Here is a 55,743-nt window from a genome sequence, read left to right as displayed (position 1 = left end):
CGGCCCTGGCCAAGAGCCTCGGCCTCGGCCAGCCCGGCCGGTCTCAGCAGGTTGAGCAGGAGCCGGACGACGAAGTGGAGCCGACACCCGCTCCCGCGCGTGGCCGCCGCAAGGCCGAGGCCGCCTCAGCCAAGGGCCGCGCCAGCCGCAAGACCGTCGAGGCCGCCTGAGAGGCGCCGCTGCATCTCCCTCCGCACCGCCACGGGGGGAGGGAGATGTGGCGTGGCCGGCCGGAGCGATCCCTACCGTTTCGCGGGCCGGTACTTCTGTCGGCGTAAAACCCACACGCAATACGATTGTTGTATCACCCACCAGTCTAAGCGATCGACACAATAACTCATTAACGGAGCCACTATAGCGCTGTTATAGAGTGTCGTTCGAGCATGTTCTGGTGGGTTTGAAGTCAATCATCCCGTTCGGCGCTTGGGCGGTCCGGCGCAACTGGCGGCCCGCGCGCGACCTGCGGGCCTGGCTGGCCCTCGGCCTCGCGCTGGCCATCACGGCCTCGGCCGCCCTGTTCATCGTCCATCTGGAAACACGTGCGGTCGACGACAACGAGCGCAGCCTCGGCGGATTGTCCACGATCCTGGCGGACCAGGCGGACCGGTCCCTGCAGGCGATCGAGCTGGTCCAGAACGCCGTCCTGGCCGAGTTCCGCACGGCGGGAATCGCGACACCCGAGCAGTACGCCGAGGCCGCCTCCCGGCCGTCCATGCACACGGCCCTGAAGACCTGGATCGCGGCATTGCCGCAGGCGAACGCGATCACGCTCATCGACCGGACCGGACAGCTGCTCAATTTCAGCCGCTACTGGCCGATCCCGACCGTCAACATCTCAGATCGGGACTACTTCAAGGCGCTCTCCGCCGACCCGGACCTGCAGCGCTACGTCGGCCGACCGGTGGCGAACCGGGGCGACGGCGCCTGGACGATCTACATCGCCCGGAAGGTCGCGGCCCCGGACGGCACGTTCCTCGGCCTGATCCTGGGTGCGGTGGAACTCGGCTATTTCGAGGGTCTGTACGACCAGACCTCGCCGGCGGACGATGCGGTCGTGTCCCTGTTCCGCAACGACGGCATGCTGCTGGTCCGGCATCCGCGGCGTGAGGGGGCGGTCGGCCGGATCTTCCCTCAGGCCGGCGCGTCCCTGATCACGGCACGCACCGCCCTCGGGGGCGTCACGCGCACCGTCAGCCCGATCGACGGCCAGGACCGCCTGATCGCCGCCCACGCCCTGAAGAATTATCCGCTCGTCCTCAGCGTCAGCCGCACCGCGGAGGCCAGCCTGGCGGCCGCGCACCAGCAGGCCACCATCGTCGGCGCGGCGGCGATCCTGCTGGATCTCGGCCTGTTCGGGCTGGTCCTGCTCGGCCGGCGGCAGGCCCGGGCGCAGGACCGGCTCGCCCAATCCGAGGCGGCCCGGGCCGGGGCCGAGGCGCGCGAGCGCGGCGAGCGGGCGCTGCGGGTCCAGGATGCCCGGTTCGGCATCGCCCTCGACAACCTGGTCCAGGGCCTGTGCCTGTTCGATCGGGACGGCGCGCTCATCGTCATGAACGCGCGCTACGCGCAGATGTACGCGGTCCCGGAGGCCCTGCGGCGGCCCGGGACCGCGCTGCCCGCCCTCCTCGCTCATCTGGGGAGCCGGGAGCGCGGCCTCGGATCCGCGGCCGCCGCGGCTCTGGTGGCGGCCTGCGAGCGCACCGCCGCGCAGGGCCACGGGGTCTCGCTGACCTGCGATTTCGCCGACGGGCGGGCGGTCGACGTGGTCCACGCCCCGATCCCCGGCGGCGGCTGGCTCTGCACCCACGAGGACGTCACCGAGCGGCGCCGGAGCGAGGCCCGGGTCGCCCACATGGCCCGGCACGACGCGCTCACCGGCCTGCCGAACCGCCTGGTCCTGAAGGAGCGCATGGACGCGGCCCTCGCCCGCTGCGATGCGCGCGCACCGGCCACGGTGCTGTGCCTCGATCTCGACGGGTTCAAGACCGTCAACGACACCCACGGGCATCCGGTCGGCGATGCGCTGCTCTGCGCCGTGGCGGCCCGGTTCGCCGCCACGGTGGCGGCCGACGACCTCGTGGCTCGGCTCGGCGGCGACGAGTTCGCCATCGTCTTAGGGGGCGCCACCCAGCCGGCGGACGCGGCGCGCCTGGCCCGGTGCCTGGTCGCGGCGCTCGAGATGCCGGTGACGGTGAACGGCCACAGCCTCGCGATCGGCACCAGCATCGGCATCGCGAGCGCCGACGACGCCTCCGGCACCGCGGCCACGCTCCTGCGGCAGGCCGATATCGCCCTGTACCAAGCCAAGGCCGCCGGACGCGGTACATGGCGCTTCTTCGATCCGGCCATGGATGTCGAGATCCAGCGCCGCCGGCAACTCGGGACCGATCTGCGCGGGGCATTGGCCGAGGGCCGGTTCGCCCTGCATTTCCAGCCGATCGTCGGGGCGCACGGCCAGGCCCTGCACGGTTTCGAGGCCCTGCCGCGCTGGCACCACCCGCAGCACGGCGATGTCGGCCCGGCGGAGTTCATCCCCCTGGCCGAAGAGGTCGGGCTGACCCGGGCGCTGGGCGCCTGGATCCTCGCCGCCGCCTGCCGGGCCGCGGCTTCCTGGCCGGATCCGATCCGGGTCTCGGTCAACCTGTCGCCCCAGTACTTTGCCGGGGATGGCCTCGAAGGCGATGTGCGGGCAGCCCTCGCCGAGAGCGGGCTGCCCCCGGACCGGCTCGAACTCGAGATCACCGAGTCGGTCCTGATGCAGGACAACGCCGCGAACCTGTCGCTCCTGCGGGCGCTGCGCGCCGCGGGCGTGCGGATCGCCATGGACGAGTTCGGGACCGGGTATTCGAGCCTCGGTACCCTGCACCGGTTCCCGTTCGACCGGCTCAAGATCGACCCGGGCTTCGTGCGCAGCCTCGCGCGCGACGGCGGCAGCGTCGAGATCCTGCGGGCCATGGTCTGGCTCGGCCGGGCGCTGAAGATCGACGTCCTGGCCGAGGGGGTCGAGACCCCCGAGCAGGCCCGGATCCTGCGCGAGGAAGGCTGCCACGAGCTGCAGGGCAACCTGTTCGGCCGCCCCACGGCGGTCGCCGACCTCGCCGCGATCCTCGCGTTGACGTCCGACAGCCTGCGCAAGCCCGAGGCTGGGCAGGCCCGCGACGGCGTGGCCGCCTGAGGCGCCCGATGTCTCGTGGGCTCCGCCCCCGAACCCCGCCAAAGGGCTGAGCCCTTTGGGATCCCGGGACTTAGGCTGCCTTGGCTTCCAGCCGTCCCTCAAGGGGGAAGACCTTGGCAGGGTTGAGCATCCAGTCGGGGTCGAACACCGCCTTCACCCGCATCTGCTGCTCCAGATCGGTCTGGGTGTACTGGAAGCGCATCAGCTCGCGCTTCTCGATGCCGACGCCGTGCTCGCCGGTGAGGCAGCCGCCGACCTCGACGCAGAGCTTGAGGATCTCGTCGCCGGCCGCCTCGGCCTTCTGCAGCTCGCCCGGCTTGTTGATGTCGAACAGGATCAGCGGGTGCAGGTTGCCGTCGCCGGCATGGAACACGTTGGCGACCCGCAGGCCGTGGCCGGCGCAGATCGCCCCGATCCGCTCCAGCACCGGCCCGAGCTGGCCGGTAGGGATGGTGCCGTCCATGCAGATGTAGTCGGAGATCCGGCCCGTGGCCCCGAAGGCCGACTTGCGGCCCTTCCAGATCGCGGCCGATTCGGCTTCCGAGCGCGACACCCGCACGCTGGTCGGCCCAAAATCCTTGGCGATCGCCTCGATGCGCGCCAGCATCGCGTCGCACTCGGCATCCGAGCCCTCGACCTCGATGATCAGCATCGCCTCGGCATCGCGCGGGTAGCCGGCCTGGGCAAAGTCCTCGGTGATCAGGATCGCCTCGCGGTCCATGTACTCGATCGCCACCGGGATGATGCCGGCCGCGATGATCGCGGCGACGCAATCGCCTGCATCCTCGACCTTCGAGAAGCCGACCAGAACCGGCCGGGCGCCCTCGGCCGCCCGCAGGATCCGCACCGTGGCCTCGGTGACGATGCCGAGCTGGCCTTCCGATCCGCAGATGAGGCCCAGGAGATCGTAGCCGGGGCTGTCGAGATGCTGGCCGCCGACCTCCACCACGGTGCCGTCGTTGAGCACCAGGGTGACGCCCAGCAGGTTGTTCGTGGTCACCCCGTATTTCAGGCAATGGGCGCCGCCGGAATTCATCGCGATGTTGCCCGCGATCGTGCAGGCGAGCTGGCTCGACGGGTCGGGGGCGTAGAAGAAGCCTTCATGGGCCACGGCGCCCGAGATCGCCAGGTTCGTGAGCCCGCTCTGCACCCGGGCGGTGCGGTTCTCGAAATCGAGATCGAGCACCTGGGTCATCTTGCCGACGCCGAGGATGATCGCGTCGCCCTGCGCAATCGCTCCGCCGGCGAGCGACGTGCCGGCCCCCCGGGGCACCACCCGGACGCCCTGGGCGTGGCAATAGGCCATCACGGCCGCGACCTCTTCTGTGGTCGAGGGCAGCACCACGGCCAGCGGCATCTGCCGGTAGGCGGTGAGCCCGTCGGTCTCGAAGGCCCGGCGCTCGTCCTCGCTGGTCACCAGCGCCTCCGGGGCGACCAGAGGTGCGAGACCGGCCAGGATCGCCTCCCGCCGGGCGAGGATCTTGGGGTCGGGCTCGGGGAAGCGGATGGTCATGGGGCTCGGGCCCTTTTTTGGCTGGCGTGAAAGAAGCATGGACCCGCCGGAGCGGGCCTTCAACCGCCCGGCGGACAGAGAGGGGCGGCATGTCGTCCCGGCGTCACATTTCAACCATGACGGCTCCCTAGCGTCGCGAGCCTCGCTTCGCATCGCCGCTCGCGGCGCCGGATCCGCCCGACGGGTCCAGAACGGAACCGATGAACGCTCCCGCCTCCAGCGCCCTGCGCGACGATCTCTACGATTCGGCCTCCGTGCACCTCGCCAGCACCCGCGATGTCGGGATCCGCAGCCTGCAGCTGGGCATCGCCGCCCTGCAGGAGACCAGCGCGGCGTTCCAGGGCCGGCTCGGCGTGGCCTTCGAGGAGGCGGTTCAGACCATCCTGCAGAGCAAGGGCCGGGTGATCGTCAGCGGCATCGGCAAGAGTGGCCATATCGGCCGCAAGATCGCCGCGACCCTGGCCTCCACCGGCACCCACGCCTTCTTCGTCCACCCCACCGAGGCGAGCCACGGCGACCTCGGCATGATCGCCCGGGACGACGTGATCATCGCGCTGTCGTGGTCGGGTGAGACCGCGGAGCTGTCCGACCTCGTCGGCTTCAGCCGCCGCTTCTCGATTCCCCTGGTCGCCATCACCCGCAACGGCGCCAGCACGCTCGGCAAGGCCGCCGACGTGCTGCTGGAACTGCCGCGGGTGCGCGAGGCCTGCCCGCACGACCTCGCCCCGACCTCCTCCAGCCTGATCCAGCTGGCGCTGGGCGACGCCCTGGCGGTGGCGCTCGTGGAGCGGCGCGGCTTCACCTCGGCGCGCTTCCACACCCTTCATCCCGGCGGGACGCTGGCGGCCCGGCTCAAGACCGTGCAGCAGGTGATGCACGGCCCCCAGGACATGCCGCTGGTCTCCGACACTGCCCTGATGTCCGAGGTGTTGATCGAGATCGCCGCGCGCCGCTACGGCTGCGTCGGCGTCACCGACGCAGCCGGCCGTCTGGTCGGCATCGTCACGGACGGTGACTTGCGCCGCCATATGGGCCCGGAGATCCTCGACACCCCGGTCTCGGCGATCATGACCCGCGAGCCGATCACCGTGGAGCCGCACAAGCTCGCCCAGGCCGCCCTGGAGCTGATGAACCGCCGGCTGATCACCGCGGTCTTCGCGGTCACGGACGGCCGGCCGGTGGGCATCGTCCACGTCCACGACCTGCTGCGCGCCGGCATCGCCTGATTAGTTTTTGGGTTTCTGCACGCATCCTCAAGCATGAGCGAAGCCAAAGTCCGGATCTTTGTGAGCGCGAACGGCTGGCTTCAAAGCAGTCCTGTGTCACATTCGGGCTATGTCGCTCCTGATCGTCAATCGTCCTGTTCCCGGTTGGGGAATGACGTACGGACCACCCGGTAATGGACCCTTTCCGGCCGTCATGGTGTTGCATGGGTCCGAAGGTGCCTGGTCCGGCCACAGCTACTGACCGCCGCTATTCTTGCCGCCCACGGCTTCCTAGCCTTCCCATTCGGCTATTCCCGTGACGGGAACGTTTGGAATGCCGGCAATATCGTTGATGTCCCGCTGGATCGGACGGTCGAAGCGCTCGATGCCCTCCGGGCCTTGCCGATCGCTGGCAAAGTCGGCCTTTTCGGGATCTCTCGCGGCGCCGAGCACGCCTTACTGGTCACCGCCCTCATGGCACGCGACGGCATTCCCAGCCTGCCCGACGCTGTCGCAGTCCATGCCGCTCCTGATGTCATCTGCGGTGCTTGCATCGGAGCGGCGTGGCGCGACCAAGGAGATCCAGGCTGGCAGGTATGGGATCCTGCCCAGCGGGCGTGGACGTGGCAGGGCTCGTCAGACGGATTGCTGCCGACGACGCCGATTGAGATCGAGCGCTACCGCGGGCCGCTCTATCTAAGCCATGGTTTGCAGGACAGCACGTGGTCGTCGTCGATGACCGAACGGCTGCGAGAGCGCCTGCATCGCGCAGGATTGGATCCGGAAGTCCATCTCCTCGCAGGCCAGGATCACACGCCCGAAGGTGAGGATGAGAACGCCCACCATCGGCAACTGATCGCTTTTCTGCGTCGGACACTGGCGACGGGATGAGGGATCCGCAGTGGTCGGGCCGTGAGTCATCGGGCGAGGCCCCGTTTACAGCCGCGCCAGCAACTCCGCCTTCTTGTCCGAAAACTCCCGCTCGGTGAGCACGCCCCGTGCGTGTAGCTCCGCCAGCCGCTCGATCGTCGCCAGCACGTCGCCCGAGGGTGACGGCTCCGGCGTGGCTTTGCTCGGCTCAGGTGGCGCGGCCGGCGGTTCGGCCGGATCGACCTGCCGGGGCGCGGCCGTCTCCGCCTCAATCCGGCGCAGGCGGTCGAGGGCGACGACGCCGCTCGGGCCGGTGAAGTCGAGGTTGCCATTGGCCTGCGACACCCCCGAGATGTGGTGCTCCCCGGTATCGTAGAGCGCGATGCCGGAGCCGGACTGGATGGCGAGCCGCCGCGTGTCCGGGAAATAGGCGTAGCGCAAGCCGTTCTGCGCGCCGGTGCTCGCCGGAGCCCCGAGGCCGGCGGGCCACCATTCGCCCCCACCGCGCCGCGATGCGGGGCCGGTCTCCGAGAACCCACCCGCCGGCAGGGCCGCGGCGAGTTCGGTGCAGAGGGCATCGACCCGCGCCTTCAGGCCGTCGTCGAACATCCGGCCGACCATCACCATGCCGCCGGAAAACCACTGGCCCATCCCGCCGAGATCGGGATGGTCGAACTGCGCCATCGTGCCGTGCCCGCGCTCCAGGGCCTGGACGAGGTGGCGCACCGCGTCGAGGCTGACCCCGTGGCGGTCGGCGACGCTGCGCAGGCCCGAGGCGTGGTCGAACCCGCCCTCATCCAGGAACGGATCGGGGGCGGCCGTTCCGCCGGGCGGGACCGAGGGTTTCGGGTCCATGGGCGAGTTCCGATCGGCGTGGGACCATGTTGCGATGCCGACACAATCCCTGGTCGTACACCCCGGTTCCGGATCGCCTCAGGCGCCGGAGGGCGGGAACGGGCCGGCGATGACGAAGTCGGTGATCGGCCGGCGGCCGTTCGGGGCCTCGCGGGGCCGCTGCTCCTCGGTGAGCTCGGAATCCGGGACCTTGCGGCCGACCGCGAAGGCGGCCTCGATCCGGTGATTCGCGGGCAGGCGCAGGACCTCGGGGGCGCGGACATGATCGAACCCGACCATGCCGTGGGCGTGCCAGCCCTGGTGGATCGCCTGGAGCTGGAAGGCCAGCGACGCGCTGCCCGCGTCGAAGGAGTGGCTGTAGGACGGCTTTAAGTCGTCGCCGACCTTCATGAGCCCGTTCGAGACCAGGAACAGGATCGCGCCGGTGCCCGAAACCCATTTCTGGTTGCCGGGTACGAGCAGGCCGAAGAACGTGTCCCAGTTCGCGTCGCCCCGCAGCGCGTAGAGGAAGCGCCAGGGCTGCGAATTGTACGCCGACGGCGACCAGCGCGCCGCCTCGATCATCCGCAGCAGCTCGGCTTCGGGCAGCGCCTCGCCCGTGAAGGCGCGTGGCGAGTGCCGCGCCGCGAAGATCGGATCGATGGCGTGGTCGGGCTTGCGGGGCGGGGGCAGGCTCACGGGGATCGACTCCGGCACGGTTACGCTTCGGGGAGCGCGGACACTGCCCGAAATGCTTGGCCGGTGGCAAACCCGAACCGGGCGAGGCCCGCCCGCCATGCCCGTAGCGGAACGCCGCGCCGCGGGATACGCTCGCCGCAATGACGGCGCGCACCGACAGTCCCGCCTCTGAGGCGGCTCCGCTGGGGACCGGTTTCTACACCGTTCCTGAGGCTGCACGGCTGATTCGCCTGCCGGCCCGGACCATCACCCGCTGGCTCGGGGGCTATACGTTTACGTCCAGCGGCCGTCCGGGTCGGATGCCGCCGCTCTGGACTCCCGAATTGCCGGCGCACGATCACCGCCTGGAACTGGGTTTCCGCGATCTGATCGAGTTGCGCTTCGTCCAGGCGTTCGTGCGCGAGAACGTCGACCTGCGCGTGATCCGCCGCTGTCTCGAAGCGGCCCGCGCGGCCGTGCAGGATCCCCGGCCGTTCTCGACCCGCCGGTTCAAGACCGACGGGCGCACGATCTTCCTCGAGAGCCTGAAGGCCGACGGCGAGAGCGAGGTGATTGATCTGGCCCGCGGCCAATACGTCATCCGGGCGGTCCTGGAACAGACTTTCCGCGATCTCGATATCGAGGGCGACATCGTCGTCCGCTGGCGGCCGTTTCAGGGCCGTGATTCGATCGTCATCGATCCGCGGCGTGCCTTCGGCCAGCCGATCGCCGCCGTCTCCGGCGTGCCGACCGTGGCCCTGGCCGAGGCCGTGACGGCCGAGGGCTCTGCCGAGCGGGTCGCCCGCCTGTACGAGGTTCCCGTGGCCGTGGTCCGGGATGCCGTGCGGTTCGAAGCGTCCCTCCAGGCGGCGTGAAAGTCTTCGTTGACGAGAACCTTTCGCCCGCCCTGGCCCGGGCCCTGGCGGCCCTGTTCGCGGGTGAGCATCAGATCCTCCACATCCGCGAGCGCTACGGGCCCGGGGTGACGGACCTGCAATGGATCTCCGAGCTGAGCCGTGAGGGCGGCTGGGTGGTCATCTCAGGGGACCGCCGTATCCGCAGGAACAAGGCGGAATTCAACGCCTTCCAGGCGTCGCGGCTGACCGGCTTCTTCCTCTCGGCGGGGCTCTGCAAGGCGCCCCTGGTCAAGCAGGCCGAGCGCATCCTGGCCCTCTGGAGCGGGATCGAGACCTTCGCCGAGAGGGCCAAGCCCGCTCGATGTTCGAGCTTCCGCTGACAAGCACGCGGATCGGCACCCTATAGGCGCGCGACCCGCGTGCTCAGCGCGCTCGCTCACGCAACGCTGCGCTCGATCTCCTCCTCGTCGCAGATCACGCCGGCATTGCCTTCGAACTCGGCAGCGAGGTCCACGGGGGCGTGGGTCGGGGCCGCGGCGGCGCGGTCGCGGGCGAAGGTGGAGAGGAACAGCCGCATCACGTGGCGCACGCCGGCGTCGTTGATGGTGCGCTGGTCCTCGTTGTAGTAGCGCCCCGCATTCACGTTGCTGGTGACGATGTCGTAGGCCGGGAAGTAGACTGCCCGCGGATCGCCCCGGCCGACCACCTCGCCGGCGGCCACCCGCAGCACCGACTTGGAGTAGCTGTTCGACTCCATCACGTGCCGGTCCATGTAGGTGGCGATCATCGGCACCGGCGAGACCGTGAAGATCACCCGGGCCTTCGGGTTCACGCTCCAGAGCCGGTCCAGGAAGCCGTTGAGGTCGCCCAGCACCTCGCCCGCGCCGGCATTGACGCATTCGTAGAGCTCGGGGTCGAAGGTGCCGCCGGCGACCCCGGGGGCGAGCGGCAACGCCGCGCCGTCGGCCCGCCAGCGCCAGCCCTCGGTGAGGCCCAGAGTCAGCACGAACACGTCGAGGGTCTCGAACAGGCGGCGCACCTCGGCCAGATGCGCGTCGCGGGCGGCAACCACCTCGGCCTCGCTGGCAAAGCCCGCCGGCTCGACGGTGGGGCGGAACGGGTCGACGTAGCGGCCGTCGTCGCGCAGCCAGGCCTTCAGCTCCGGCTCGAACGTTCCGTAGGCCCGGTCGAACAGCTGCACGAACTGGCGGGTATAATAGAGGTTGCCGTACCGGGCCGAGAAGGTGCCGAACTGGCGGGCATTGGCCTCCTCGGCGCTCATGCCGGGGGGCGGCGGCTCGGTCAGGTAGTAGTTGAAGCCGGCGCCGCGCACTGCCTCGGCGACCCGCTGCGCGAAGCAGGACCCGCCCGTGGCGACCTTGTCGGTCGGCCCGATCGCGAACGTGTCCTTCGGGTGCGGGTTGACCGCGAAGGGCGGCACGTTGGTCACGACCTTGCGCCAGAATCGCTCGGCCGGTAGACCCGTATACGGATTCAACGCCATCTTCGAACCCTCTTCTTCACGACGGCAAGATCTTCACGACGGCGTGCGCCCTCGGGGATGCCGAGCCGTCCGCTGACACCGGCACGCGACGTGGCCCTGAACGATCTGCCCCGGCGCGCCCGCAGCGCGTTGTCCCTGTCGACCCCCAGTTGGGCGCCTACCTGGGCGACACCATGGCGGAACCGCGCACGCGCCGCCACCACGCGCGACGGGCCGGCCATCGCTGTGCTGGGCAATTGCCAGGCCCGGGGCATCGCCCAGGCGATGCGCCTCCTCGCGCCCAAGAGCCCCGTGCGCTACCTGCCCATGGGCTCGCTCAAGCGCGACCACGGCCATGTCGACGGCCTGATCCGGACGCTGCGCTCCCACGACCACGTCTTCTCGCAGACCTTCCCGACCGGGCTGATCCCGGGGGGCGACATCGCGACCCTGCGGGCGGCCGACCCGCGGCTCAAGCTGTTCCCGTCGATCGTGTTCTCGGCCTTCCATCCGGACATGGTCTATGTCGGCCAGGCCTCGGACCTCGCCGCGCTGAAGCTGGCGCCCTCGCCGATGGGGCAGTACCACTCGGCGATCGCGCTCTGCGCCCATCGGCTCGGCCTCGATGCCCGGCGTACCGCCGGCCTGTTCCGCGAGGACGTGTTCCGGCGTCTCGGCTATCTCGACCATTGGGATCCGGCCGTGCACGAGCTGGTCGGGTCCGCCGCCGCTCTGGGCTTCGGCCTGGACCGGGAGGTGACCCGCTGGGCGCGCCGGGGCGCCTTCATGCATGTGATGAACCACCCCAAGGCGTTCGTCATCGGGGACATCGCCCGGCGGCTGCTGGTGGAGAGCGGGCTCAGGCCCGAGCCCGTGGAGATCGAGGATTACCTCGGCGACGAGCTGGCCCAGGACGTCGTCTGGCCGCTCTACCCGCCGATCGCCGAGCATTTCGGGCTGACCGGTTCGTTCCTGTTCAAGATGAAGCCCCGGGGCGACGATTTTCCAAGGCTCTACGACCTGCCGGGCTTCATCGCGGCGAGTTTCTCCCTCTACGACGCGATGCCGGCCGGTGACCTCGCCTGCCAGCGGGTGGATGCGTGGCTCGCCGCGCCCGAGATCGTCGCGCTGTTCCGGGCCGGGTAACCGAGGCCGGCTCAGCCCGCCGCGCGGAGCGGCGCGTCGCTCGGGCCCTCGACCATCATCCGGACCAGCCGGTTGACCGCCTCCACCTGGAACGGCTTGCGCAGGAACAGGCTGCCCGGGACGCCCCGGCCGCCGCTCGAATCGGTCGAGGTGTAGACCACCGGCCGGTCGGCATGCAGGGCCCGGAAGGCGTGGGCCACGGTCCAGCCGTCGATCAGCCCGGGCAGGTTGATGTCGGTGAACAGCCAGTCGATCTCATGGCCGCGCGCCCGCAGGAGCGTCAGCGCCGCCTCCCCGGTGGAGGCCTCGATCACCCGGATGCCCTGCGTCTCGCACAGGCTCGCGATGATCTCGAGGAGCAGGTAGCTATCCTCGACGATGAGGACGCACTGGGCGGGGCGCATGCTTTGAGGGTCCGGGGATCGCGCGAAATCTTTGATTTGAAGCGCTCGCTTGCACCGAACCGGTATCCACGTCGACGGCGAGCGCTTCAGGCAAATCAAGAACCCACAGGGTTGAGGATCTCTTAAAGTGGCCGCGAAAGCGGTATCGGGCCGTGTTGCCGCGCGGCAACCGGCGGGGCGGAAATGGCCTCGCTTGCGCCTCCGCCCCGGCGGTGCCGCAATCCGGGCGCGTCAGCATCCGCTTGCGTGCGGCAGCGCACGCTTCCGACCGGCGCGGGCTCGCAGGACGCTCCGCGGCGCCGGACGGAACCGTCGCTTAACCATCCGCGCCTATCACCGGTGCTCAAGACGACGCGGACCCGCCTCGAAGACCAGCAGCCGGCCTTCGGCACCGCTCGAGGAGTTGAACGATCATGCCCCAGCGTTTCCGCGCACTCGCCCTCAGCCTTTCTGTCTGCGCCGCCCTCGGGCTCGGCGCCTGCAGCAACGACAAGGATCTCGCCGATGCCTCCGCGTTCGGGGCCGGCGCCGCGACCCCGGGCAGCGCGCAGGACTTCGTCGTCAATATCGGCGACCGGGTCTTCTTCGAATCGGATTCCACCGACCTGACGCCCACCGCCACCGCGATCCTCGACAAGCAGGCGGCCTGGTTGCAGCGCTACCCGCGCTACACCTTCATCATCGAGGGCCATGCCGACGAGCGCGGCACACGCGAGTACAACTTCTCCCTGGGCGCCCGCCGGGCCCAGTCGGTCAACGACTACCTGGCCACGCGGGGCATCGGGGCGAACCGGATGCGCACCGTCTCCTACGGCAAGGAGCGGCCGGTGGCGGTGTGCAACGACATCTCGTGCTGGTCGCAGAACCGCCGCGCGGTGATCGTGCTCGACCGCGGCGCCGGGGCGTAAGTCTTCGCGGCTCCGGCACCAAGCCACGTCCGCCTGCCGGTTCCTTCGAAGAACCGGCAGGCATTGCCGCGAAGAATTGGCCGGCCGCGGCTCCGACCTCTCAGCGCCGCAGTTTTGCCGCGGACCGGCGCATCTGATAGGGCCTCGCGCTTCCATCGGACCGCAGCCGCATCATGCTCGCCCGCCTTCGCACCCGCCTCGCGCTCACCACGATCCTCGGGGCCCTGCTCCTCGGCCATCCGGCCGCCGCGCAGGACGCCTCGGAACTGGTGGTGCGCCTGGGGCGCATCGAGAACCAGTCCCGGATCATGGCCGGGCAGATCGAGACCCTCCAGTACGAGAACCGGCAGCTGAAAGAGCAGCTGCGCAAGTTCCAGGAGGATGTCGAGTTCCGGCTGAACGAGGGCAAGGGCGGCGGCGGTAAGGCAGCGCCGTCGGCGGCCCCGGCCCCGGCGGGTGCGGTCAACGGCGGCAATCCGGGCGCCGGGCGTCCGGGTAAGCGCGGCGATGCCTTCGATCCGTCCCAGACCCCCGGCGCCCCCGGAGCGCCGATGCCGCTCGGCAGCACCCAGCCCTCCCCGCCCCTGCCCCCGCGGGAGGCCGCCGAGGCGGCCCCGGTCCGGCCGCAGGCTCTGCCCCGGGCTGCGATCGAGGACGAGGATCCGGATGCCGAGGGCGCGGCCCCCGGCTACGACGAGCCCGTGGACCTGCGGCCCCCGGCCCGCACCGGCGCGATCCCGGTCCCGGCACCGCGCCCGGCGGAGAGCGTCGCCGCCACCCGGACCGGCGACCCGGCCACCGATTACGAGGCCGCGGTCGAGCTCTACCGCTCCAAGCAGTTCGAGCAGGCCGAGATGGGCCTGCGCCAGTTCATCCAGTCGCATCCCCGCGACAACCGGGTCGCCGGCGCGACCTACTGGCTCGGTGAGAGCTATCTGGCCCGCGGCCGCAACCGCGAGGCGGCCGAGCAGTTCCTGAAGGTCTCGACCGATTACGCCCGCTCGTCGCAGGCGCCGGACGCGATGCTGAAGCTCGGCGTCACGCTCAACGCCCTCGGGGCCCGCGAGCAGGCCTGCGCGACCCTGGCCGAGCTGGACCGGAAATTCCCCAATGCCGGCACAGGCGTACGCCAGGGCGTCGCCCGGGAGCAGAAGCGCGCCCGCTGCGCCGCCTGATCGGGGATCCCAAAGGGCGTGCCCTTTGGCGGGGTTCGGGGGCGGAGCCCCCGAGAGACCAGAGCTCTGCCCTGGACCCGCAAAAGGTCGCGGACCTTTTGAATATATGACTGGTCTGCCGGACGATCCGGTTCTCCATGCCCTCAGGCCCTGGCTCGGTCGGTCCGACCGGGGCGTGCTTCTGGCCGTCTCGGGCGGGCCCGATTCGAGCGCGCTGATGCACGCCGCCGCGGCGCTCGGCGCCGCCGTGCAGGTGGCTACCGTCGATCATGGCCTGCGTCCGGATTCCGGCCCGGAGGCCGAGGGCGTCGGGCGGGCGGCCCGGGCGCTCGGCCTTCCGCATGCGATCCTGACCTGGACGGGGCCGAAGCCCGGCACCGGCCTGCAGGATGCAGCCCGCGCCGCCCGCTACCGGTTGCTGGCCGGCCATGCCGAGGCGATCGGCGCCGGCCTCGTGCTCACCGGCCATACCCGGGACGACCAGGCCGAGACCGTGCTGATGCGGCTCGCCGCCGGCAGCGGACCGGCCGGGCTCGCCGGCATGCGGACCGAGCGCCCCCTCGCCCCCGGCGTCACCCTCGGGCGGCCGTTCCTGGCCTTGCCGAAAGCGATGCTGGTGGCTTGGTGCGAGACCCGGGGCATCCCGCATGTCCGCGACCCGGCCAATACCGATCCGCGCTTCGCCCGGGGCCGCCTGCGCGCCACCTGGGCGACCCTGGAACGCGAGGGCCTCAGCCCGGCGCGGCTCGCGCGCCTCGCGGAGCGGGCCGCCCGGGACGACGACGCCCTCCGGGTCGCGGCCGAGCAGGCCTTCGCGGCGGCCCTGCGCCCGGCAAAGAATACCGACGCCGCGGTGCTGCGCCTCGATGGCGCCGTGCTGGCGGCCCTGCCGGAGGCGACCGCCCTGCGCTGCCTCGACGCCGCCCTGATCCGGGCCGGCGCCGGGCCGCGCCGCCTGGAGCGCCTGGAAGCCTTGGTGCTCGACGCGCTGCTGCCGGCCCTGCGCCGCCGGGAGCCGATCCGCCGCACTCTGGCGGGAATCCTGATCGCCGCCGATGCCGCCGGCACGGTGAGTCTGGCGCCGGCCCCGCCGCGCCGGCACCAAACCACCGATTGACGGATAGATGCTGCCCTCGCCGCAGGGGGGACCGGCTTACTTGGCAAGGCAGGCCCCCCCGCCTACATTGGCGAGGTGTGCACGGATGGACCGGCAAAGCCGCGCGATGTGTCCGTCTAGGGGGCCGCACGCACCAAGGATCGATCGATGAACCCGAATTTTCGCAACTTTGCCTTGTGGGTCGTCATCTTCCTGCTGGTGCTGGCCCTCGTCACCCTGTTCCAGAACCCGGGTCACCGGGGCGGCGGCAGCGAGATCGCCTACAGCCAGCTCCTCAACGACGCCGATGCCGGCAAGATCCAGTCGGTGGTCATTTCCGGGCAGGACGTGTCCGGCACCTATGTCGGCGGCGGCAACTTCACCAGCTACGCCCCGAACGACCCGAGCCTGGTCTCCAAGCTCCAGGGCAAGGGCGTGACGATCACCGCCCGTCCGCCGTCGGACAACACCCCCTGGTTCATCCAGCTGCTCGTGAGCTGGCTGCCGATTCTCGTCTTCATCGGCGCCTGGATCTTCCTGAGCCGCCAGATGCAGTCCGGCGCCGGCCGTGCCATGGGCTTCGGTAAGTCGAAGGCCAAGCTCCTGAATGAGGCCCATGGCCGCGTGTCGTTCGATGACGTCGCCGGCGTCGAGGAGGCTAAGGAAGATCTCCAGGAGATCGTGGAATTCCTCCGCGACCCCCAAAAATTCCAGCGGCTCGGCGGTCGCATCCCGCGCGGCGTGCTGCTCGTCGGCCCGCCCGGCACCGGTAAGACCCTGATCGCCCGGGCGGTCGCGGGCGAGGCCAACGTGCCGTTCTTCACCATCTCGGGCTCCGACTTCGTCGAGATGTTCGTGGGCGTCGGCGCCAGCCGCGTGCGCGACATGTTCGAGCAGGCCAAGAAGAACGCGCCCTGCATCATCTTCATCGACGAGATCGACGCGGTCGGCCGCCATCGCGGCGCCGGCCTCGGCGGTGGCAACGACGAGCGCGAGCAGACCCTGAACCAGCTCCTCGTGGAGATGGACGGGTTCGAGGCCAACGAGGGCGTCATCATCATCGCGGCGACCAACCGCCCCGACGTGCTGGATCCGGCGCTGCTGCGCCCGGGCCGGTTCGACCGCCAGATCATGGTGCCGAACCCGGACGTCACCGGCCGCGAGCGCATCCTGCGGGTCCACGTCCGCAAGGTGCCGCTGGCTCCCGATGTCGATCTGAAGGTGATCGCCCGCGGCACCCCCGGCTTCTCGGGCGCGGACCTGATGAACCTCGTGAACGAATCGGCGCTGCTGGCCGCGCGTCGCGGCAAGCGCATCGTCACGATGCACGAGTTCGAGGACGCCAAGGACAAGGTCATGATGGGCGCCGAGCGGCGTACCCTGGTGATGACCGAGGACGAGAAGCGGCTCACCGCCTATCACGAGGGCGGCCACGCCATCGTGGCGTTCAACGTCCCGGCCACCGACCCGGTGCACAAGGCGACCATCATCCCGCGCGGCCGTGCCCTCGGCATGGTCATGCAGCTGCCCGAGCGCGACAAGCTCTCCATGAGCTTCGAGCAGATGACCTCGCGGCTGGCGATCATGATGGGCGGCCGCATCGCCGAGGAGATGACCTTCGGCCGGGACAAGGTGACCTCGGGCGCCCAGTCGGACATCGAGCAGGCGACCCGGCTGGCCAAGATGATGGTGACCCGTTGGGGCTTCTCGCCCGAGCTCGGCACCGTGGCCTACGGTGAGAACAACGACGAGGTCTTCCTCGGCATGTCGATGGGCCGGCAGCAATCGGTCTCGGAATCGACCGCCCAGAAGATCGACGCCGAGGTCCGCCGCCTGGTCGAGACCGGCCTGGAGGAGGCTCGCCGCATCCTGGCCGAGCACAAGGACGATCTGGAGGCTCTGGCCCAGGGGCTGCTCGAATACGAGACGCTCTCGGGCGACGAGATCCGCAACCTCCTGAAGGGCCAGCCCCCGATCCGCGACGGCGGCGACGTGCCCCCGACCCCGGCCCGGGGCTCCTCGGTCCCCTCCGCCGGCCGCGGCCGCCCGAAGGAGAGCGACGGTGGCCTAGAGCCTCAGCCGCAGGCGTGAGCTAGACGGATGTCATGAGAAGGGCGCCGAGAGGCGCCCTTTTTTGTTGGGTTTTTGGGTCTTGGCCTCCTGCCGGATAGGCGCTGCGGCCGCATGCGCCTTTCCCTCCCCCTTTGCGGGCTACGATACTCATACAACGGCTTGCGGAAAGCACGGTGCGCTCTCCTCCCCCTTGCGGGGAGGAGTTGGAGGTGGGGGTGGCTCAGAAGGCACCGCTGTGCCCCATCCGGCACCACCCCCACCCCTGACCCCTCCCCGCAAGGGGGAGGGGAAACGCGTTGTGTTTCAGGGACTTGCGATAGAGCTTTTTGAAGCGTGAGTCCGCTAGCCTCTGCGGGGGAGGGTGGGCCGGCCGTCAGGCCGGGTCGGGAGAGGGGAGTGACGGTGCAGAGGAAAGCTCCGGCCCGCACCACAGCTTCGCCCGTATTCGGAAACTGGGTTCCCCTCTCCCGACCTCTGCTGACGCGGGGGCCTCCCTCCCCCGCAGTGGGGGGGAGGGAGGGCGCGTGCGGTTCCGCGCTGATCAATCCCGCAGGCCCGCATGACAATCCGGCCCGCCTGTCCGTGAACACCTCCCGCAAGCTCGGCCGGAGGCTCGGCTCTCGGCAGCGAATCGGAAAAGACCGGGGGTGGGATCTCCCTGAGCCGCGCACCCGATGGCCTTGTCCGTTTATCTCATCGTCGGCCTGGGTGCCGCGGTCGCCGGGTTTGTGCAGGGGCTGTCGGGTTTCGCTTTCGGGCTGGTGGCCCTGTCGTTCTGGGCCTGGGTGATCGATCCGCAACTGGCCGCCGTCCTGGCGGTGGCCGGATCCCTGACCGGGCAGATCGTCGCCGCCGTCACCGTCCGCCGTGGCTTCGACCGGGCCCGCCTCGCGCCGTTCGTGCTGGGCGGGCTGGCCGGTATTCCGCTGGGCGTGCTCCTGCTGCCGCACCTCGATGCCGACTGGTTCAAGCTGGTGCTCGGCACCCTGCTGGTGGTCTGGTGCCCGGCGATGCTGCTCGCCAAGGACCTGCCGCGGATCACCACGGGCGGGCGGCTGGCGGATGCCGCCGTCGGCATGAGCGGCGGCCTGCTCGGTGGGCTCGGCGGCTTTACCGGCACGCTGCCGACCCTGTGGTGCGTGCTGCGCGGCTATGAGCGCGACGTGCAGCGCACGATCATCCAGAACTTCAACCTGACCATGCTCGCCGTCACGATGCTGGTCTATCTCGGCTCCGGCCTCGTCACCCGGGCGGCGCTGCCGATGCTGGCCGTGGTGCTGCCTGCGATGCTGATCCCGGTCTTGCTGGGCACCCGGGTCTATGTCGGCTTGAGCGAGACGGCCTTCCGCCGGGTGGTGCTCGGCCTCCTGACGATCTCCGGGATCACGCTGCTGGCGGCCGCGCTCCCGCGTGTGCTGTAAGGCAACGCCCCATTTCGACCGCCTTTGTCGCGGAGCACCCGGGGCAATCCATTCTGCTAAGTTCTGTCGGGCTACTCTGTCGGCGCGTTGGCCGGGCGAGCGGCCCGGCACCGGAGATCCTGATGGCGCGCAAGTATTTCGGAACCGACGGCATCCGGGGCCGGGCCAACGGGGTGATCACCCCGGAACTCGCCCTCAAGGTCGGTCAGGCGGCGGGCCTCGTGTTCCAGCGCGGCGACCACCGCCACCGGGTGGTGATCGGCAAGGATACCCGCCTGTCGGGCTACATGATCGAGACCGCGCTGATCGCCGGCTTCACCTCGGTGGGCATGGACGTGCTCCAGCTCGGCCCGGTGCCGACCCCCGCGGTGGCGATGCTGACCCGCTCGATGCGGGCCGATATCGGGGTGATGATCTCGGCCTCGCACAACGCCTTCGAGGATAACGGCATCAAGCTGTTCGGCCCCGACGGGTTCAAGCTCAACGACGCGATCGAGGGCGAGATCGAGGAGCTGATCGACGCCGAGCTGCACACGCGGCTGGCGGGCTCCGCCGATCTCGGTCGGGCCAAGCGGATCGAGAGCGTGCATGCCCGCTACATCGAATTCGCCAAGCGCACCCTGCCCCGGCACGTGACGCTCGACGGCCTGCGGGTGGTGGTCGATTGCGCCAACGGCGCCGCCTACCGGGTCGCTCCCGAGACGCTGTGGGAGCTCGGTGCCGAGGTGATCGCCATCGGCACCGAGCCGGATGGGTTCAACATCAACCGCGACGTCGGCTCCACCGCCCCGGCGGCGCTGGTCGCCAAGGTCCGCGAGCGCCGGGCCGATATCGGCATCGCGCTCGACGGCGACGCCGACCGGGTGCTGATCGTCGACGAGAAGGGCCACGTGGTCGACGGCGACCAGCTGATGGCGGTGGTCGCGCGCTCCTGGCAGGAGGACGAGCGGCTGACCCAGCCGGGGCTGGTGGCCACGATCATGTCCAATCTCGGCTTGGAGCGCTTCCTCGGCGGGCTCGGCCTGACGTTGGCCCGCACCGCGGTGGGCGACCGCTATGTCCTCGAGCACATGCGCGAGCACGGCTACAATCTCGGCGGCGAGCAATCCGGCCACATCATCATGTCGGACTACACCACGACGGGGGACGGCCTGGTGGCGGCGCTCCAGCTCCTGAGCGTGGTCCAGCGCCAGGGCCGGCCGGTGAGCGAGGTCTGCCACTGCTTCGACCCGCTGCCGCAGATCCTCAAGAACGTCCGCTACCGCACCGGCCAGCCGCTCAGCCAGGACAGCGTGGTCAGCGCGATCGCCCAGGCCCGCGCCCGCCTGGGCAATGGCGGCCGCCTGGTGATCCGCCCCTCCGGCACCGAGCCGGTGATCCGCGTGATGGCCGAGGGCGACGACCGCGGCCTGGTCAACGAGGTGGTCGACGAGGTGGTCGAGGCGGTCACCAGAGTCGCGGCCTGAAGGCGGGGATCTCAAAGGGCCCAGCCCTTTGGCGGGGTTCAGGGGCGGAGCCCCTGAGGGCCCGGCGCTCACGCGTAGGCGGCGCGCAGGACGGCCGGTGCGGTGGTCCGCCAAGCCGCCAGCAGGGCGGTGCGCAGGGTCTCCTCCTCGCACAGGTCGAGGTCGAGATTGGTCCAGCCGCGCCGGCCCCAGGCGCCGTCGAGCGGCGTGAACAGGTCCGGCTCGGCCTCGCACAGCTCCGTTTGGTCGGCGGGCGCCAGGCGCAGAACCACCCGGTCCTCCTCGACCCACAGGGTCGCGAACACCCGGCCGCCGACGCGGAAATCCGGGTTGCCGCGGTGGGCGCCCGCCACCGTCTCCGGCAGCATCAGCGCCAGGATGCGCACGTCCTCGGGCAGCACCGGCTCAGCCCTGCCCGCAGGTGGATGTGTTCGCGATCGTGCCGGGTGCTGCGGCCAAGACTAGCAAATCCTTCGCTGAGCTGCGGTTTTTTCAGGCTGTAAGAGCCCCGCAAGGCTAACGTTTAACGTTAAGCCGGATTTAAGACGTTCGATCCATCCTTCACACAGTCATCCGAGCCGGCTTGCAAAGCTTCCGGCACACGAGTCCAGTGAAGGAATCCTTATGGCCCGCTCCAAGCTGAACGCTTTGGTGCGCAGCCTGACGCTCGTGGCGAGCGTCGGCGCGCCCTGCCTCGCCGCTGCGGCGGACCTGCTGCCCCCGCCTCCGCCGCCGCCTCCTCCGCCCCCGATCGAGGTCGGCGGTGGCTGGTACCTGCGTGGTGACGTCGGCGCCAGCGTCTACACCCGCCCGAGATACTCCGAGGCCTACGATTATACCGGCTACCCGGATGCCAACCGCTCGTTCGGCAACGAGATCGGCGGCGGTGGGTTCGCGGGCGTCGGCGTCGGCTACCAGTTCACCCCGTTCCTGCGCGGCGACGTGACCGGCGAGTACCGCTACTCCACCGGCCTGCGCGGCAGCGAGTATTACAAGGGCCCCGAGTTCGACAACGGCCTCGGCTCCTACGGGGTCAACAAGTCGACCAGCAACTTCGATTCCGCGGTGGTGCTGGCCAACGCGTATTTCGACCTCGGCACCTGGTACGGCATCACGCCGTTCATCGGCGGCGGCGTCGGCTACGCCTTCAACCACATCTCGGGCTATTCGACCAACCAGCAGTTCACCAGCCCGACCTACGCCTACGATTACGGCAACCCGATCTACGACTGCAAGTGCGGGCAGGCCTACTACAATTATGCGCCGGTCTACGACAACAACGGCAATCCGGTCTACAACACCAACAGCGGCAGCAAGTTCTACAAGAGCAAGACCAGCGGCAGCTTCGCCTGGGCGCTGCATGCCGGTCTCGCCTACGACGTGAGCGACGCCCTGAAGATCGAGGTGGCCTACCGCTACCTCAACCTCGGCAAGGCCGAGACCGGCCCGGGCTTCGTGCCGTGCTGCACCGGCAGCCTGCAGGCGATCAAGGTGAAGGACATCGAGGCCCACGACGTGAAGATCGGCCTGCGCTACTACCTCGGCGGCCTGGTCGCGGCGCCGCTGCCGCCGCTGATGCCGGAGCCCATCCCCGGCCCGCTGGTCCGCAAGTACTGATCGTTTCTACCAACTCTCTGACGGCCGACGGCGCGGATCTCCTCCGCGCCGTTTTTTTTTTCGTCCTGCCCGGGTTCATCGCGGGACGAGGCGGATCGGAGATCGGAATTGCCTGGGCGGATAGTTCACACCAAGTGCTGATGATCGAATCGGGATATCCCAAGAACCTCGAAATAACGGACGCTTAAGGTTACCCAACTATCACGGTATCGAGGCCCGAGCCGCCGTCCGTCTCGCAGTCCCAGGACGATCCCGATGCGTACCGTCACCTTGCCGCTGCTGGCGATCCTCGGCCTCTGCGGCGTCAGTACCGCCCGGGCCGCCGACTTGGACTACGATTACCTGCGCGGCGCCGATTACGACCCGGTTCCGGCTCCGGTGCTCGACTGGAGCGGCGTGTATGTCGGCGGCCATGGCGGGTATACGTCCGCGGCGCTCGGCTTCAAGAATGCGCTCCAACCGCTCGTCTACCAGCGCTCCCACGACTCTACAGCGGAGAGCGACTTCCGTGCATCGACACTGCTCAGCCCTCAATCCAAGCGTGTCGGTTCCGGCAGCTTCGGCGTCTACGCTGGGTACAACTTTCAATACGACAGCTTCGTCTTCGGAATCGAAGGCGATTACACAAATTTCGGCCGCATGGGCTATTCCCGAGACAGCATCGGTCTGACGAGAACAAATTCTTCGAACCTGCTGGAAAACCTATACCTGAGCGGCACATCGGCGACGCGGATCAACGATTACGGAACGCTACGCGCCCGGGTCGGATACGCGGTCGACAATCTGATGCCGTACGTCACGGGTGGCCTTGCAATCGGTCGCGCACGCGCCGCCGACGCGCTCGTCTATTCCGATTCCGGTTTCGATGTCAGCGCCTACAACGCGAACCAGGCAGGAACGAAGTCTTTTGTGAATACGTTCGGCAGCTATCACAATGATTTGCAGTCGAAGACGAAGGTCGTTGCCGGTGTAGCCCTGGGAGCTGGCCTCGAATACGCGATCACGCCGAACATCCTGCTGCGTGCCGAATATCAGTACGTGCTGTTCAATCAGTTCGATGGGCACAAGGTCAACCTGAACACGGTCCGGGCCGGCGCCGCGGTCAAGTTCTGATGCGGCCCGTCGGCGGGAGGTTTACGATGTTCGACCCGAGGAGATTGCGGCCGCTCACGCTCGGCCTTCTCGCCGGCCTCGCCCTCCTCCCCGCCCCGGCCTCCGCGTGGCCGGAGGATCGCGGCTTCGATCCGCCTCGCCTCCGGCGCCTGGTCCGCGTACGGCCCGACCTGTCGGCCGTGCCGCCGCCCGTGATCGTCCGGGGCTACCTGCCGCGCAACCACAACGTCCCGATGTACAACGAGCCGCCCCGCCGCGGGCCGGCTTGGTGAACCGATAAGCGTGGGATCAGAGACGAGGCTCAGCCCCGAAGCGGCTTTGTCGTTGGGGCGTGTCCCGACAGTCCCCTCACCCGGTCATGGCCGTGGCAGTGTAGCCGGCCTTGGTCAGGGCTTCGGCGATGACCAGGGCCTGGGCGTCGGTGCGGATCGCGACACGCCCGGTTTCGCGGTCGACCCGGATCTCCGCCGCCGGATCGATCCGGGTGACCGTGCGGGTCACCGCGGCGGCGCAACCGTCGCAGGTCATGCCCTCCACCTGCATCAGCAGGTCTGCGTGTGTCTCGTCCATCCGGGCCTCCGTGAACAATGTCACCGGCATGTCGGAGCGCGGTGCAGCCTGCGCAAGCGTCAGAACTGGGCCGGCATGCGGAACGCGTAGTCGATCTTCAGGCCGAATTGGTACTGGTCGGGATTGCCGAACGGGCGCCGCACCAGCGGGCTGTCACCCGAGGCACCCAGGATGCGGGTGTAGCCGGCATAGGCCGTATAGGCCCAGGTCTCGTCCTGGGTGTAGGTCACGGCACCGAGCACGCCCGCCGCGTAGAAGCCGCCGGGATTGTACGGTGTCACCCGGCCGTTGAGTGCGGCTTCAGCCGGCGACACGCCGAAATACTTTCGGGCGTAGCTGGCATCGCCGACATTGAAGCGTGGGCCGATCGAGAACAGGAACGCGCCCGCCAGCATCAGATAGTCGGCCGCCACCGATGCGACCGTGCCGTGATGCCCGTAGACGCCCTGGCGCACCTCCACGCGGGTGCGGAGGGTGGAGACGGGGTAGAACTCCGCGAACACGCCGGGCTCGAGGGCGATGCGCGCGTCCCGGAAGCCGAACAGGTGGCGCCGGTCGTCGCCGTAATAGCGCCCGGGCACGATGCGGGCGGTCGGCCCGATGCTGAACGCGGGATTGTCGTAGAACGAGACGCTGAATCCATCATCCGGCGTCGAGAAGCGGCGCGGCTCGCCCGCCTTGCGGATGTCGATCCCGGGATAGCCGACCGCGGTGTAGTCCGACGCGCCGGGATAGCGCGGGATCGCCTGAAGCGAGGCGCTGACCGTGACGATCCAGATGTTCGGATCGACGGCGTTCGGATCGACCTGGGTGAAAACCGGCACCGGGCGGGCGGATGTCGCCGCGAAATCCGCGGCCCGGGTCGGCACGGCACTCAGGGCGAACGCGAGGGCGCCAACGGACGCGCCGACGCGTGGGAGGGAACGGAACATCGGAACGCACTTCGGAACGCAGGTCGGCACGGTTGTCATAGCCACGCTTTATGGCGCTATTTCTTCCCATCCACATGAGCGCTCGACGCAACCCTCATCCAACCGGGTGCAAACCGCCCCGCCGTGGCGATTCCGCAACGTTCCCGCGAGCGCCGGCACCACACCGGATGGAATTCGCACCCGCTCGCCTTGCCGGGCGGGCCGCGCGGCGACAAAGATCGCATCGTCGGTCTCCGCCCGCCGAATCAGCGTCCGGGACTTCTCCCGGCGGCCGGTGCAGGAACCCTGGTAGGTGTTGTCACGATGATCCCGGTCCTCCGCCGGTATGCGGGGTTGTTGGCGGCCGGGCTTCTGGCGCTGGTCGTGCTCGGGCCGCTTGCGGTGTTCGCGCCGGCCACGAGTGCCCTGGCACTCGGCACGCTCGCCGCCGTCGCCGCTGGCCTCGCCCAGGTGCGGGCCGCCACCCTGAAGGCCCGCTGCGACAAGCTTTCCGGCGAGGTCGACCTGCTGTCCCGGCGCCTGCTGAAGGCCGAGACCGCCGCCGTGCCGCCACGTCCGGAGGCGGGGGACGCCGCGCTTCGCGCCGAGGTCGAGGAATTGACCGTCGAGCTCGGGCTGCTCAGCGGCATCGTACGCGACCTGACCCATGTGGTCGGCACCCAGGATTCCGAGATCGCCGCCCTCAAGGCCCGTCCGGAGCCGCGCCCGGAGCCCGTGCGCGCCCAGGCAGCCCCGGAACCCGTGAGCCCGCCGCTCCCGGGCGGTCCGGGACCGATTCAGCCGGCGGCTCCGATCGAGCCGGGTCCCCCGGCCCAGCCGATCGTTCAGGAGGCGCCGCCCGCGCCCCAGCTCGTGCCCGCGCCGCGACCGATCCCGCCGCGCCCCCTCCCCCGCCCGTCCGCGCCCTGGGCCGAGAGCGAGACCGAGATCGTCCGGGCCTTCGAGGCGGATGCGCTGGAGATCCACCTGCAGCCGGTGGTGACCCTGCCCCAGCGCAAGGTCACGGCCTACGAGGCCCTGGCTCGCCTGCGTGTCGAGGGCCGGCTCATGGAGCCCGAAGCGTTCCTGCCGGCTCTGGAGCGCTACGGCCGTACCACCGAGCTCGACCGGCGCATGCTGCAGCGGGCCGCCACCGTGGCGCGCCACCTCGCCCGCCGGGGCAGCGAAACCATGCTGACCTATGGATTGTCGCCGCTCTCGCTGTTCGAGCCCGGCCTCCTGCGGGAGCTGGCGCGCACTGTGGCGGAGGAATCCGCCCTGGCCGGGCTGGCGATCGCCCTGCCCCAGGCGAGCTGGAACGGCCTCGACGGGGGTCAGCGGGGCCTGCTCCTGCCCCTGCGCGGCCGGATCGGGTTCAGCCTCGACCGGGCTGACGACCTGCGCTTCGACGTGGCGCAGCTCGCGGGGCTCGGGGTCGGCCAGGTCAAGGTGCCGGCCGAGATGCTGCTGCGGCCGGGGCCCGACCGGCGGAAGCTGTCGGATATCGCGATCGAGGATCTCGCCCCGGCCCTGGCCCGGGCCGGCATCCGCCTGGTCACCACCGGCGTCACCGACGAGGCGGACGTGCCGGACCTGATCGACCTCGACATCCCGTACGCCCAGGGTGCAGCCTTCGCGGCGCCGCGGCCGGTGCGGGCCGAGGTCCTGACCGCGCCGCCGCCCGAGGCACCGCCACCGCCGGCGGAGCCGGAGCCCGAACGGCGCCCGTTCCGCTCGGTCCTGCGTCGGGCGGTCTGAGAGGTGGTCTGAGCCCCACCGATCACCAGTAGATCTGGATCCGCCCCAGGATCGTGTCGACCGAGAACGGCGTGGTGCCCAGCGCGTCGGACTGGGCCGCGCCCGGCTGCACGCGGCCGTGGATGACGTTGGCGATGAGGCGCAGGTTCGGCTCCGGGTACCAGCTCAGGCCCAGGCTCACGTCCCGCTCGGCGCCCCCGCGAAACCCTCGGGCGTTCAGCTCGATGGCGCTGTAGCGGGCGGACAGCTCGAACACGCCGATCCCGCCCCGGGAGATCCGCTGGTCGTCCCGCGGCTGGACGCCCTTGAAGGTCGCGTAGCTCGTGCTGCTGTCGGGAACCAGCGCGTAGGCGCGGCCTGCCCCGTTCAGCACCCAGCCGGCCTCGACATAGCCCCCCTGGAAACCGAGGCTCGGCGAAGCCCCGCCCGGGCCGGCGAACCGATCGACCGCGCTGCGGATATACTCGGCCTGCACCAGGAACGGGCCGTTGCGATAGGCGAACTCGGCGCCGATCCGGGATACCCGCGCCACGTCCGGCAGGTCGCCGGTGTCGACGAAGGGGCGCGTGACCAAAAAGGCCTCCGGCGGGGTGGAGAAGCTGAAGGCGCCGTCGCCCCGGGCGCGGCTCTGGACGATGCCGGCGAGGCCCAGATGCAGGGTCTCACGCTCCTCCAGGATCGGCGCCACCGTGGCCCGACCCGCCGCCGCCACCCCGTCGCCGGTGATGCCGTTGCTGGCGGCGTCGCCGAACACGCTCGCCACGGCCGTCCAGGCCTGTCCGTGATGCCCGACCGCGACGCCGAAGCGGCGATCCGGCACGAAGGCATTGGCCAGGGAGCGCTCGGCGAACAGCGTGTCGTTGTTGCTCTGCAGCCATTCGAGGCTGAACGGCACTTTCATGTTTCCGAGCGTCAGGATCGTATCCGGCAGGCCCTTCCACGCGACCAAGGCGTCGTTGATCGGCAGGATCGGATCGCTGAAATCGTACTGGAAGGCGACAACCCAATCCGTCCCGATGGTGAGGGTCGGCTCGATCCACGCGCGGCGCACCGCGACGCTGTCGGGGAAGGTCCCGTCCAGGCCGGGCCGGCTGAAGCTCGCCGCGCCGCCATCGAGATGCAGGCGGCCGCCGATCTGGAGCTTCACCGCCGGCTCGGGAAAGGTGAGGGTCAGGCCCTTCGCGTCGTAGCGCAGGCGCTCGCCGGAGGGGCCGGCCATGCCCTCGATCGCGTCCTCGGCCGCACCGGCCGGCGACGCGGCGGCCAGCGACAGGACCAGCAGGGCAGGAGCACGGCGCATTCCCATCGCGGGCCACAGAGCAGGTCGGGGGGGCGGCGCCAATCACGTAAGGCAGCGAATGCCCGAATCACCTCGGGCGTGGCCCCGCAGCCACGGCCCGGAAGCGGATCGATCAGCGCCCGGCCGCCCGGTCCAGCTGCGCCCGGATGAACCGCCCGGCACTCGCCAGGGAGCGCCGCCCACCCGCCACCTCCGGGTAGAACAGGTGCCAGGCGTGGATCATGTGCGGCCAGACCTCCAGCGCGACCGCCACATCCGCCGCCGCGGCGACCCCGGCAAGACGCAGGGCATCGTCGAGGAGGGTTTCCGCCGAGCCGACCTGGATCAGCATCGGCGGCAGCCCGGTGAGGTCGGCATGGATCGGCGAGACCAGGGGGTCGCGCGGATCGGCGCCGTTGAGATAGGCGGTGGCGAGCTCGGCGAGATAGGCCCGGCTGATCAGCGGATCGACCGACGCCTTGGTGTCCAGGCTCCCGCCTGTGAGCGCGAGGTCGGTCCAGGGTGAGCTGAGCCACAGGCAGCCGGGCAGCGGCATTCCCCGCTCCCGCAGCGACAGGGCGGTCGCCACGGCGAGGCCGCCCCCCGCGCTCTCGCCGGCCAGGGCGATGCGTTCAGGCGCGAACCCGGATTCGAGCAGGAACCGGTAGCCGGCCAGCGCATCGCCGAGGGCCGCCGGATACGGGTTTTCGGGCGCGAGCCGGTAGGCCAGGGCGAAGGTGCGCGTGCCGGCCTCTCGGCCGGCCTGGGCCACGGCGTGGCGATGGCTTGCCAGCGACCCGGAGACATAGCCGCCGCCGTGGAGGAACAGGATCACCCGGGCCCGGTCGGCGTCCGGCGTTGCGGTCCATTCCACGGGCAGATCCCGCACCTTCGCGGGCTGGACCTGGACACCTTCCGGCAGGGGATAATCGGCGCCCAGCGCATCCACGCGGGCGCGGCGGGCCGCGAGATCGGCCGGCCGCGGGCTGGCGGCCAGGCGCGCGCGGATCCGGTCGATGTCGCTGATATCGGGCGAAGGAATCGGCATCGTTGGATCTCGGCGTCGGACATATAGTCACTCTGGCCGAGGCAGAGCGCTCGGCCAAGATGACCGTGGCCCCGGTGTTGACGCGACCGCCGGTTTGACAGGTTTCAAAGACTGCCGGGCTCGGTCCTGTGCTGCACGCGGTCTCGGACCTTTCGAAATCTTGGCGTCTCGCCGTTGCGCTCGCGCGTCGAGCGAACCCTAGACCGCCACGTTGTCGATCAGGCGGGTCCGGCCGAGGAGCGCGGCGACCAGGACCCGGGCCGGTCCGTCCACCCTCTCGACCGGCGCCAGGGTCCGGGCATCGCAGACCGCGAGGTACTGCACTTGGAAGCCAGCAGCCTCCAGCGTGGCGCGTCCGTCGGTAAGCGGGCCCGCGACTGGGCTGCCGCCCCGGGCTCCGGCGGCGATCTCGGCCAGCACCGCGTGGAGCCGCGGAGCCGCCGCCCGCTCCTCCGGCGAGAGGTAGCGGTTGCGCGACGACAGAGCGAGGCCATCCGCCTCGCGCACCGTCGGCACGCCCCGGATCTCCACCGGCAGGTCGAGATCGGCCACCGCCTGCTGGATCACCCGGAGCTGCTGGAAATCCTTCTCGCCGAACAGGGCGACATCCGGCCCGACCTGGTTCAGGAGCTTGGTCACCACTGTAGCGACCCCGGAGAAATGGCTTGGCCGGAACGGGCCGCACAATCCCTCGGTCAGCCCGCCGACGTCGATCCGCGTGCTGAAGCCCGGCGGGTACATGGTCTCCACCGCGGGCGTCCAGGCGGCGTCGGCGCCGGCCTGGCCGAGCAGCGCAAGGTCGGCGTCAAGATCACGGGGGTAGCGCGAGAAATCCTCGTTCGGGCCGAACTGGGTCGGGTTGACGAAGATGCTCGCCACCACGCGCCGGCCGATCCGGCGGGCCTCGGCCACCAGGGCGAGATGGCCCTCGTGCAGCGCTCCCATGGTCGGCACCAGGACGACGCGCTCGCCTGCACCACGCCAGCCGGCGACGCCCCGGCGCAGGGTGGCGAGATCGCTGAAACGGTGAGGGGTCGATTCGGGCACGGGTCGGGCTCCGCGGCGGGGCGCCGATCTAGAGCATGATCCACCCGCGTGGAACCCGTCTGCCTCGGCTCAGGGGCAGTACGGCAGCAGGGACCGGCCGAACGGGTCGTCGACGCCGAGGGGCGGCGTGAAGCCATAATAGCTCGGATGCGACAAGCCGTATTCCGAGCCGACATAGCTCGGATCGTTCGGCGCGTTGGTCGGCACCGGCACACGGCGGGGCGTGCAGCCCACCGGCACCGCGCGGGTGCGAAGGCTGTAGACCGGCGGCCGCTCGATCCCGTCATTGCGCGGGAAGAAGCGCGGGCCGCTGCGGGTCACCGTCTCGTAGCCGCCGCGCACATCGAGATCCGCCGCGGGGGCGCGGTACCCGATGCCCAGCACGGCGAGGCCGAGCGCTGTCCCGATCGCGTATCGCCCCGTCACCCGCATGCCAGACCCATCCCCGTTCCGGCGGCAGGGTGCGGGAACAGGGTAAACGGGCGCTTACACTCGCGCCGCGGCTCAGGTCAGGGGCACCACCAGAGCCGCCAGGGCGGCGACAAGATCGGCCTCGGTCAGACGGATCTGCAAGCCCCGCCTGCCGCCATTGATGTGAATCTCCGCCGTCGGATCGGACAGCGAACCGGCATCGATCGCGGTCGGGAAAACCCGCTTCTGCCCGAGCGGGCTGATGCCGCCGACATGGTAGCCGGTCAGGCGCTCGGCATCGGCGGGCTTGAGCATCGCGGCCGCCTTGCCGGAAAACGCCGCCGCCACGCGTTTCATCGCGACCTCCTTGTCGGAGGCGACCAGCAGGCAGACGGTCCTGCCGTCCACCGCCGCCATCAGGGTCTTGAGCACCCGGTCGGGCGCAACGCCGAGCGCCTCCGCGGCCTGGAGGCCGATGCGCGGCGCCTCCGGGTCGTACTCATAGGCGTGCAGGCTGTAGCGCAGGCCGGCCTTGTCGAGGGCCTGGGTCGCGCGGGTGGTCTTCGCGGGCGTCTTTGCGAGCTTCTTGGCCATGGCCGTCTCGGTTCAGGCTCCCACCGCCCGCGCGGCGGCGAGCCGGCCGATCTCCGCGTAGGCCGCCTCCACCGCCTCGGCCGGGGCCTCGGCTCCGGTGATGTACACGCAGGCGAAAACCGGCGCGTGGCCCGGCGGCCGCAGGATCGCCACGTCGTTGAACGTGCCGTTGTCGCCGGTGCCGGTCTTGTCGCCGACGGGCCAGTCCGGCGGCAACCCGGCCCGCAGGCGCTTGAGACCGGTCCGGGACGCGACCATCCAGGCCTCCAGCCGTGCACGCGCAGATGGCGACAGGGCGGATCCAAGCAGGACGCGCCCCAGGGTCTCACGCATCGCCGCCGGGCTGGTGGTGTCGCGCGGGTCCCCGGGCAGGGAAGTGTTGAGGGTCGGCTCGGTGCGGTCGAGCCGGGTGATGGGATCGCCGACGCCGCGCAGCCACTGCGTCAGCGCCCCGGGACCGCCCAGCACCGTCAGCAACAGGTTGGCCGCGCTGTTGTCGCTCCATTCGATGGCGGCGGCGCAGAGATCCGAAACCGTCATCCGTCCGGTTCCGCCGCCGGCGTCCAGGGCCTTCCGGGTCACCGGCGCATAGCTCAGAAGGTCGCCGGGTCCGAACGCGATGACCCGATCCGGAGATTCGCTTCCTCCATCGACCCGGGCCAGCACGGCGGCGACGGCCAGAACCTTGAAGGTGCTGCACATCGGAAACCGTTCGCCGGCGCGATGGCTGATGAGGATTCGCTCCGGCGTGCCCACCGAGATCCCGAGGCGTCCGCCGAGCCGTCGCTCGATCGCATCGAGCGCGGGTTCGGTTTCATCGGCGCGGGCGCACCTGCTGCCCAGGATCAGCGGCGCAGCGAGAACACTCAGGCAGACGGTGCGGCGGGTCCAGGACGTCATGACGCGATTCGATCTTTCGGCAATATCGCCGGCTGTCGTGGCGGCCCAGCTTGGCCATTCCATGGCGGCGGGTGGAGCCGCGGCGCCGGAATGCTAAAGGGGCGGGATCGCGTGTTTCACGTGAAACGGCCCTTCGGAATCCCCGAGGCCGCCGAGTTCCGCCAGCGCCATCGCCATGACCGAGACCGAGACCCTTTTCGCCCCCGCAAGCGGTTTCGGCCGTGCCGCCGTCTCGGTGATCCGGGTGAGCGGGCCGGCCGCCGGGCCGGCGCTTGTTGCCCTGAGCGGTCCTCTGCCCCCGCCCCGCCGGCTGTCCCTGCGAACCCTGCGGGATCCCACAGACGGCATGGAACTCGACCGAGCCCTGGTCGCGTGGTTCCCCGGTCCCGGCACCTATAGCGGCGAGGACATGGCCGAGCTCCACCTCCATGGCGGAACGGCGGTACGCATGGGGGTGCTCACCGCCCTGGCCCGGATGCCGGGGTGCCGGGCCGCCGGGCCGGGAGCCTTCACCCGCCGGGCGGTGCTCAACGGCCGGATGGACTTGGCCGAGGCCGAGGCGGTGGCCGACCTGATCGACGCCGAGACCGAGGGGCAGCGCCGCCAGGCCCTGCGTCAGCTCGACGGCGCGCTCAGCCGGCAGGTCGCGGCTTGGCGAGACGAGGCGATCGATTGCCTCGCGGCCGCGGAAGCCGCCCTCGATTTTTCCGATGAAGGTGATGTCGACGACGCCGGCCTCGACGCCGCCCTGTACAGCCGCGCCGCCGCCCTGCGCCAAGCCATCGCCACCGCGCTGCACGACGGCCGCCGGGGCGAGCGCCTGCGCGACGGCTTTTTCGTCGTGCTGGCCGGCGCACCCAATGCCGGAAAATCGACCTTGCTGAACGCGTTGAGCCGGCGCGACGTGGCAATCGTATCGGATGTCCCGGGCACCACGCGGGACGCCATCGAGGTGCGCCTCGACCTCGGCGGCCTTCCGGTCGTTCTGGTCGATACCGCGGGCCTGCGCGATACAGCCGAGCCGGTGGAGGCCGAAGGCATCCGCCGCAGCCGTGCCCGGATCGGGGCCGCGGATCTGGTTCTAGCCCTCGTCCCCCCGGATGGCGTGATGCCGGATCTCAGTGAGGCGAGGGTTCGGACACTCCCGGTCCACACAAAGGCCGATCTTTTTGCCGGCTCACCACAAGCAGTGCCGCCCGGCGCCTTCGCCGTCTCGGCACGGACTGGGGCCGGCATGGAAGCGCTTCTCGATGCGATCCAGGGCGAGCTGGAGGCCGGACTTGGTGCAGGCGACGCGCTGGTCACCCGCACCCGCCACCGGGCGGCGCTGGAGAGCTGCATCGGGCATCTCGACCGGTTGCTCGCCAGCGAGGGGACCCTGCCTGAACTCGCTGCCGAGGATTTGCGGCTCGCCGTCCGGTCCCTCGGCGAGGTCGGCGGCCATGTCGGCGTCGAGGATGTCCTGGACCGCCTGTTTTCGGGCTTCTGTATCGGAAAATAAGTTATATAGCCGGCATATCGATTGGCGAAGGCTGTCTTCGGAGCAGCTCACGATGCGTCTGGAAGGGTCGTTCCCGCCCGCGCCTTCATCCCAAGGCATCCGCGCATAGTGCAGGACCCGAAGGAGCGCCTCAAACGTCATCACGATCCGTGAAAGCGGTCGTCGAGGCTGGTTGCGCGTGCATCGCAGGATGCGGGAGCAGTCTGGACTTCTGGGTCTCGAACCGCGAGCGATCGACCTAGTGCGGGATCCGCAGGATCCGCGGGCGCCAGATCCCCAGGGCGACGTTGGCCGTCGCCACCGCCAGCAGCACCCACAGCGTGCCGCGCTCCCCCTCGAGCGAGCGGGCCAAGGCCGCGGGATCGACCAGACCAGCGAGCGCCCGGGCGCTCATCTCGGCCTCCCGCCGCATCGGCCCCTGCACGTAGACCAGGCCGCCCTCGAACATCAGGACGCCGGTGGCGAGCTTGATCCAGGCCCAGCCGGCATTGAGGTAGGCCCGGTTAATCGCCATCGCCAACAGGCCCGACAGCAGGGTCGCGGCCAGCGATGGCAGGAACACCCAAGTGGCGACGGCCCCCATGGCACCCCGGATGGCCGCGTAACCTGGCAGCGCGGCCGGTGTCGGGGCAAGGGCCAGCAGGACCACCAGGGCCGCCATCGCCCCCAGCACCCCGGCGGACCCCATCGTGTGCAGGAATTTCAGGACGCGTCGCACGACGTCTCGGCCCTCACCGCTCAGGCCGAGCATAGCGCCGGAAATCCGGCGCGGGAGCGGCCCGAAGGTCGCGGCCGGGTGTCCCTCAGCTGCGCAGGCCCGGTGCCTCCTGGCCGGTGCGGGCCACGTATTCGGTGTAGCCGCCGCCATATTGGTGGATGCCCTCGGGGGTCACCTCCAGCACCCGGTTCGACAGGGCCCCCAGGAAGTGGCGATCGTGGGAGACGAACAGCATCGTGCCCTCGTAGGCGCCGAGCGCCGCGATCAGCATTTCCTTGGTGCCCATGTCGAGGTGGTTGGTCGGCTCGTCGAGCACGAGGAAGTTCGGCGGGTCGTAGAGCATCAGCGCCATGACCAGACGGGCCTTCTCGCCCCCCGAGAGCACCCGGCAGCGCTTCTCGACATCGTCACCCGAGAAGCCGAAGCAGCCGGCAAGCGCCCGCAGCGAGCCCTGGCCCGCTTGCGGGAAGGCGTCCTCCAAGGTCTGGAACACGGTGCGGTCGCCGTCGAGCAGGTCCATGGCGTGCTGGGCGAAGTAGCCGAGCTTGACGCTGCCGCCGACCGTGACCGAGCCGTCATCCGGCTCGGTGGTGCCGGTGACGAGCTTCAAGAGCGTCGACTTGCCGGCGCCGTTGATCCCCATCACGCACCAGCGCTCGCGGCGCCGAACCGAGAAGTCGAGGCCCTCATAGATCGTGCGGCTGCCGTAGCGCTTGTGCACGCCCTTGAGCATCACGACGTCGTCGCCCGAGCGCGGCGCCGGCTGGAACTCGAAGGCCACGGATTGCCGGCGCCGGGGCGGCTCGACGCGCTCGATCTTGTCGAGCTTCTTCACCCGGCTCTGGACCTGGGCGGCGTGGGAGGCCCGGGCCTTGAACCGCTCGATGAAGGCGATCTCCTTGGCGAGCATCGCCTGCTGGCGCTCGAACTGCGCCTGTTGCTGCGCCTCGTTCAGCTTCCGCTGCTCCTCGTAGAAGGCATAATCACCCGAGAAGGTGGTGAGAGCCCCGCCGTCGATCTCGATCACCTTGGTGACGATGCGGTTCATGAACTCGCGGTCATGCGAGGTCATCAGCAGGGCGCCGTCATAGGCCTTCAGGAACGATTCGAGCCAGATCAGGCTCTCCAGGTCCAAGTGGTTGGAGGGCTCGTCGAGCAGCATCACGTCCGGGCGCATCAGGAGGATGCGGGCCAGCGCCACGCGCATCTTCCAGCCGCCAGACAGGGCGCCGACGTCGCCCTCCATCATCTCCTGGCTGAAGCTGAGGCCGTCGAGCACCTCGCGGGCCCGGCCCTCCAGGGCGTAGCCGTCGAGCTCCTCGAACCGAGCCTGGACCTCGCCGTAGCGCTCCACCAGGGCGTCCATCTCGTCGGCGCGGTCCGGGTCGGCGAGCGCGGCGCCGAGCTCGGCGAGCTCGGCCGCCACGGCGCTCACCGGCCCGGCGCCGTCCATCACCTCGGTGACCACGCTGCGGCCGGACATCTCGCCGACATCCTGGCTGAAATACCCGATGGTGATGCCCCGGTCGGCGGAAACCTGGCCCTCGTCGGGCTGCTCCTGGCCGATGATCATCCGGAACAGGGTGGTCTTGCCGGCCCCGTTGGGACCCACGAGTCCGATCTTCTCGCCCCGCTGCAGGGCGGCCGAAGCCTCGATGAAGACGAGCTGCCGCCCGTTCTGCTTGGTGATTTTGTCCAGGCGTATCATGAAGGGCGGTTGCCGTGTCCGGGGAAGGTCGCTCCGGGCCGCTTACGGCATGGATCGAGACGGCGCAAAGACGGAGCTGGAATCACGGGCGTCCGGATGCCTCACACGACGTCGGTCGCGGACCGGGAGCCAAGCGCCGGCTGGGCCGTTGCCCCGCGCTATGCCTTCGGTTGGGCATCATCGTCTTCTAGACGCCGGCGAAGACCTTTCGGGCCGATGCCCCTGAGACGAGGACCACGATGCTGTTCGGTTGGTGGAAGACGAGCCTCGACATGGCCATGCTGGGCCTCGAGGCGCAGGGGGTGATCGCCCAGCGCATGGCGATGTTCGCGGTGGGCGGCCCGGCCGCGCAGATCGAGGCGCAGCGCATGGTGACCGAGAAGATCATGGCGGCCAGCGAAGCGGCCCTGATGGTCGCCTCCGGCGCCTCGAACAGCAAGGTGATCCGCAGCTACCGCCGGAAGGTCCAGGCCAACGCGAAGCGGCTGAGCAAGGGCTAATATGTCCTGCGTCGGAGGTGTGCCGATCGGGCCGCACTCAGGATAGGAGCTGCGCGGCTTCCCCTTGCCGAGACAGCAGCGCCACAGCCTTCCGGTCGAAGGAAACGAAGGTCTCGCCGCCGAGCCATCGGCCTTCATACGCTATGACGCCGTCGGCGAAGTCGCCGCCGGCTTCGAGCATCGTGAGCCCGGCTTCCACGGCGGGCCGGTTCATGGCGACGTTCCCGGTGTCGAGCAGCGCGCGAATCGCGGCTGCGATATCCGCTGTCGCGAGCTTGGCCCCGCGCCGGAGGATCCAGACCAGCTCGCACAGGCACGGCAGCGGGACCGCGATCGCGGTCGCGTCCTTGAGCAGCTTTCGCGCCGTGCGACCTTGCGCGGGATCGTCTGCCAGGATCGCGCGCACCAGCACGTTGGTGTCGACGGAAATCTTCACTCGTCGTCCCGAACGCCGGCCCAGCCCGCGTCGGTGATGGCGTTCATCGCCTCGATCGTCAGCGGTTCCTCCAGCGTCACTTTTCCGTCGAGGACGTGGAGAAAGGCGTCGATGGTGCCGATCGGCCGTGCCGCCCGCACCCGCAACTCGCCGGCAGGCAATTTCTCGAAATCGATCCGCTCCCCGGGCTTGACGCCGAGATGCTGCAGCAAGTCGCGCTTGAGCGTGACCTGCCCCTTCACCGTTACCGCGAGGGACGCCATCGCGATCTCCATAGGTCGGATTGGATAGGATCGGAATGCGAAACTACATTCCTGTCAAGCCGGAGGCCAATTGGTCATGATGCCGTGGGGTAGGAACCGATGGGCTCGCTTCAGCTACCGCGGGAGGTCCAGGCCAACGCCAAGCGGCTGAGCAAGGGCTGACGCGGGATCGAGGCGGATTTTACATACGGGGCTTGCCGCCAAGCGTTCGAAGCACAACGCTTCCCCTCCCCCGCAGAGGGGGGGAGGGAGCGCGCGCATCTCTCCCCGGACAAAGCGTCCTTCAGAACCAGGGAGGTGGCTCGAACAGCCGGCTCAGTTGTTTGCCGTCCGGAACGTGTCGCAGGCCTTGGTCTGGCCGCTCTTGTAGCCGGCGGTGAACCAGCGCTGGCGCTGGGCCGACGAGCCGTGGGTGAAGGAATCGGGCACCACGTAGCCCTGCGAGCGCTTCTGGAGTGAATCGTCGCCGATCTGGGCGGCGGCGTTCAGGGCCTCGTCGATGTCACCCTGCTCCAGCTCGGCGTATTTGTCGTTGGAGTTCTTGGCCCAGACGCCGGCGAGGCAATCGGCCATCAGCTCGATCCGCACCGACAGGGCGTTCGCCTCGGTCTTGCTGGAGGCCTGCTGCTGGCGGGCCTGGACCTTGCCGAGAATGCCGAGCACGTCCTGGACGTGATGGCCGACCTCGTGGGCGATGACGTAGGCGTAGGCGAAGTCACCCTTCACGCCGAACTTGGTCGCCATCTCCTTGAAGAAGCCGGTGTCGAGATAGACCTTCTTGTCCAGCGGGCAGTAGAACGGCCCCATGGCAGCCTGGGCCGAGCCGCAGCCCGAGCGGGTGCCGCCGGTATAGAGCACCAGGGTGGTCGGAGTGTATTGCTTGCCGGTCTGCTGGGGCAGGATCTGGCTCCACACATCCTCGGTGTTGCCCAGGATTTTCGAGGCGAACCGGCCGCTCTCGTCCGTCGGCGCCTGGCGCCGCTTGGACTGGGTCTGCGGGTCGGCCTGCTGCTCCTGCTGGCCGCCGCGGCCGATCTGCTGGGCGCCGCCGATCAGGATCGCGGGGTTGATGCCGGTGAAGTAGCCAATGATCATCAGCACCACGATGGTGCCGATCCCGAGGCCGCCCGCGCCGCCGCCCGGGAAGCCCATGCCACCGCCGCCACCCTCTCCGCGGCGATCCTCGACGTTGTCGGAGCTGCGTAGATCGTCCCAGCGCATGGTCCCGTCCTGATGCCGCGCAGGAGGGCGCGGTCCTAACTCTGCATCGCCCGTGTCCGAAAGCCGCAGACAGCGTTCGGGACGAAGCTCTAATGACGGGAGGGAACGCCCGGTTCCGCGCCTACCGTCAAGCTTTCCCGTCCAGGAGCCCGCGCAGGGCGCGGAAATCGCGCCAGGCCAAGCGCTTCTGGACCGGTTGGCGCAGCAGGAAAGCCGGGTGGAGCGTGGCGAGCAGCTTCGCCTCGCGGGTCGGCAGCTTGTATGGGAACAGCCGGCCGCGGGTCCGCAGAATGCCGTCCTTCGTGCCTGTCAGGGTTTGGGTCGCCGGGGCGCCGAGGCAGACGATCACCTCCGGGTCCACCAGCTCGATCTGGCGCTCGACGAAGGGCCGGCACACCGCCACCTCCTGGGGGGTCGGGTTGCGGTTGCCCGGGGGCCGCCAGGGGACGATGTTGCCGATATAGGCGCTGGTCCGGTCGAGGCCGATCGCCGCCATCATCTTGTCGAGGAGCTGGCCCGAGCGGCCCATGAACGGCTTGCCGATCCGGTCCTCGTCCGCGCCCGGCGCCTCGCCGAGAAACATCACCCGAGCCTCGGGATTGCCGTCGGCGAAGACCAGGTTCTTGGCGGTGAAGCGCAGCGGGCAAGCGTCGAAATCCGCCAGGATCTTTTCCAGCTCGTCGAGGCTCTTGGCCTCACGAGCCCGGGCCCGGGCATCGCTCGCCGCCTCGTCCGGCTGGGCGCTTGCCGCCCGCCCGAAGGTGCTGGGCGGGGCTGCCGGCGGCGGTGAGCCCGGGGGCGGTACGAGCGAATGGGACTGCACAGGAACGGACCGGGCCGCCGCGGCCGGGCGCCGGGGCGCCCGCAGGGTCGGCGTCGGCGTGTCGGCCTCGCCGAAGCGGTCATGCGGCTGCTCGTCCAGGATCGCGTCGGCGCCGGCCTCCACGTGGAAATCGAGATAGGCGATGAGGTCGGCTTGCGCGTCGTTGGGGCTCGGCATGCTGACTAGCATGTGGGGCGCTCGATGCCTGTGGACAACTCTTGAAACCCGCTCGACGCCAAGGACTTGCGTGACCGAACCGCGCGGCCCCGGACGCCGGTCCGTGCCCGTTGGTTACCACTGAGTCGCCCCGAGCCCGTCCGCATTCCCCACCCATGCGGCATAGGGGAGCTTTCGCTCAAGTCCGGGCTCCGGCAGCTTGCCTTTCCAGCTTGGAATCGCTTGAGACGGCAGCACGCAATGCCGATCCGGCAACGGATCGGGCCAATCGACAAGAAAACAGGAGGCTCGACGATGGCGCTGCCCGAACGCGAAAGCATGGATTTCGACGTGGTCGTGGTCGGCGCCGGCCCGGCCGGGCTCGCCACCGCGATCCGCCTGAAGCAGCGCGCCGCCGAGATCGGCGAGGACATCTCCGTCGTCGTGGTCGAGAAGGGCTCCGAGGTCGGCGCCCATATCCTGTCGGGGGCGGTGATCGATCCGAACGGTCTCGACCTGCTGGTGCCGGACTGGCGCACCGATCCGGAGCGCCCGCTGAAGACCGAGGTCCGGCGCGACGAGTTCATGATGCTCACCAAGAACAGCGGCGTCACCCTGCCGAACGTGTTCTTCCCCAAGCTCATGTCGAACCACGGCAATTTCGTCGGCTCGCTGTCGAACGTCTGCAAGTATCTCGGCGTCCAGGCCGAGGCGCTCGGGGTGGAGATCTATCCGGGCTTCCCGGCCTCCGAGGTGCTGTTCGACGAGTCCGGCGCGGTGGCGGGCATCGCCACGGGCGATCTCGGGATCGGCAAGTCGGGCGAGCCGCGCGACGACTATACCCGCGGGATGGAGCTGCGCGGCAAGTACACGGTGTTCGGCGAGGGCGCCCGGGGCAACCTGACCAAGGGCCTGGTCCAGCGCTTTGCCCTCAACCGGCACAGCGACCATCAGAAATACGGGCTCGGCGTGAAGGAACTCTGGCAACTGCCGGATTCCACCTTCGAGCCGGGGCTGGTGCGCCACACGATGGGCTGGCCCCTGCCCAACAAGGCCGGCGGCGGCTCCTGGCTGTACCACTTCGACGACAACCTGCTGTCGGTCGGCTTCGTCACGCACCTGAACTACGAGAACCCGACCCTGTCGCCGTTCGAGGAGTTCCAGCGCTTCAAGACCCATCCGATGATTGCCGAGACCTTCGCGGGCGCCAAGCGCATCGGCTACGGTGCCCGGGCGATCATGGAGGGCGGCTGGCAATCGGTGCCTAAGCTCGTCTTCCCCGGCGGCTGCCTGGTCGGCTGCTCGGCAGGCTTCGTCAACGTGCCGCGGATCAAGGGCTCGCACAACGCGGTCCTGTCCGGGATCCAGGCGGCGGACGCCATCGCGGACGCCCTGAAGGCTGGCCGCGCCGGCGACGAGCTCACCGCCTACGAGGCCGGCTGGCGCGACAGCCCGATCGGGCAGGACCTCAAGGCCGTGCGCAACGTCAAGCCGCTCTGGTCGCGCTACGGCACCCTGGTGGGCGTCGGGCTCGGCGGCATCGATATGTGGACCACCAGCCTGCTCGGCACCTCGCTGTTCGGCACGCTCAAGCACGGCAAGCCGGACCATGCCTGCCTCAAGCCGCTCTCGGAGGTGACGCCGATCACCTACCCCAAGCCCGACGGCAAGCTGACCTTCGACCGGCTCTCCTCGGTCTACCTGTCGAACACCAACCACGAGGAGGACCAGCCGCCCCACCTGAAGGTCCGGGACATGGAGCTGCAGAAGCACTCCGAGCACGACGTCTACGGCGGCCCCTCGTCCCGCTACTGCCCGGCCGGCGTCTACGAATGGGTGGAGGACGCATCCGCCAGCGACGGCGTGCGCTACCAGATCAACGCGCAGAACTGCGTTCACTGCAAGACCTGCGATATCAAGGACCCGAACCAGAACATCGACTGGGTGACGCCGGAGGGCCCGGGCGGGCCGAACTATCCGAATATGTGAGGGCCCCTCGGGTAAAGCGCCGAGACACGCCGTCTCTGTGCGCATGGCGAGGCGGCCCAGCAACGGCACGTTCCAAGGCGTGGCCTGTACCTGGGTCGCTTCGTCACGCTCGCGATGACGGCGATACCGGCGGAGCAATTCCCCGCATCGGCAGCTCCTGCTCAGTCTGACGAATTCGGTGCCGGATTGCCGGTATCTCAAGTCAGCGGGCAGAGGATTTGGGGCACCGCGCCCCGGCATCGTTCGGAAGAGAAGGCGCGTCGGGTGACGTGGCCTGACCCGAACCTTCGATCCGGCCCGCGCCATCCTTTCGCCTTGCGGGGCTGGCGGGATGAGTCCAGTGTCCCCAGCGATTTTCGGGGATGCCCCGCCATTCTCGCGCCCGGCCCTCGTAGGCCGGCGCCCAGGAGCCGCGACCGGTTCATGATGACAACACGCGCCCGTCGGAGCGTCTCGGCGCTCGCCCTGATGCTTGCCGCCGGTCTGCCCCAGACCGTTCTGGCCGCTCAGCCGCGCGAGTCGGCCCCGCTGCTCGAATACGAGCCCGCCGAATCCCTGGAAGGCAACTTCCTCTCCGCCTACATCGCGGGTGCCGCCCGGGACACGGCGGCGGCGGCGAGCTTCTACCGTGAGGCGGTCAAGGCCGATCCGCGCAATGCCGAGCTGGTCGAGCGCGCTTTTATCTCGCTGCTCGCCGACGGCGCCCTGCCGGACGCGTTCCGGGCCGCCGAGAAGCTGATCGCGCGCGATCCCACCAACGGGCTCGCCAACCTCTCCCTCGGGGTGCGCCAGATCAAGGCCGGCCAATGGGCCGCCGCCCGCCAGAACTTCTCCCGCAGCGGCCGGGGCGCGGCCACCGACCTGACCGCCACCCTGCTGACCGCTTGGTCCTATGCCGGCGCCGGCGACGGCAAGAAGGCGCTGGAGACGGTCAACAAGCTCCGGGGCGAGCGCTACTACAACACCTTCCGCGACTACCATGCCGGCCTGATCGCCTCGGTGATCGGCGACAATGCCGAGGCCGAGCGGCGCCTCAAGGCCGCCTACGAGGCCGACCGCAACACCCTGCGGATCGTCGACGCCTATGCCCGGCTCGAGGCCAGCCTCGGCCGCACCGACCTGGCGATCCAGGCCTATTCCGACTTCGACCAGCTCTCGCCCCGGCACCCGCTGGTGCGCGACGCCCTGGACAAGCTCAAGGACGGCAAGCCGCTGACCCGGCTGATCGGCACCGCCCAGGAGGGCGCCGCCGAGGTGCTGTACGGGCTGGGCTCGGCGGGCTCCACGCAGGGCGACGAGCTGCCCGCGGTGATCTACCTGCGGCTGGCGCTCTACCTCGCCCCCGATCACGCGCTGGCCCGGCTGACGCTCGCCGACACGCTGGACCGGATGAAGCAGACCGAGCGGGCCAACGAGGCCTACGCGCAGATCCCCGCGACCTCGCCGCTCAAGCTCAACGCCGACATCCAGATCGGCCTCAACCTGGAGCAGATGGGCAAGGGCGACGAGGCGCTGGCCCATCTCGACGCGGCCATGAAGGCCCACCCGGACGACATCGACGTGATCACCGCGCTGGGCAACGTCCAGCGGGCCCGCAAGAAGTACGAAGAGGCGGCCGCCACCTATACCCGCGCCATCGACCTGATCGGCGACCGGCCGCTGTCGAACTACTGGACGACCTTCTACTTCCGCGGCACCGCCTACGAGCGCGCCAAGCAATGGCCCAAGGCCGAGGCCGACCTGAAGAAGGCCCTGTCGCTGGTGCCCGCGAGCCAGCCGGCCGCCAAGGCGCAGGTGATGAACTACCTCGGCTATTCCTGGGTCGATCAGAAGATCAACATCGACGAAGCGTTCAAGCTGCTGCAGCAGGCCGCCGATGCCAGCCCCCGGGACGGCATGATCGTCGACAGCCTCGGCTGGGCCTATTACCGCCTCGGCCGCTGGGACGATGCGGTGCGCGAGCTCGAGAAGGCGGTCGAGCTGAAGCCCGGCGACCCGACCATCAACGACCACCTCGGCGATGCCTACTGGCGGTCGGGCCGGCGCCTCGAGGGCAAGTTCCAGTGGCAGCACGCCAAGGATCTGAACCCCGAGCCGGACGACCTCGCGCAGATCAACGAGAAGCTCAAGGACGGCCTGCCCGACACCGACAAGCCCACCGCCACCGCCGAGACCACACCGGCCCCGGTCGCCGTGCCGCACAACGCCGAGAACCCGGAGCTGCCCAAGGGCGCGCCCCAGCCCCATGAGGCGCCGGGCGCCGCCGACAAGGCCAAGAAGTCGGGGGGCTGACGGCCCCCGCTGTGCGTTGATCCTCTCCGGACCGGCAAGACTAATTTGTCGGCCGGCTCATAAAAATCGACGCGCTTTTCCGGCCGGTTTGACGCACAGTGCCGCTGCTGCTCGTCGGGCGGCTTCGCCGTGCGTCTGCGCCCGTGCGAGACCGGCGCAGCAGGACATCGCGAGGCAAGATCCCCGTACGATAACAGTCGGCGGGTGGGCGGGCGCTGTGCCCGCAGAGCCAGGGAGGAACGCCCATGCCCTCAGATATCGAGATCGCCCGCGCCGCGACCCTCAGGCCGATCGCGCAGGTCGCCGAGAAGCTCGGCATCCCGGATGAAGCGCTCCACAATTACGGCAAGCACATCGCCAAGCTCGACCACGGCTACATCGCCGGGCTGGAGGGCAAGGCGCCTGGCAAGCTCGTGCTGGTGACGGCGATCTCCCCGACGCCCGCGGGCGAGGGCAAGACCACCACAACGGTGGGCCTCGGCGACGCGCTGAACCGCATCGGCAAGAAGACCATGATCTGCCTGCGCGAGCCGTCGCTCGGCCCCTGCTTCGGCATGAAGGGCGGGGCGGCCGGCGGCGGCAAGGCCCAGGTCGTGCCGATGGAGCAGATCAACCTGCACTTCACCGGCGACTTCCACGCCATCACGTCGGCCCACAGCCTCGCGGCGGCGCTGATCGACAACCACGTCTACTGGGCCAACGAGCTCAACATCGACGTGCGCCGCATCCACTGGCGCCGGGTCGTGGACATGAACGACCGGGCCCTGCGCCAGATCAACCAGTCGCTGGGCGGTGTCGCCAACGGCTTCCCCCGGGAGGACGGGTTCGACATCACGGTCGCCTCCGAGGTGATGGCGGTGTTCTGCCTCGCCAAGGATCTCGCCGACCTGGAGGAGCGCCTCGGCCGGATCGTCATCGCCGAGACCCGCGATCGCAAGCTCGTCACCCTCAAGGACGTGAAGGCCACCGGCGCCATGACGGTGCTGCTCAAGGACGCCCTGCAGCCGAACCTGGTGCAGACCCTTGAGGGCAACCCGGCCCTGATCCACGGCGGCCCGTTCGCCAACATCGCCCATGGCTGCAATTCGGTGATCGCCACCCGGGCGGGCCTGCGGCTCGCCGATTACACTGTGACCGAGGCCGGGTTCGGCGCCGATCTGGGTGCGGAAAAGTTCCTGGACATCAAGTGCCGGCAGGCCGGCCTGACCCCCTCGGCGGTCGTGGTGGTGGCCACGATCCGGGCGCTCAAGATGCATGGCGGCGTCGACAAGAAGAGCCTCGGATCCGAGAATATCGGCGCCCTGGAGAAGGGCTTCGCCAACCTCGCCCGGCACGTGACCAACCTGCGCGGCTTCGGCCTGCCCGTGGTGGTGGCGGTCAACCACTTCTACGCCGACACCGATGCCGAGCACACCCGGCTCAAGGAGCTGTGCCGCGAGCGCCTCGACGTCGAGGCGATCACCTGCCGCCACTGGGCCGAGGGCGGCGCCGGTGCCGAGGACCTGGCCCGGGCCGTGGTGCAACTCGCCGCCGCGGAGCCTGCGCCGATCCGCTACGCCTACGAGACCGAGGCGCCGCTTTCGGAGAAGATCCGGGCGATCGCCACCAAGCTGTACGGCGCCGCCGACATCCAGATCGAGAGCAAGGCTGCGGGCAAGCTCGCCACCTTCGAGAAGGACGGCTACGGCCACCTGCCGATCTGCATGGCCAAGACCCAGTACTCGTTCTCCACCGACCCGAGCCTGATGGGCGCCCCCGAGGGCCACGTGGTCGGGGTGCGCGACGTCCGGCTCTCGGCCGGTGCCGGCTTCGTGGTGGCGATCTGCGGGGAGATCATGACCATGCCGGGCCTGCCCCGGGTACCCGCGGCGGACACGATCCGGCTGGATGCGGATGGGCAGATCGACGGGCTGTTCTGAGCGGGAGCGCTCGGCTGCGCCTTTGCAGGCAAGGATGTTCACACATCGCTGCTGAATGAGGCCGACGGTCTGATGCACGCGCGTCTCCCTCCCCCGCAGAGGGGGGGAGGGAAGGCGCGCTTGGCGCCGCCCTTAGCCGTCTCGTCCGGTACGCGGTGGGAGTCCAATAGCCTTCGAGCTTCACCCCACCCCGAACAACTCCCGCGCCAGCCGCGAATGGTCCTCCCGCAGGCGAACCGCATCGACGCCCAGCGGCTGGCTGTCGATCACCCGCCATTGACCCGCCACCATCACCCGGTCGGCCCGGGTGGCGCCGCACAGGACCAGGGCGGCCAGCGGATCGTGGGCGCCGGAGAAGCGCAATTCGTCCAGGGTGAACAGGGCAAGGTCGGCCTCCCGGCCCGGCTCGATCCGGCCGATATCGGAGCGGCCCAGACAGGCGGCCGAGCCCTCGGTGGCCCAGCGGAGCGCATCGAGGTGGGTCACGGTCTCGGCGCCGTAGGTGAGCCGGTTCAGCATCAGCGCGTGGCGGACCCCCTCCATCAGGTTCGAGCTGTCGTTGGACGCTGAGCCGTCGACGCCGAGGCCCACGGGGGAGCCCGCCGCCTCCAGCTCACAGGTGCGGCAATGGCCGGACGCCAGGGTCATGTTCGAGGTCGGGCAATGGCACACGCCGACCCCGGCCTTGCCGAGCCGGGCGACCTCGGCATCGTTGAAATGGATGCCGTGGGCGAGCCAGACCCGGTCGCTCATCCAGCCGACCTCCTCCAGGTAATCCACCGGGCGGCAGCCGAACATCGACAGGCAGAACTGGTCCTCGTCCAGGGTCTCGCCGAGATGGGTGTGCAGGCGGCAGCCGTGCCGGGCGGCGAGGTCCGCGCTCTCACGCATCAGCCGCTTCGTCACCGCAAACGGCGAGCACGGCGCCAGCCCGACCTGAACTATCGCCCCGGGGGCGGGATCGTGGAACAGGTTCAGCACCCGCTCGCAATCGGACAGGATCGTGTCGTCGTCCTGGGTCAACGTCTCCGGGGGCAGGCCGCCCTCGCGATCGGACAGGCTCATCGAGCCGCGGGTGATGGCGGCGCGGATCCCGAGGTTTCTGGCCTCCTCGACCTGGATGTCGACCGACTGCTCCAGACCCTTCGGGAACAGGTAATGGTGGTCGCCTGCCGTGGTGCAGCCCGAGAGCAGCAGCTCGGTATAGGCCACCCGGGTGGCGAGCCGGAATGCTTCGGGGGTGATCCGCCCCCACACCGTGTAGAGCGCCTTCAGCCACGGAAACAGCGGCTTGTTGATCGCGATCGGGTGCGCCCGCGTCAGGGTCTGGAAGGCGTGGTGATGGGTGTTGATGAGCCCCGGGATGACCACGTGGCGCGACGCGTCGAAAGTCTCGTCCACCGGGGATGCCGGCCGCCCGCCCGCGGCGACGCGCTCGACGATCCGGCTGCCCTCCACCACGACGCCGCCCCCGGCCTCCTCCGCCAGAATGGCCAGCGGATCGCGGATCCAGAGGCGGCGGGCCCGTGCTTCGGCGTCGCTCATGCTGTTCCTTTCGGAGCCTCGAATCTGGTCCGGACCGGTATCGGACCCGGCGCGGCGGCCCGCAAGTCCAAGGTGGGTCGCACGCGGCTGTCTCGCGGGCGGATGTCCCCGGGCTTGACGCTCCCGGGCGGCGCTGAGACATGTCAGCGGGACTGACCTTCTTGCCACCCGGACGGTCCCCACGTGACGGTCTGCCCCCCGTGACCTCATCGGCACAGCGCGACGGCGCCGTCGCATCCGGGCTCTCTCCCGGTTCCGCATCTGCGTCCCGCGCGGCGGACCCGGCGCAGGCCCTCGGCAGCGACGACCTGATCGAGCTGCTGTTCTTCGCCTACCGGGATTTCGTCGGCGATCCCGACCGGATCCTGGCCGCCTATGGCTTCGGCCGGGCGCATCACCGGGTGCTGCACTTCGTCGACCGCTATCCGGGACTGACCATTGCGGAGCTGCTCGACATCCTGCGGATCACCAAGCAGAGCCTCAACCGGGTGCTGAAGGATCTGATCGGGCAGGGCTACGTCGCCCAGAAGACTGGCCCGAGCGACCGGCGCCAGAGGCTGCTGTTCTGCACCCCCGCCGGCGCGGAGCTGGCCGCCGACCTCACCCGGGTCCAGGCCCGCCGCCTGGCCCGGGCGCTCGCCGCGCCGGACGCGCTGGGCTCCCCGGAGGACTTTCTGATGGCGATGATCGAGCCGGAGGACCGGGCGGCGGTGCGGCGCCTGATGGCCCGGCGCGGCTCCGCCCGGGGTGGCGGCGCGTGACGCCCGCCCCCCGTGCCGAACTGCCCGACACGGCGCCGCACGTCCTCGTCGTCGACGACGACCGCCGCCTGCGCGAGCTGCTCGCCCGCTACCTGACCGACCAGGGATTTCGCGTCACCGTGGCGGCGAGCGCCGCCGAGGCCCGGGCCCGGGCCCAGAGCGTCGTGTTCGACGCGATGGTGCTCGACGTGATGATGCCCGGCGAGAACGGCTTCGACTATGCCCGCAGCGTCCGCGAGACCTCCCGGGTGCCGATCCTGATGCTCACCGCCCGGTCCAACCCCAACGACCGGGTGATGGGGCTTGAGATCGGGGCGGACGATTACCTGCCTAAGCCGTTCGAGCCCCGGGAGCTGACACTGCGGCTCAACAACATCATCAAGCGCGGCGTCCCTACGCGCGAGGCGGCGGCCGAGACGGTGACCTTCGGGCCGTTCGCGTTCCGCATCGATCGGGGTGAGCTGCGCCGGGACGACGTTCTGATCCGCATCACCGACCGCGAGCGCGAGATCCTGACGATCCTAGCTGCGGCCGGGGGCGCCAATGTCGAGCGCGAGCAGCTCGCCGGCCCCGGGGGCGCCGCGGCGGAGCGCACGGTGGACGTGCAGATCAACCGCCTGCGCCGCAAGACCGAGGTCGATCCGGCCAACCCGGTGTTCCTGCAGACCGTGCGCGGCGTCGGCTACCGGCTCGCCGTGGATTGAGCCCGGACCGTCACACCGGGCGCGGCTCGCCCGGCTTCAGCTTGAGTCCCTTGGACACCCGGGTCGAAAGGCTGCCCACGACCGCGACCACCGCCGGCTCTTCGGCCAGCGCACGGATCGCCTCGATGGCCGCCTCGGCATTGGGCTTCATCACGGCATAGACCAGAGGCGCGGATTTGGCCGGCCGACCGCGGCCGCCGGATCGCTCCGCGGTTACGGAAACCAGGAAGGTGGTGTAGCGGCTCCGCGTGCGTCCAGGCATGGCTCAGCATGTGGCATGTCGGCTAATTATCACCAATGCCGGCAGCCGCAGCCCAGCCCGGACACAGGTTCGTGAGACACGGCACAAGGCGAATTGCGTGCCGCGGGAGGCCGACCGCCCTGCCCTGCTTGCCGGCACCCGAAGCAGGTTTCGCAGAATTGCGCTGCGGCTTTGTGTCGGAATTCCCTGTCCGACCGAAGGCTCCCGCGCCGCCGGTGCGATCAGGCCAGGGTAAGGTCGAGGCCTGGCAGGGACAGGCCGGAGATCCGGGTGGTCCAGACCTGCCCGGCGGCGACCGGCAGGGCGTCGGTCAGCGTTCCGGTGGAGACGATCTCACCGGCGGCGAGCGGTGGGCTGCCGGGATCTTTAGCCAGCACATCGATCAGGTGCCGGAGGGCTGCAAGAGGGCCGCCGCCGAGCACGTTGCGGGCGCTGCCGCGATCGGCGACCGCGCCGTCCCGCAGGAGCGCGATGGAGAAGCCCGCCAGCCCGTCGATCCAGGCTGGTGCTGCATCCCGGGTGATCGGTACCCGCGCGCCGTGCACCAGCAAGCCGTGCAGCCCGAAGGCCGCCACGGTGTCGGGGGCGGCGAAGCGCCAGCCGGGGAACAGCGACTGCACGATCTCGAACCCTTGCGCCACCCAGTCGAGGCAACCGAGTAGGGCCGCGTCGTCCATGCCGGGCTCGGGGGCCCGGGCCAGCCCGAACACGATCTCCGGCTCGATCCGCGGCTCGACCAAGGCGGCAAGCGGGATCGGGCCGGTGAGGGCGGCGCGCTCAAGCAGGGTGGTGTCGTAGACATAGCCCCAGATCGGCGCGTGGACGCCGTAGGTTTCCCAGAGCGTCGTGTTGGTGAAGCCGATCTTGCGGCCCACCGGCCGCTCGCCCCGCGCCAGACGCAGGTGCCGGACCTCGGCGGCTACCCGGTAGGCAGCGGGCAGATCCAGGCCGGCATCCCAGCCGGTCAGGGGCGCGATCTGGCGGCGATGCTCGTGTGCCGCCAGGATGGTGCGGGCATGGGTGGCGGCGGGGACGGGATCGCGCATCCCCGCTCTGTAGCATGGCGGTCGGGGCCGATGCTGTCGGGCTTTCGAATCCGGAGCGTCCGTATCCGAGAGCCGAGAACCAGTTTTCGGGACGAGGGCCTACCAGACCAGCCGCTCGATCACCGCATCCGGATGCACCACCTGGCGGCCGAGCCACTCGGCGATGTCGCCGAGACGGTGGTGCTCGGCCGAGACGCCGAGCTCCTCCGCGTGGATGCCGCGGGCCACCAGCAGGCTGGCGATGCCGAAGCCGCGGGCACCGGCGATGTCCGTGCGGATCGCATCGCCGATCGCCATCACCCGGGCCGGATCCACCGGCGCGCCGGTGAGCTCGGCCCCCTTGGCGAGCGCCGCCTCGTAGACCGGGCGGTGCGGCTTGCCGGCATAGATCACGGTGCCGCCGAGCTCGGCATAGGCGGCCGCCAGCAGGCCGGCGCAGGGGATCAGCCGGTTGCCGCTCTCGACCACGAGGTCGGGATTGGCGCAGATCATCGTCACCCCCCGGCCCGCGAGGCGTGTGAGCTCGTCGCGATAATCGTCGGCGGTCTCGCTGCGGTCGTCGAACAGGCCGGTGCAGACCACGAGGTCTGCCTCCTCCTCGGAGACGAGGCTGAGATCGAGGTCCTGGAAGATGCCGAGGTCGCGCTCCGGCCCGAGATGCCGGATCCGGGCGCCCGGGCGCCCGGCGATCAGCTCCCGGGTGAGGTCCCCCGAGGTCAGGATCGCGTCGTAGGCTTCGCGCGGCACCCCGAACCGGTCGAGGATGCGGCCGACCCCGTCCCCGGGCCGCGGGGCGTTCGAGACCAGGACCACCCGGCGCGGCCGCGGCCCCGGCAGGCCGCGGAACCGGATCAGCGCCTCGCCGGCCGGGACATGGGCCTTCTGGCCGTCATGCAGCACGCCCCAGACGTCGCAGAGGAGGAGGTCGTAGCGCTCCGCCACCTGCGCGAGGCCGTCGAGGGTCGGGATCGGTGCGGTCATGGAGGGGTCCGGTCACGGTTTCAAAAGGTCCGGGACCTTTTGCGGGTGCAGGGCCGCGCCCTGCAAGCCTCGAGGCCGAGCCCGGTCCCAATCGTGGTTTTACCGCGGCCCGAGCCGATGCTCGGCGAAGAAGTCGAGCATCGCGCGCGAGGCGTCGGGGCCGTCGGCATCGGTGTAGCTGCCCTCGGGGCGGCCACCCGACCAGGCGTGGCCGGCGCCGCGCACCCGCCAATCCTCGACCACGACCCGGCCGGTCCCGTCCCGATAGCGGGTGCGGGTGAAGGGGTGGCCACGGTCTTCGAAGGTCTCGGATTGCGCCGTCAGGCCGGCGACGTTGGCCTGGGCCAGAACCTGATCGGCATTGCGCACGCTGACGGTGCCGTCCTCATCGCCGTGGAACACGATGGTGGGGATGCGCTGCCCGGCCGGGGAGGCGCCGAACGGCGCCGCGGTACCGAGGCCCGGGGCGCCGACCTGCATGGCCATCAGCGCCGAGCCGAGATCGCGGGCGCAGCCGGCGGCAAGGCCCGAATGCACGCCCACGGCGGCGTAGAGGTCCGGATAGGCCCGGGCGATGTTCAGGGCCGCGGCGCCCCCCGCCGACATGCCGGCAATGTAGACCTGAGCCGGGTCGATCGGGTGGGCCGCCATCACGGCTCGGGTGAGGCCCGCGATGATCGCCGCCTCGCCGGATTCCCGGCGCTGGTCACGCGGCTCGTACCAGTTCCAGCAGCGCTGGACATGGGCCTGCCGGCTCTGGGCCGGGTAGACAACGAAGAACCCTTCGCGCTCGGCCAGCACGTTCATGCCGGTGCCGGCGGCGAAATCGTCCGGGTTCTGCATGCAGCCGTGCAGCATCACGATCAGCGGCGCCGGCTCGACCGAATCACCCGGGATAAACAGTTTGTAGTCGCGGCTGCCGGCCGGCTCGGCGTGGCTGAGGGCAACGAAGCGGCTCTCGGCCGGCGGCTTCCGGGCCACCGGCGACCGCGCGGGTCCGCGGCGCGGCTGGCCGAGCCCCTTCAGCACGGGCGCGAGCCCGCGCACGACCTTGACGACCGCTTTGCGCACCCGCACCGCGGGCTCGGCGCGCGTCTCGCCCCGGGTCTTGTGGGGGGCTTCTCGCCGGGCATCCTGAGGAGCCTCTTCGCGGTGGGTCGAGGGCTGGGGCGCCGGCGTCTGCGGTTCCGAGGGCGGTGCGGCCGCGTAGCCGCCGAGGCTGCGCTGGATCAGGGCGGTCGCCTCGTCCAGGCGACCGAGGCTGGTCAGACGGGTGATTTCGATCATATCGGCGAAGGGGGAGCCGGCGGCCCGGTCGCGCGCGCCGTCCTGCAGTGCCTTCAGCTTGCTGAAGGGGTCCATGTTGGGTGCGCGCTTGGTCACATCAGCGTCCGTGCCGCGGCCGGGATAGCGCGACGATCAGCATATGGTGCGATGCAATAGAGGCCGATGTGCGATGCGGCAAGACCGGTCAGGCCGGGTCGTCGGCACCGATATACTCGGCCCAGATCGGTGCCGCCCCGAGGCTCGCTCGGAAGCTGTCGTGACGGGTCCGCTCCTCATCCGTAAGGCGGCTTCGATACGGCCGGGGGGCCGCCGGCGCGGCCTGGACGACAGCCTGGACCGCCGGGCCGGCCTGTGCGTCCAAGAGTCCAAGACTGGTCTGCTTCCCGCCGAGCAGCTCGACATAGACCTCGGCCAGGATCTGCGCGTCGAGGAGCGCCCCGTGCTTGGTGCGCCGGCTGGTGTCGATCCCGTAGCGGTTGCACAGGGCATCGAGGTTGTTGGCCGCGCCCGGGTGCTTGCGCCTCGCCATCGGCAGGGTGTCGACCACGTCGTCCAGCTGGATCGGCGGCGGCGCGTTGGCCCCGAGCCGGGCGTATTCCATGTTGAGGAAGCCAACATCGAACGGCGCGTTGTGGATCACGAGGCGGCCGTCGGCCAGGAAGGCCAATAGCTCGCCCACGATCTCGGCAAAGAGCGGCTTGTCGGACAGGAAGGCGTCTGACAGCCCGTGGACGTTGAACGCACCCTCGGAGACCGCCCGCTGCGGGTTGCAGTAGCGGTGGAAGGTCCGGCCCGTGGGGATGTGGTTGAGGAGCTCGACCGCACCGATCTCGATCAGCCGGTCGCCGTTCCGCGCCTCCGTGCCGGTGGTCTCCGTGTCGAGGACGATCTCGCGCAGCATGTTTTGTGACTCAGAGGGTCAGGATGCCTCGCCCGATCGGACCGGGCTCCGGGGGCGGATGACCGCTTTCGGGAGACTCTGTCTCCCGAAAGATTGAGACTTCCTTGGCTGCCAGCTGATCGGCGCCGGTCTCTCACGCCGCCAGGGCCAGCCGCCCCTCGCTCTCGTCGGCCTCCGCCGCCATGAACTGGGCCCGGGCGAGCTCGGCGAAGCGGCCGTTCTCGGCGACCAGCGCGTCGAACGTACCGGCCTCGACGATCCGGCCCTCGTGGAAGACCAGGATCCGGTCGGCATTGCGGATCGTGGCGAGCCGGTGGGCGATCACGAAGGTGGTCCGCCCCTCCATCACGGCTTCCAGGGCGCCCTGGAGCCTGCGCTCGGTGGCCGCGTCCAGCGCCGAGGTCGCCTCGTCGAGGATCAGGATCGGCGGGTTCTTCAGCAGCGCCCGGGCGATCGAGAGCCGCTGGCGCTCGCCGCCGGAGAGCGAGCGGCCACGCTCGCCGATCACCGTGTCGAGCCCCGCGGGCTGGCGCGCCATGAAGGCGCCGGCCTGGGCCCGCTCCAGGGCGTCGAGCATCTCGGCATCGGTGGCGTCGGGACGGCCGACCTGCAGGTTCTCGCGGATCGAGCGGGCGAACAGCATCGGCTCCTGGAAGACCACGCCGATATTGTGGCGCAGGGACGAGAGGCCGATGTCGCGCACGTCGATATCGTCGATCCGGATCGACCCGGAAGCCGGATCGAAGCTGCGGTGCAGGAGGCCGAGCGTCGTCGACTTGCCCGAGCCGGTGGTGCCGACCAGCGCCACGGTCTCGCCGGGCCGCGCCGAGAACGAGACGCCGTCGAGCGCCTTGCGCTGTCCGTCATACGAGAAGGCGACGTCGTGGAAGGTGACCTCGCCTTCGAAGCGGGCGACCTGCCGGGCATGCGGGCGGTCGGCCACCGCCGGCACGGTGTCGTAGATCTCGAAGAACTCGGCGATCTTGGGGGCCTGCTGGAACAGTCCGTTAACGAAACCGACCACATGATCGAGCCGCGCCACGAAGGCGGTGGCCAGGCTCATGAAGGCCACGACCTCGCCCACCGTGGTGGTGCCGGCCTGGTACAGCCAGATGCCGGTGACGAAGATCGCCGTCATGGTGATGGTGGCGGAGGCCCGGGTCGCCACGTTGGCGAGGGCCCACCAGGACAGGACCGGGATCTGCGCGGCGAGCAGGTTCGTGATGATGCCGCGCATTGCATCCTTCTCGGCCTTGGCGCGGGTGAAGGACTGGATCACCGCGACGTTGCCAAGCGCATCGGAGGCGTGGGCGGCGAGGCCGGAATTGAATTCCTCGACCTGGCCCTGGAGCGTCTCGGTCCGGCGCATCACGAAGGTGGTGAGCGCCGTGAAGGCCAGCATCAGGACGACCAGGATCGAGCCGAGCTGCCAGTTGATGAACAGGGTCATCGGCAGGAGCACGACCAGCGACACCAGGGCAACGAGGTGGTCCCGGAAGAAGCCGAGCCAGAGCCAGGCCATGCCGTTCGTGCCCTCCAGCATCGCCTTCAGCACCCGGCCGGAATGGTTGGCCGAGTGGAAGGCGAGCGGCAGGTCGAGCACGTGCTCGAAGTAGCTCGCCATCGAGGACAGGCGGTTGCGGTGGGCCAGCCGGTCGGCGTGGAGCGCGATGAACACGCCCGCCGCGATGGTGAAGAACCCGAACGCGACCCAGGCCGCCAGCAGGGGCAGCATGCTGGCCATGGCGTTGCCGCCGCGCTGGAGGTGGGTCAGCTGATCGATGATCCGGCCCATGAGCAGCGGTTCGGCGAAGGCCGCGATCGCCAGCACGACGTTGGTGACTGCCAGACCGATGGCCAGCCGCCGTTCCGCCTTCAGGAAACCCAGGACCCGCCCGTACAGACGAACCATCGCCACAGCTCCGACACCCCCGGCGCGGCCCGTGTGTCCGGGTCTCGCGCCAACTCTTAAGGTCCGGGCGGCGGGCGGATATCGCTGATTCCGCCGCCAAACCCCTCACACGAAACGGCTTATGCCCGGGCCCGCCTGAACGGGCGATGACGGCCCTATACAGGGTCGAAGTCATCGCCTTTACGGTTCGTTCAGCAAGATTTCCTAACGCCGTGAATGACCCGGCCGCAAGCGATCGTGGGAACCGATCGTTTACGTGTCTGGTCCGGGCGCCGCGGCAGGGATCTCGCGACCGCACTCGGCCTCCTCTCGGGCCACGGCCGGTTCGTGACCTTCGCCGACATGATGGCGCTCCTGAAGAGCTTCTTCGTGATGGTCGCGGCCTATTCGACGCAGGGCCAGAAGACGATGGAGGTGGTCGCCGGCTCGATGCGCGACGCCTTCGGGGTGGACAAGGAATCGAAGTTCGCCGGCCTCCTCGAATCCGAGGGTTTGCCGGCCGCCGGCCACGTTACATCCTTGCGCACCCTCCCGCCCGAGAAGGCCGCTGACCGGACCACACCGCCTCGGCGCGACCAGAGCAGCGCGTTCGGCCTGACCGAGACCAGCGAGTCGGACCATGTCGGCCTCGCGGTTGCCTCCCTGCGGCAGGCGCTGCCGGACATCGCCGAACTGTCGAAGAGCGTGGTGATCGTCCGGTCCGACCAGGGCCTCGACCTGTCGATCGTCGACCAGGACGGGCGCTCGCTGGTCCCGGACGGTTCGACCGGCCCGAACGAGCGCACCCGGCGCCTGGTGGAGACGCTCGCCCCGACCCTGCGCGACATGCCGAACCGCATCGCCGTCACGGGCTTCACCGCCACCGACCGGCCGGTTCGCCTCGGTGTCCGGCAGGGCCGACACCGAGGCGATGTTCCCCGACAACCCGTATCTGGCGGACAACCGGCGGGTGACGGTGACGCTGCTGAAGGAGGCGTCTCCGGTGCCGAACGTGAAGGGGCTTCCGTAGAGGACGCGCCTACTTGGCGGTGAGCAGCGCCCAGTAAACCTTGTACTTCGAGCCCGGTGCATAGGCCGTGGCGATCCCCATCCGGGTCGCCTCGGGCGCGAGCATCGTGGCGTCGTGCGGGGCGCTCTCGCGCCAGCCGGAGAACGCCTCCGCCAGGGTGTGGTAGCCGGCCGACAGGTTGGCGTTCACGTCGGCGAACCCGAGCCGCCCCACTGCAGCCTTCACGGTCTGCGCCTTGCTCGGCCGGTCGGCGAGCG

53 protein-coding genes and 1 pseudogene (2 of these 54 cut by a window edge) are annotated in these 55,743 nt (G+C 69.9%); 25 read left to right on the top strand and 29 right to left on the bottom strand.

Annotated elements, in window-relative coordinates; genetic code table 11:
* Together MKK65_RS17025 and MKK65_RS17020 are read left to right on the top strand one after the other, a co-directional pair.
* Positions 1–170: the 3' end of a MucR family transcriptional regulator gene (locus MKK65_RS17025; protein WP_058192377.1), read on the top strand. Its footprint begins 373 nt before the window's first position; the window shows 170 of its 543 coding nt (coding positions 374–543); its start codon lies beyond the left edge, outside the window; its stop codon occupies positions 168–170.
* Between the two features lie 221 nt (positions 171–391).
* Positions 392–3,175 (top strand): EAL domain-containing protein, encoded by a 2,784-nt coding sequence (locus MKK65_RS17020; protein WP_243959156.1) that lies wholly within the window; start codon positions 392–394, stop codon positions 3,173–3,175.
* Between the two features lie 70 nt (positions 3,176–3,245).
* Here MKK65_RS17020 and MKK65_RS17015 read toward each other — a convergent pair whose 3' ends face one another.
* Positions 3,246–4,688, bottom strand: a complete 1,443-nt coding sequence (locus MKK65_RS17015) for an FAD-linked oxidase C-terminal domain-containing protein (RefSeq protein WP_058192378.1) — start codon at positions 4,686–4,688, stop codon at positions 3,246–3,248.
* Between the two features lie 200 nt (positions 4,689–4,888).
* Here MKK65_RS17015 and MKK65_RS17010 point away from each other — a divergent pair, with 200 nt between their 5' ends.
* The gene (locus tag MKK65_RS17010; RefSeq protein WP_058192379.1) at positions 4,889–5,914 is read left to right on the top strand and encodes an SIS domain-containing protein; all 1,026 of its coding nucleotides are present in this window, start codon (positions 4,889–4,891) and stop codon (positions 5,912–5,914) included.
* A 270-nt stretch (positions 5,915–6,184) separates the two neighbouring features.
* Here the strand turns inward: MKK65_RS17010 and MKK65_RS17005 are convergent, their stop codons facing one another.
* Entirely contained in the window at positions 6,185–6,346 is a 162-nt protein-coding gene (locus MKK65_RS17005) for a hypothetical protein (RefSeq protein WP_243959213.1), read from the bottom strand.
* Between the two features lie 21 nt (positions 6,347–6,367).
* Here MKK65_RS17005 and MKK65_RS17000 point away from each other — a divergent pair, with 21 nt between their 5' ends.
* Entirely contained in the window at positions 6,368–6,784 is a 417-nt protein-coding gene (locus tag MKK65_RS17000) for an alpha/beta hydrolase family protein (protein WP_409565441.1), read from the top strand.
* A gap of 45 nt (positions 6,785–6,829) precedes the next feature.
* On the opposite strand, the gene MKK65_RS16995 is transcribed toward MKK65_RS17000, so the two are convergent.
* Together MKK65_RS16995 and MKK65_RS16990 are read right to left on the bottom strand one after the other, a co-directional pair.
* Positions 6,830–7,618 carry an SHOCT domain-containing protein gene (locus tag MKK65_RS16995; RefSeq protein WP_243959152.1) on the bottom strand — a complete coding sequence of 263 codons (789 nt, stop codon included), beginning with the start codon at positions 7,616–7,618 and terminating at the stop codon, positions 6,830–6,832.
* Between the two features lie 78 nt (positions 7,619–7,696).
* Positions 7,697–8,296 (bottom strand): nitroreductase family protein, encoded by a 600-nt coding sequence (locus tag MKK65_RS16990; RefSeq protein ID WP_058192415.1) that lies wholly within the window; start codon positions 8,294–8,296, stop codon positions 7,697–7,699.
* A gap of 140 nt (positions 8,297–8,436) precedes the next feature.
* Between MKK65_RS16990 and MKK65_RS16985 the strand changes: the two genes are divergently transcribed.
* Entirely contained in the window at positions 8,437–9,150 is a 714-nt protein-coding gene (locus MKK65_RS16985) for a hypothetical protein (protein WP_058192380.1), read from the top strand.
* Positions 9,147–9,512, top strand: a complete 366-nt coding sequence (locus tag MKK65_RS16980) for a DUF5615 family PIN-like protein (RefSeq protein WP_243959151.1) — start codon at positions 9,147–9,149, stop codon at positions 9,510–9,512. Before MKK65_RS16985 ends, MKK65_RS16980 begins: the two co-directional genes overlap by 4 nt.
* Positions 9,513–9,568: 56 nt before the next feature.
* Here the strand turns inward: MKK65_RS16980 and MKK65_RS16975 are convergent, their stop codons facing one another.
* Positions 9,569–10,636 carry a GSCFA domain-containing protein gene (locus MKK65_RS16975; protein WP_243959149.1) on the bottom strand — a complete coding sequence of 356 codons (1,068 nt, stop codon included), beginning with the start codon at positions 10,634–10,636 and terminating at the stop codon, positions 9,569–9,571.
* 90 nt (positions 10,637–10,726) lie between these two features.
* Here MKK65_RS16975 and MKK65_RS16970 point away from each other — a divergent pair, with 90 nt between their 5' ends.
* Positions 10,727–11,761 (top strand): WcbI family polysaccharide biosynthesis putative acetyltransferase, encoded by a 1,035-nt coding sequence (locus MKK65_RS16970; protein WP_243959147.1) that lies wholly within the window; start codon positions 10,727–10,729, stop codon positions 11,759–11,761.
* Positions 11,762–11,772: 11 nt separating this feature from the next.
* Here MKK65_RS16970 and MKK65_RS16965 read toward each other — a convergent pair whose 3' ends face one another.
* The gene (locus MKK65_RS16965) at positions 11,773–12,165 is read right to left on the bottom strand and encodes a response regulator (RefSeq protein ID WP_243959145.1); all 393 of its coding nucleotides are present in this window, start codon (positions 12,163–12,165) and stop codon (positions 11,773–11,775) included.
* A 413-nt stretch (positions 12,166–12,578) separates the two neighbouring features.
* Here MKK65_RS16965 and pal point away from each other — a divergent pair, with 413 nt between their 5' ends.
* The 6 genes from pal (at position 12,579) to glmM (ending at position 20,304) form a co-directional block, all read left to right on the top strand.
* On the top strand, positions 12,579–13,073 hold the full coding sequence (gene pal / locus MKK65_RS16960) for a peptidoglycan-associated lipoprotein Pal (RefSeq protein ID WP_243959142.1): 495 nt from the start codon (positions 12,579–12,581) through the stop codon (positions 13,071–13,073).
* A 173-nt stretch (positions 13,074–13,246) separates the two neighbouring features.
* Positions 13,247–14,248 carry a tol-pal system protein YbgF gene (gene ybgF, locus MKK65_RS16955; RefSeq protein ID WP_243959140.1) on the top strand — a complete coding sequence of 334 codons (1,002 nt, stop codon included), beginning with the start codon at positions 13,247–13,249 and terminating at the stop codon, positions 14,246–14,248.
* Positions 14,249–14,354: 106 nt separating this feature from the next.
* The gene (gene tilS, locus MKK65_RS16950; RefSeq protein WP_243959138.1) at positions 14,355–15,365 is read left to right on the top strand and encodes a tRNA lysidine(34) synthetase TilS; all 1,011 of its coding nucleotides are present in this window, start codon (positions 14,355–14,357) and stop codon (positions 15,363–15,365) included.
* A gap of 147 nt (positions 15,366–15,512) precedes the next feature.
* Positions 15,513–17,435: an ATP-dependent zinc metalloprotease FtsH gene (gene ftsH, locus MKK65_RS16945; RefSeq protein WP_147899548.1), complete on the top strand. Its 1,923-nt coding sequence runs from the start codon at positions 15,513–15,515 to the stop codon at positions 17,433–17,435.
* A 656-nt stretch (positions 17,436–18,091) separates the two neighbouring features.
* The gene (locus MKK65_RS16940) at positions 18,092–18,838 is read left to right on the top strand and encodes a sulfite exporter TauE/SafE family protein (RefSeq protein ID WP_243959136.1); all 747 of its coding nucleotides are present in this window, start codon (positions 18,092–18,094) and stop codon (positions 18,836–18,838) included.
* 122 nt (positions 18,839–18,960) lie between these two features.
* Positions 18,961–20,304, top strand: coding sequence for a phosphoglucosamine mutase (gene glmM, locus MKK65_RS16935; RefSeq protein WP_243959134.1), 1,344 nt, complete (start codon positions 18,961–18,963; stop codon positions 20,302–20,304).
* 68 nt (positions 20,305–20,372) lie between these two features.
* Here the strand turns inward: glmM and MKK65_RS16930 are convergent, their stop codons facing one another.
* Positions 20,373–20,705, bottom strand: coding sequence for an MmcQ/YjbR family DNA-binding protein (locus tag MKK65_RS16930; RefSeq protein WP_082643258.1), 333 nt, complete (start codon positions 20,703–20,705; stop codon positions 20,373–20,375).
* A gap of 223 nt (positions 20,706–20,928) precedes the next feature.
* Here MKK65_RS16930 and MKK65_RS16925 point away from each other — a divergent pair, with 223 nt between their 5' ends.
* The 3 genes from MKK65_RS16925 (at position 20,929) to MKK65_RS16915 (ending at position 23,306) form a co-directional block, all read left to right on the top strand.
* A complete protein-coding gene (locus MKK65_RS16925; RefSeq protein ID WP_243959132.1) occupies positions 20,929–21,921 on the top strand; it encodes an outer membrane protein in 993 nt (330 codons plus the stop codon).
* Between the two features lie 255 nt (positions 21,922–22,176).
* A complete protein-coding gene (locus MKK65_RS16920) occupies positions 22,177–23,034 on the top strand; it encodes an outer membrane protein (RefSeq protein WP_243959131.1) in 858 nt (285 codons plus the stop codon).
* Positions 23,035–23,060: 26 nt separating this feature from the next.
* Complete coding sequence (locus MKK65_RS16915; protein WP_243959129.1) at positions 23,061–23,306, top strand: hypothetical protein; 246 nt, start codon at positions 23,061–23,063, stop codon at positions 23,304–23,306.
* A 76-nt stretch (positions 23,307–23,382) separates the two neighbouring features.
* Here MKK65_RS16915 and MKK65_RS16910 read toward each other — a convergent pair whose 3' ends face one another.
* On the bottom strand, positions 23,383–23,604 hold the full coding sequence (locus MKK65_RS16910) for a heavy-metal-associated domain-containing protein (protein ID WP_243959127.1): 222 nt from the start codon (positions 23,602–23,604) through the stop codon (positions 23,383–23,385).
* Positions 23,605–23,663: 59 nt separating this feature from the next.
* Positions 23,664–24,536 (bottom strand): MipA/OmpV family protein, encoded by an 873-nt coding sequence (locus tag MKK65_RS16905; protein ID WP_243959125.1) that lies wholly within the window; start codon positions 24,534–24,536, stop codon positions 23,664–23,666.
* A gap of 303 nt (positions 24,537–24,839) precedes the next feature.
* Here MKK65_RS16905 and MKK65_RS16900 point away from each other — a divergent pair, with 303 nt between their 5' ends.
* Entirely contained in the window at positions 24,840–26,273 is a 1,434-nt protein-coding gene (locus MKK65_RS16900) for an EAL domain-containing protein (RefSeq protein ID WP_243959123.1), read from the top strand.
* Between the two features lie 22 nt (positions 26,274–26,295).
* Here MKK65_RS16900 and MKK65_RS16895 read toward each other — a convergent pair whose 3' ends face one another.
* The 6 genes from MKK65_RS16895 to bla form a co-directional block, all read right to left on the bottom strand.
* Positions 26,296–27,573 (bottom strand): OprO/OprP family phosphate-selective porin, encoded by a 1,278-nt coding sequence (locus MKK65_RS16895; protein ID WP_243959121.1) that lies wholly within the window; start codon positions 27,571–27,573, stop codon positions 26,296–26,298.
* Positions 27,574–27,685: 112 nt separating this feature from the next.
* Positions 27,686–28,600, bottom strand: a complete 915-nt coding sequence (locus MKK65_RS16890; RefSeq protein WP_243959119.1) for an alpha/beta hydrolase — start codon at positions 28,598–28,600, stop codon at positions 27,686–27,688.
* A gap of 198 nt (positions 28,601–28,798) precedes the next feature.
* Positions 28,799–29,647 (bottom strand): pantoate--beta-alanine ligase, encoded by an 849-nt coding sequence (gene panC / locus MKK65_RS16885; RefSeq protein ID WP_313902046.1) that lies wholly within the window; start codon positions 29,645–29,647, stop codon positions 28,799–28,801.
* Positions 29,648–29,716: 69 nt separating this feature from the next.
* Positions 29,717–30,079, bottom strand: coding sequence for a hypothetical protein (locus tag MKK65_RS16880; protein ID WP_058192400.1), 363 nt, complete (start codon positions 30,077–30,079; stop codon positions 29,717–29,719).
* A gap of 72 nt (positions 30,080–30,151) precedes the next feature.
* Positions 30,152–30,652: a YbaK/EbsC family protein gene (locus MKK65_RS16875; protein ID WP_243959117.1), complete on the bottom strand. Its 501-nt coding sequence runs from the start codon at positions 30,650–30,652 to the stop codon at positions 30,152–30,154.
* Between the two features lie 12 nt (positions 30,653–30,664).
* On the bottom strand, positions 30,665–31,552 hold the full coding sequence (gene bla, locus MKK65_RS16870) for a class A beta-lactamase (protein WP_243959116.1): 888 nt from the start codon (positions 31,550–31,552) through the stop codon (positions 30,665–30,667).
* Positions 31,553–31,727: 175 nt separating this feature from the next.
* Here bla and mnmE point away from each other — a divergent pair, with 175 nt between their 5' ends.
* Positions 31,728–33,053, top strand: coding sequence for a tRNA uridine-5-carboxymethylaminomethyl(34) synthesis GTPase MnmE (gene mnmE, locus MKK65_RS16865; RefSeq protein ID WP_243959115.1), 1,326 nt, complete (start codon positions 31,728–31,730; stop codon positions 33,051–33,053).
* A 238-nt stretch (positions 33,054–33,291) separates the two neighbouring features.
* Here the strand turns inward: mnmE and MKK65_RS16860 are convergent, their stop codons facing one another.
* On the bottom strand, positions 33,292–33,771 hold the full coding sequence (locus MKK65_RS16860; protein ID WP_058192418.1) for a hypothetical protein: 480 nt from the start codon (positions 33,769–33,771) through the stop codon (positions 33,292–33,294).
* A gap of 85 nt (positions 33,772–33,856) precedes the next feature.
* Entirely contained in the window at positions 33,857–35,479 is a 1,623-nt protein-coding gene (locus MKK65_RS16855) for an ABC-F family ATP-binding cassette domain-containing protein (protein WP_243959113.1), read from the bottom strand.
* Positions 35,480–35,718: 239 nt separating this feature from the next.
* On the opposite strand from MKK65_RS16855, the gene MKK65_RS16850 reads away from it, so the two are divergent.
* Positions 35,719–35,979: a hypothetical protein gene (locus tag MKK65_RS16850; RefSeq protein ID WP_058192404.1), complete on the top strand. Its 261-nt coding sequence runs from the start codon at positions 35,719–35,721 to the stop codon at positions 35,977–35,979.
* A gap of 37 nt (positions 35,980–36,016) precedes the next feature.
* On the opposite strand, the gene MKK65_RS16845 is transcribed toward MKK65_RS16850, so the two are convergent.
* From MKK65_RS16845 to MKK65_RS16830, 4 genes are all read right to left on the bottom strand, one after another.
* The gene (locus tag MKK65_RS16845; RefSeq protein WP_243959111.1) at positions 36,017–36,415 is read right to left on the bottom strand and encodes a type II toxin-antitoxin system VapC family toxin; all 399 of its coding nucleotides are present in this window, start codon (positions 36,413–36,415) and stop codon (positions 36,017–36,019) included.
* Positions 36,412–36,678 carry an AbrB/MazE/SpoVT family DNA-binding domain-containing protein gene (locus MKK65_RS16840; protein ID WP_243959109.1) on the bottom strand — a complete coding sequence of 89 codons (267 nt, stop codon included), beginning with the start codon at positions 36,676–36,678 and terminating at the stop codon, positions 36,412–36,414. Before MKK65_RS16840 ends, MKK65_RS16845 begins: the two co-directional genes overlap by 4 nt.
* A gap of 315 nt (positions 36,679–36,993) precedes the next feature.
* Positions 36,994–37,899, bottom strand: a complete 906-nt coding sequence (locus MKK65_RS16835; protein WP_058192406.1) for a neutral zinc metallopeptidase — start codon at positions 37,897–37,899, stop codon at positions 36,994–36,996.
* A 127-nt stretch (positions 37,900–38,026) separates the two neighbouring features.
* Positions 38,027–38,911: a uracil-DNA glycosylase family protein gene (locus tag MKK65_RS16830; RefSeq protein WP_243959107.1), complete on the bottom strand. Its 885-nt coding sequence runs from the start codon at positions 38,909–38,911 to the stop codon at positions 38,027–38,029.
* Positions 38,912–39,193: 282 nt separating this feature from the next.
* Between MKK65_RS16830 and MKK65_RS16825 the strand changes: the two genes are divergently transcribed.
* The 3 genes from MKK65_RS16825 to MKK65_RS16815 all read left to right on the top strand — a co-directional run bounded on the left by MKK65_RS16825 (position 39,194) and on the right by MKK65_RS16815 (position 45,078).
* Entirely contained in the window at positions 39,194–40,867 is a 1,674-nt protein-coding gene (locus tag MKK65_RS16825; RefSeq protein WP_058192421.1) for an electron transfer flavoprotein-ubiquinone oxidoreductase, read from the top strand.
* 423 nt (positions 40,868–41,290) lie between these two features.
* On the top strand, positions 41,291–43,159 hold the full coding sequence (locus tag MKK65_RS16820) for a tetratricopeptide repeat protein (protein WP_058192408.1): 1,869 nt from the start codon (positions 41,291–41,293) through the stop codon (positions 43,157–43,159).
* Between the two features lie 245 nt (positions 43,160–43,404).
* Positions 43,405–45,078 (top strand): formate--tetrahydrofolate ligase, encoded by a 1,674-nt coding sequence (locus tag MKK65_RS16815; protein ID WP_243959105.1) that lies wholly within the window; start codon positions 43,405–43,407, stop codon positions 45,076–45,078.
* Between the two features lie 180 nt (positions 45,079–45,258).
* Here the strand turns inward: MKK65_RS16815 and MKK65_RS16810 are convergent, their stop codons facing one another.
* On the bottom strand, positions 45,259–46,623 hold the full coding sequence (locus MKK65_RS16810) for an 8-oxoguanine deaminase (RefSeq protein WP_243959103.1): 1,365 nt from the start codon (positions 46,621–46,623) through the stop codon (positions 45,259–45,261).
* Between the two features lie 200 nt (positions 46,624–46,823).
* Here MKK65_RS16810 and MKK65_RS16805 point away from each other — a divergent pair, with 200 nt between their 5' ends.
* Positions 46,824–47,384, top strand: a complete 561-nt coding sequence (locus tag MKK65_RS16805) for a MarR family winged helix-turn-helix transcriptional regulator (protein WP_409565440.1) — start codon at positions 46,824–46,826, stop codon at positions 47,382–47,384.
* Positions 47,381–48,088 (top strand): response regulator, encoded by a 708-nt coding sequence (locus MKK65_RS16800; protein WP_058193178.1) that lies wholly within the window; start codon positions 47,381–47,383, stop codon positions 48,086–48,088. Before MKK65_RS16805 ends, MKK65_RS16800 begins: the two co-directional genes overlap by 4 nt.
* 10 nt (positions 48,089–48,098) lie before the next feature.
* On the opposite strand, the gene MKK65_RS16795 is transcribed toward MKK65_RS16800, so the two are convergent.
* From MKK65_RS16795 to MKK65_RS16770, 6 genes are all read right to left on the bottom strand, one after another.
* Positions 48,099–48,350, bottom strand: coding sequence for a hypothetical protein (locus MKK65_RS16795; protein ID WP_243959102.1), 252 nt, complete (start codon positions 48,348–48,350; stop codon positions 48,099–48,101).
* A 221-nt stretch (positions 48,351–48,571) separates the two neighbouring features.
* Positions 48,572–49,396: a 2-keto-4-pentenoate hydratase gene (locus tag MKK65_RS16790; RefSeq protein ID WP_243959100.1), complete on the bottom strand. Its 825-nt coding sequence runs from the start codon at positions 49,394–49,396 to the stop codon at positions 48,572–48,574.
* Positions 49,397–49,495: 99 nt separating this feature from the next.
* Positions 49,496–50,377: a TIGR01459 family HAD-type hydrolase gene (locus MKK65_RS16785; protein WP_243959098.1), complete on the bottom strand. Its 882-nt coding sequence runs from the start codon at positions 50,375–50,377 to the stop codon at positions 49,496–49,498.
* Between the two features lie 99 nt (positions 50,378–50,476).
* On the bottom strand, positions 50,477–51,739 hold the full coding sequence (locus MKK65_RS16780) for an alpha/beta hydrolase family esterase (RefSeq protein WP_243959205.1): 1,263 nt from the start codon (positions 51,737–51,739) through the stop codon (positions 50,477–50,479).
* 109 nt (positions 51,740–51,848) lie between these two features.
* A complete protein-coding gene (gene dnaQ / locus MKK65_RS16775; protein WP_058193183.1) occupies positions 51,849–52,565 on the bottom strand; it encodes a DNA polymerase III subunit epsilon in 717 nt (238 codons plus the stop codon).
* A 133-nt stretch (positions 52,566–52,698) separates the two neighbouring features.
* Positions 52,699–54,483 (bottom strand): glucan ABC transporter ATP-binding protein/ permease, encoded by a 1,785-nt coding sequence (locus tag MKK65_RS16770; protein WP_058193184.1) that lies wholly within the window; start codon positions 54,481–54,483, stop codon positions 52,699–52,701.
* Between the two features lie 336 nt (positions 54,484–54,819).
* Between MKK65_RS16770 and MKK65_RS16765 the strand changes: the two are divergent.
* Positions 54,820–55,486, top strand: a pseudogene (locus tag MKK65_RS16765) (hypothetical protein).
* Positions 55,487–55,495: 9 nt separating this feature from the next.
* Here the strand turns inward: MKK65_RS16765 and MKK65_RS16760 are convergent.
* Positions 55,496–55,743: the 3' end of a CAP domain-containing protein gene (locus MKK65_RS16760; protein WP_243959096.1), read on the bottom strand. Its footprint extends 262 nt past the window's final position; only the last 248 of its 510 coding nucleotides appear in the window; its start codon lies beyond the right edge, outside the window; the stop codon is at positions 55,496–55,498.

It is taken from the genome of Methylobacterium sp. J-001 (genome assembly GCF_022829565.1).
Lineage (GTDB): Bacteria > Pseudomonadota > Alphaproteobacteria > Rhizobiales > Beijerinckiaceae > Methylobacterium.
This window is presented reverse-complemented; position numbering and strand designations above follow the sequence as displayed.

What these genes read in the sequence shown, in the direction of transcription:
- MKK65_RS17015 (WP_058192378.1), bottom strand. Translation starts at nt 4,688, where the DNA reads ATGACCATCCGCTTCCCCGAGCCCGACCCCAAGATCCTCGCCCGGCGG.
- MKK65_RS17010 (WP_058192379.1), top strand. Translation starts at nt 4,889, where the DNA reads ATGAACGCTCCCGCCTCCAGCGCCCTGCGCGACGATCTCTACGATTCG.
- MKK65_RS17000 (WP_409565441.1), top strand. Translation starts at nt 6,368, where the DNA reads ATGGCACGCGACGGCATTCCCAGCCTGCCCGACGCTGTCGCAGTCCAT.
- MKK65_RS16995 (WP_243959152.1), bottom strand. Translation starts at nt 7,618, where the DNA reads ATGGACCCGAAACCCTCGGTCCCGCCCGGCGGAACGGCCGCCCCCGAT.
- MKK65_RS16985 (WP_058192380.1), top strand. Translation starts at nt 8,437, where the DNA reads ATGACGGCGCGCACCGACAGTCCCGCCTCTGAGGCGGCTCCGCTGGGG.
- MKK65_RS16975 (WP_243959149.1), bottom strand. Translation starts at nt 10,636, where the DNA reads ATGGCGTTGAATCCGTATACGGGTCTACCGGCCGAGCGATTCTGGCGC.
- MKK65_RS16965 (WP_243959145.1), bottom strand. Translation starts at nt 12,165, where the DNA reads ATGCGCCCCGCCCAGTGCGTCCTCATCGTCGAGGATAGCTACCTGCTC.
- pal (WP_243959142.1), top strand. Translation starts at nt 12,579, where the DNA reads ATGCCCCAGCGTTTCCGCGCACTCGCCCTCAGCCTTTCTGTCTGCGCC.
- ybgF (WP_243959140.1), top strand. Translation starts at nt 13,247, where the DNA reads ATGCTCGCCCGCCTTCGCACCCGCCTCGCGCTCACCACGATCCTCGGG.
- tilS (WP_243959138.1), top strand. Translation starts at nt 14,355, where the DNA reads ATGACTGGTCTGCCGGACGATCCGGTTCTCCATGCCCTCAGGCCCTGG.
- ftsH (WP_147899548.1), top strand. Translation starts at nt 15,513, where the DNA reads ATGAACCCGAATTTTCGCAACTTTGCCTTGTGGGTCGTCATCTTCCTG.
- MKK65_RS16940 (WP_243959136.1), top strand. Translation starts at nt 18,092, where the DNA reads ATGGCCTTGTCCGTTTATCTCATCGTCGGCCTGGGTGCCGCGGTCGCC.
- glmM (WP_243959134.1), top strand. Translation starts at nt 18,961, where the DNA reads ATGGCGCGCAAGTATTTCGGAACCGACGGCATCCGGGGCCGGGCCAAC.
- MKK65_RS16925 (WP_243959132.1), top strand. Translation starts at nt 20,929, where the DNA reads ATGGCCCGCTCCAAGCTGAACGCTTTGGTGCGCAGCCTGACGCTCGTG.
- MKK65_RS16920 (WP_243959131.1), top strand. Translation starts at nt 22,177, where the DNA reads ATGCGTACCGTCACCTTGCCGCTGCTGGCGATCCTCGGCCTCTGCGGC.
- MKK65_RS16915 (WP_243959129.1), top strand. Translation starts at nt 23,061, where the DNA reads ATGTTCGACCCGAGGAGATTGCGGCCGCTCACGCTCGGCCTTCTCGCC.
- MKK65_RS16910 (WP_243959127.1), bottom strand. Translation starts at nt 23,604, where the DNA reads ATGGACGAGACACACGCAGACCTGCTGATGCAGGTGGAGGGCATGACC.
- MKK65_RS16905 (WP_243959125.1), bottom strand. Translation starts at nt 24,536, where the DNA reads ATGTTCCGTTCCCTCCCACGCGTCGGCGCGTCCGTTGGCGCCCTCGCG.
- MKK65_RS16900 (WP_243959123.1), top strand. Translation starts at nt 24,840, where the DNA reads ATGATCCCGGTCCTCCGCCGGTATGCGGGGTTGTTGGCGGCCGGGCTT.
- MKK65_RS16895 (WP_243959121.1), bottom strand. Translation starts at nt 27,573, where the DNA reads ATGCGCCGTGCTCCTGCCCTGCTGGTCCTGTCGCTGGCCGCCGCGTCG.
- MKK65_RS16890 (WP_243959119.1), bottom strand. Translation starts at nt 28,600, where the DNA reads ATGCCGATTCCTTCGCCCGATATCAGCGACATCGACCGGATCCGCGCG.
- MKK65_RS16880 (WP_058192400.1), bottom strand. Translation starts at nt 30,079, where the DNA reads ATGCGGGTGACGGGGCGATACGCGATCGGGACAGCGCTCGGCCTCGCC.
- MKK65_RS16875 (WP_243959117.1), bottom strand. Translation starts at nt 30,652, where the DNA reads ATGGCCAAGAAGCTCGCAAAGACGCCCGCGAAGACCACCCGCGCGACC.
- bla (WP_243959116.1), bottom strand. Translation starts at nt 31,552, where the DNA reads ATGACGTCCTGGACCCGCCGCACCGTCTGCCTGAGTGTTCTCGCTGCG.
- mnmE (WP_243959115.1), top strand. Translation starts at nt 31,728, where the DNA reads ATGACCGAGACCGAGACCCTTTTCGCCCCCGCAAGCGGTTTCGGCCGT.
- MKK65_RS16855 (WP_243959113.1), bottom strand. Translation starts at nt 35,479, where the DNA reads ATGATACGCCTGGACAAAATCACCAAGCAGAACGGGCGGCAGCTCGTC.
- MKK65_RS16850 (WP_058192404.1), top strand. Translation starts at nt 35,719, where the DNA reads ATGCTGTTCGGTTGGTGGAAGACGAGCCTCGACATGGCCATGCTGGGC.
- MKK65_RS16840 (WP_243959109.1), bottom strand. Translation starts at nt 36,678, where the DNA reads ATGGCGTCCCTCGCGGTAACGGTGAAGGGGCAGGTCACGCTCAAGCGC.
- MKK65_RS16835 (WP_058192406.1), bottom strand. Translation starts at nt 37,899, where the DNA reads ATGCGCTGGGACGATCTACGCAGCTCCGACAACGTCGAGGATCGCCGC.
- MKK65_RS16830 (WP_243959107.1), bottom strand. Translation starts at nt 38,911, where the DNA reads ATGCTAGTCAGCATGCCGAGCCCCAACGACGCGCAAGCCGACCTCATC.
- MKK65_RS16825 (WP_058192421.1), top strand. Translation starts at nt 39,194, where the DNA reads ATGGCGCTGCCCGAACGCGAAAGCATGGATTTCGACGTGGTCGTGGTC.
- MKK65_RS16820 (WP_058192408.1), top strand. Translation starts at nt 41,291, where the DNA reads ATGATGACAACACGCGCCCGTCGGAGCGTCTCGGCGCTCGCCCTGATG.
- MKK65_RS16815 (WP_243959105.1), top strand. Translation starts at nt 43,405, where the DNA reads ATGCCCTCAGATATCGAGATCGCCCGCGCCGCGACCCTCAGGCCGATC.
- MKK65_RS16810 (WP_243959103.1), bottom strand. Translation starts at nt 46,623, where the DNA reads ATGAGCGACGCCGAAGCACGGGCCCGCCGCCTCTGGATCCGCGATCCG.
- MKK65_RS16795 (WP_243959102.1), bottom strand. Translation starts at nt 48,350, where the DNA reads ATGCCTGGACGCACGCGGAGCCGCTACACCACCTTCCTGGTTTCCGTA.
- MKK65_RS16790 (WP_243959100.1), bottom strand. Translation starts at nt 49,396, where the DNA reads ATGCGCGATCCCGTCCCCGCCGCCACCCATGCCCGCACCATCCTGGCG.
- MKK65_RS16785 (WP_243959098.1), bottom strand. Translation starts at nt 50,377, where the DNA reads ATGACCGCACCGATCCCGACCCTCGACGGCCTCGCGCAGGTGGCGGAG.
- MKK65_RS16780 (WP_243959205.1), bottom strand. Translation starts at nt 51,739, where the DNA reads ATGGACCCCTTCAGCAAGCTGAAGGCACTGCAGGACGGCGCGCGCGAC.
- dnaQ (WP_058193183.1), bottom strand. Translation starts at nt 52,565, where the DNA reads ATGCTGCGCGAGATCGTCCTCGACACGGAGACCACCGGCACGGAGGCG.